52 protein-coding genes, 1 tRNA gene and 1 pseudogene (1 of these 54 cut by a window edge) are annotated in these 57671 nt (G+C 49.8%); 15 read left to right on the top strand and 39 right to left on the bottom strand.

All coding sequences use genetic code 11. The features are described 5' to 3' along the window. The 16 genes from AC6IB1_RS05905 to AC6IB1_RS05830 form a co-directional block, all read right to left on the bottom strand. Nucleotides 1–1793, bottom strand: the 5' portion of a protein-coding gene (locus AC6IB1_RS05905; protein ID WP_497568212.1) for a flagellar hook-length control protein FliK. It extends 16 nt beyond the left edge of the window; only the first 1793 of its 1809 coding nucleotides appear in the window; its start codon is at nt 1791–1793; its stop codon lies beyond the left edge, outside the window. A gap of 92 nt (nt 1794–1885) precedes the next feature. Beyond that, nucleotides 1886–2332, bottom strand: a complete 447-nt coding sequence (gene fliJ, locus AC6IB1_RS05900) for a flagellar export protein FliJ (RefSeq protein ID WP_497568211.1) — start codon at nt 2330–2332, stop codon at nt 1886–1888. 7 nt (nt 2333–2339) lie between these two features. Beyond that, on the bottom strand, nt 2340–3656 hold the full coding sequence (fliI, locus tag AC6IB1_RS05895) for a flagellar protein export ATPase FliI (protein WP_497568210.1): 1317 nt from the start codon (nt 3654–3656) through the stop codon (nt 2340–2342). Next, nucleotides 3640–4653, bottom strand: a complete 1014-nt coding sequence (fliH, locus tag AC6IB1_RS05890) for a flagellar assembly protein FliH (protein WP_497568209.1) — start codon at nt 4651–4653, stop codon at nt 3640–3642. The genes fliI and fliH overlap by 17 nt, the downstream gene beginning before the upstream one ends. 58 nt (nt 4654–4711) lie before the next feature. Beyond that, nucleotides 4712–5752 (bottom strand): flagellar motor switch protein FliG, encoded by a 1041-nt coding sequence (gene fliG, locus AC6IB1_RS05885; RefSeq protein ID WP_497568208.1) that lies wholly within the window; start codon nt 5750–5752, stop codon nt 4712–4714. Beyond that, complete coding sequence (fliF, locus tag AC6IB1_RS05880; RefSeq protein ID WP_497568207.1) at nt 5745–7505, bottom strand: flagellar basal-body MS-ring/collar protein FliF; 1761 nt, start codon at nt 7503–7505, stop codon at nt 5745–5747. The genes fliG and fliF overlap by 8 nt, the downstream gene beginning before the upstream one ends. 18 nt (nt 7506–7523) lie before the next feature. Continuing rightward, a complete protein-coding gene (gene fliE, locus AC6IB1_RS05875) occupies nt 7524–7835 on the bottom strand; it encodes a flagellar hook-basal body complex protein FliE (protein ID WP_497568206.1) in 312 nt (103 codons plus the stop codon). A 124-nt stretch (nt 7836–7959) separates the two neighbouring features. After that, entirely contained in the window at nt 7960–9378 is a 1419-nt protein-coding gene (locus AC6IB1_RS05870; protein WP_497568205.1) for a sigma-54-dependent transcriptional regulator, read from the bottom strand. Further along, nucleotides 9375–10424, bottom strand: coding sequence for a sensor histidine kinase (locus AC6IB1_RS05865; RefSeq protein ID WP_497568204.1), 1050 nt, complete (start codon nt 10422–10424; stop codon nt 9375–9377). The genes AC6IB1_RS05870 and AC6IB1_RS05865 overlap by 4 nt, the downstream gene beginning before the upstream one ends. Nucleotides 10425–10601: 177 nt before the next feature. Further along, nucleotides 10602–12077: a sigma-54 dependent transcriptional regulator gene (locus tag AC6IB1_RS05860; RefSeq protein WP_497568203.1), complete on the bottom strand. Its 1476-nt coding sequence runs from the start codon at nt 12075–12077 to the stop codon at nt 10602–10604. Between the two features lie 172 nt (nt 12078–12249). Further along, nucleotides 12250–12654: a flagellar export chaperone FliS gene (gene fliS / locus AC6IB1_RS05855; RefSeq protein ID WP_497568202.1), complete on the bottom strand. Its 405-nt coding sequence runs from the start codon at nt 12652–12654 to the stop codon at nt 12250–12252. A 12-nt stretch (nt 12655–12666) separates the two neighbouring features. Beyond that, on the bottom strand, nt 12667–12966 hold the full coding sequence (locus AC6IB1_RS05850; protein ID WP_497568201.1) for a hypothetical protein: 300 nt from the start codon (nt 12964–12966) through the stop codon (nt 12667–12669). Then, nucleotides 12963–14339, bottom strand: a complete 1377-nt coding sequence (gene fliD, locus AC6IB1_RS05845; RefSeq protein WP_497568200.1) for a flagellar filament capping protein FliD — start codon at nt 14337–14339, stop codon at nt 12963–12965. Before fliD ends, AC6IB1_RS05850 begins: the two co-directional genes overlap by 4 nt. Before the next feature lie 16 nt (nt 14340–14355). Continuing rightward, the gene (locus tag AC6IB1_RS05840; RefSeq protein WP_497568199.1) at nt 14356–14778 is read right to left on the bottom strand and encodes a flagellar protein FlaG; all 423 of its coding nucleotides are present in this window, start codon (nt 14776–14778) and stop codon (nt 14356–14358) included. Between the two features lie 59 nt (nt 14779–14837). Further along, nucleotides 14838–15977 (bottom strand): flagellin, encoded by a 1140-nt coding sequence (locus tag AC6IB1_RS05835; RefSeq protein ID WP_497568198.1) that lies wholly within the window; start codon nt 15975–15977, stop codon nt 14838–14840. Between the two features lie 367 nt (nt 15978–16344). Next, nucleotides 16345–17487 (bottom strand): flagellin, encoded by a 1143-nt coding sequence (locus AC6IB1_RS05830; protein ID WP_497568197.1) that lies wholly within the window; start codon nt 17485–17487, stop codon nt 16345–16347. Nucleotides 17488–17955: 468 nt separating this feature from the next. On the opposite strand from AC6IB1_RS05830, the gene AC6IB1_RS05825 reads away from it, so the two are divergent. Then, nucleotides 17956–20055: a tetratricopeptide repeat protein gene (locus AC6IB1_RS05825; RefSeq protein ID WP_497568196.1), complete on the top strand. Its 2100-nt coding sequence runs from the start codon at nt 17956–17958 to the stop codon at nt 20053–20055. Nucleotides 20056–20147: 92 nt separating this feature from the next. Here the strand turns inward: AC6IB1_RS05825 and AC6IB1_RS05820 are convergent, their stop codons facing one another. After that, nucleotides 20148–21368, bottom strand: coding sequence for a sugar efflux transporter (locus AC6IB1_RS05820; protein WP_497568195.1), 1221 nt, complete (start codon nt 21366–21368; stop codon nt 20148–20150). A 187-nt stretch (nt 21369–21555) separates the two neighbouring features. Between AC6IB1_RS05820 and AC6IB1_RS05815 the strand changes: the two genes are divergently transcribed. Continuing rightward, nucleotides 21556–22443 carry an AraC family transcriptional regulator gene (locus AC6IB1_RS05815; RefSeq protein ID WP_497568194.1) on the top strand — a complete coding sequence of 296 codons (888 nt, stop codon included), beginning with the start codon at nt 21556–21558 and terminating at the stop codon, nt 22441–22443. A gap of 67 nt (nt 22444–22510) precedes the next feature. Here the strand turns inward: AC6IB1_RS05815 and flgL are convergent, their stop codons facing one another. The 14 genes from flgL to AC6IB1_RS05745 all read right to left on the bottom strand — a co-directional run bounded on the left by flgL (nt 22511) and on the right by AC6IB1_RS05745 (nt 35875). Then, on the bottom strand, nt 22511–23704 hold the full coding sequence (gene flgL / locus AC6IB1_RS05810; RefSeq protein ID WP_497568193.1) for a flagellar hook-associated protein FlgL: 1194 nt from the start codon (nt 23702–23704) through the stop codon (nt 22511–22513). A gap of 11 nt (nt 23705–23715) precedes the next feature. Continuing rightward, nucleotides 23716–25593, bottom strand: coding sequence for a flagellar hook-associated protein FlgK (gene flgK / locus AC6IB1_RS05805; protein ID WP_497568192.1), 1878 nt, complete (start codon nt 25591–25593; stop codon nt 23716–23718). A gap of 219 nt (nt 25594–25812) precedes the next feature. Continuing rightward, on the bottom strand, nt 25813–26271 hold the full coding sequence (locus AC6IB1_RS05800) for a hypothetical protein (RefSeq protein ID WP_497568191.1): 459 nt from the start codon (nt 26269–26271) through the stop codon (nt 25813–25815). 109 nt (nt 26272–26380) lie between these two features. Then, nucleotides 26381–27361: a flagellar assembly peptidoglycan hydrolase FlgJ gene (flgJ, locus tag AC6IB1_RS05795; protein WP_497568190.1), complete on the bottom strand. Its 981-nt coding sequence runs from the start codon at nt 27359–27361 to the stop codon at nt 26381–26383. A gap of 3 nt (nt 27362–27364) precedes the next feature. Then, nucleotides 27365–28456, bottom strand: coding sequence for a flagellar basal body P-ring protein FlgI (locus AC6IB1_RS05790; protein ID WP_114994889.1), 1092 nt, complete (start codon nt 28454–28456; stop codon nt 27365–27367). A 28-nt stretch (nt 28457–28484) separates the two neighbouring features. Continuing rightward, nucleotides 28485–29276 carry a flagellar basal body L-ring protein FlgH gene (flgH, locus tag AC6IB1_RS05785; RefSeq protein ID WP_497568189.1) on the bottom strand — a complete coding sequence of 264 codons (792 nt, stop codon included), beginning with the start codon at nt 29274–29276 and terminating at the stop codon, nt 28485–28487. A gap of 15 nt (nt 29277–29291) precedes the next feature. Further along, nucleotides 29292–30080, bottom strand: coding sequence for a flagellar basal-body rod protein FlgG (flgG, locus tag AC6IB1_RS05780; RefSeq protein WP_005506689.1), 789 nt, complete (start codon nt 30078–30080; stop codon nt 29292–29294). Between the two features lie 16 nt (nt 30081–30096). After that, nucleotides 30097–30846 (bottom strand): flagellar basal-body rod protein FlgF, encoded by a 750-nt coding sequence (gene flgF, locus AC6IB1_RS05775; RefSeq protein WP_497568188.1) that lies wholly within the window; start codon nt 30844–30846, stop codon nt 30097–30099. Between the two features lie 179 nt (nt 30847–31025). Then, nucleotides 31026–32333, bottom strand: a complete 1308-nt coding sequence (flgE, locus tag AC6IB1_RS05770) for a flagellar hook protein FlgE (protein WP_005506691.1) — start codon at nt 32331–32333, stop codon at nt 31026–31028. 21 nt (nt 32334–32354) lie between these two features. After that, entirely contained in the window at nt 32355–33101 is a 747-nt protein-coding gene (flgD, locus tag AC6IB1_RS05765; RefSeq protein ID WP_497568187.1) for a flagellar hook assembly protein FlgD, read from the bottom strand. Nucleotides 33102–33119: 18 nt separating this feature from the next. Then, nucleotides 33120–33530, bottom strand: coding sequence for a flagellar basal body rod protein FlgC (gene flgC / locus AC6IB1_RS05760; RefSeq protein ID WP_497568186.1), 411 nt, complete (start codon nt 33528–33530; stop codon nt 33120–33122). Between the two features lie 3 nt (nt 33531–33533). After that, nucleotides 33534–33929: a flagellar basal body rod protein FlgB gene (flgB, locus tag AC6IB1_RS05755; protein WP_005506694.1), complete on the bottom strand. Its 396-nt coding sequence runs from the start codon at nt 33927–33929 to the stop codon at nt 33534–33536. A 182-nt stretch (nt 33930–34111) separates the two neighbouring features. Then, nucleotides 34112–34939 carry a CheR family methyltransferase gene (locus tag AC6IB1_RS05750; RefSeq protein WP_497568185.1) on the bottom strand — a complete coding sequence of 276 codons (828 nt, stop codon included), beginning with the start codon at nt 34937–34939 and terminating at the stop codon, nt 34112–34114. A 3-nt stretch (nt 34940–34942) separates the two neighbouring features. Next, nucleotides 34943–35875 (bottom strand): chemotaxis protein CheV, encoded by a 933-nt coding sequence (locus AC6IB1_RS05745; protein WP_005506696.1) that lies wholly within the window; start codon nt 35873–35875, stop codon nt 34943–34945. A gap of 130 nt (nt 35876–36005) precedes the next feature. Between AC6IB1_RS05745 and flgA the strand changes: the two genes are divergently transcribed. From flgA to AC6IB1_RS05730, 3 genes are all read left to right on the top strand, one after another. After that, the gene (gene flgA / locus AC6IB1_RS05740; protein ID WP_497568184.1) at nt 36006–36704 is read left to right on the top strand and encodes a flagellar basal body P-ring formation chaperone FlgA; all 699 of its coding nucleotides are present in this window, start codon (nt 36006–36008) and stop codon (nt 36702–36704) included. 85 nt (nt 36705–36789) lie between these two features. Next, the gene (gene flgM / locus AC6IB1_RS05735; protein ID WP_497568183.1) at nt 36790–37107 is read left to right on the top strand and encodes a flagellar biosynthesis anti-sigma factor FlgM; all 318 of its coding nucleotides are present in this window, start codon (nt 36790–36792) and stop codon (nt 37105–37107) included. Between the two features lie 6 nt (nt 37108–37113). After that, a complete protein-coding gene (locus tag AC6IB1_RS05730; RefSeq protein ID WP_497568182.1) occupies nt 37114–37542 on the top strand; it encodes a flagella synthesis protein FlgN in 429 nt (142 codons plus the stop codon). An 88-nt stretch (nt 37543–37630) separates the two neighbouring features. On the opposite strand, the gene AC6IB1_RS05725 is transcribed toward AC6IB1_RS05730, so the two are convergent. After that, the gene (locus AC6IB1_RS05725) at nt 37631–38059 is read right to left on the bottom strand and encodes an LPP20 family lipoprotein (RefSeq protein WP_497568181.1); all 429 of its coding nucleotides are present in this window, start codon (nt 38057–38059) and stop codon (nt 37631–37633) included. Between the two features lie 13 nt (nt 38060–38072). Next, a complete protein-coding gene (locus AC6IB1_RS05720) occupies nt 38073–38708 on the bottom strand; it encodes a FlgO family outer membrane protein (protein ID WP_115659524.1) in 636 nt (211 codons plus the stop codon). Nucleotides 38709–38904: 196 nt separating this feature from the next. Here AC6IB1_RS05720 and AC6IB1_RS05715 point away from each other — a divergent pair, with 196 nt between their 5' ends. Then, a complete protein-coding gene (locus AC6IB1_RS05715; RefSeq protein WP_497568180.1) occupies nt 38905–40038 on the top strand; it encodes a flagella assembly protein FlgT in 1134 nt (377 codons plus the stop codon). Between the two features lie 80 nt (nt 40039–40118). Beyond that, nucleotides 40119–40194: transfer RNA gene (locus tag AC6IB1_RS05710), tRNA-Arg, on the top strand. A gap of 138 nt (nt 40195–40332) precedes the next feature. On the opposite strand, the gene AC6IB1_RS05705 is transcribed toward AC6IB1_RS05710, so the two are convergent. Both AC6IB1_RS05705 and gltX read right to left on the bottom strand, forming a co-directional pair. Next, nucleotides 40333–41715, bottom strand: coding sequence for an OprD family outer membrane porin (locus AC6IB1_RS05705; RefSeq protein WP_497568179.1), 1383 nt, complete (start codon nt 41713–41715; stop codon nt 40333–40335). 457 nt (nt 41716–42172) lie between these two features. After that, the gene (gene gltX, locus AC6IB1_RS05700; protein ID WP_497568178.1) at nt 42173–43594 is read right to left on the bottom strand and encodes a glutamate--tRNA ligase; all 1422 of its coding nucleotides are present in this window, start codon (nt 43592–43594) and stop codon (nt 42173–42175) included. A gap of 253 nt (nt 43595–43847) precedes the next feature. Here gltX and AC6IB1_RS05695 point away from each other — a divergent pair, with 253 nt between their 5' ends. Next, complete coding sequence (locus tag AC6IB1_RS05695) at nt 43848–44057, top strand: hypothetical protein (RefSeq protein ID WP_497568177.1); 210 nt, start codon at nt 43848–43850, stop codon at nt 44055–44057. A 65-nt stretch (nt 44058–44122) separates the two neighbouring features. Here AC6IB1_RS05695 and AC6IB1_RS05690 read toward each other — a convergent pair whose 3' ends face one another. The 3 genes from AC6IB1_RS05690 to ligA form a co-directional block, all read right to left on the bottom strand. After that, nucleotides 44123–44794: a YccT family protein gene (locus AC6IB1_RS05690; protein WP_497568176.1), complete on the bottom strand. Its 672-nt coding sequence runs from the start codon at nt 44792–44794 to the stop codon at nt 44123–44125. Nucleotides 44795–44863: 69 nt separating this feature from the next. Continuing rightward, on the bottom strand, nt 44864–45934 hold the full coding sequence (locus tag AC6IB1_RS05685; protein ID WP_497568175.1) for a porin: 1071 nt from the start codon (nt 45932–45934) through the stop codon (nt 44864–44866). A 528-nt stretch (nt 45935–46462) separates the two neighbouring features. Then, entirely contained in the window at nt 46463–48475 is a 2013-nt protein-coding gene (gene ligA, locus AC6IB1_RS05680; RefSeq protein WP_497568174.1) for an NAD-dependent DNA ligase LigA, read from the bottom strand. 134 nt (nt 48476–48609) lie between these two features. Here ligA and AC6IB1_RS05675 point away from each other — a divergent pair, with 134 nt between their 5' ends. From AC6IB1_RS05675 to AC6IB1_RS05650, 6 genes and pseudogenes are all read left to right on the top strand, one after another. Continuing rightward, nucleotides 48610–49089 carry a hypothetical protein gene (locus tag AC6IB1_RS05675; protein ID WP_497568173.1) on the top strand — a complete coding sequence of 160 codons (480 nt, stop codon included), beginning with the start codon at nt 48610–48612 and terminating at the stop codon, nt 49087–49089. A 113-nt stretch (nt 49090–49202) separates the two neighbouring features. After that, entirely contained in the window at nt 49203–51029 is a 1827-nt protein-coding gene (gene secD, locus AC6IB1_RS05670; RefSeq protein ID WP_497568172.1) for a protein translocase subunit SecD, read from the top strand. Nucleotides 51030–51031: 2 nt separating this feature from the next. Then, entirely contained in the window at nt 51032–51928 is an 897-nt protein-coding gene (secF, locus tag AC6IB1_RS05665; RefSeq protein ID WP_497568171.1) for a protein translocase subunit SecF, read from the top strand. A gap of 147 nt (nt 51929–52075) precedes the next feature. Continuing rightward, a complete protein-coding gene (locus tag AC6IB1_RS05660) occupies nt 52076–52477 on the top strand; it encodes a hypothetical protein (RefSeq protein WP_497568170.1) in 402 nt (133 codons plus the stop codon). Nucleotides 52478–52525: 48 nt separating this feature from the next. Then, a pseudogene (locus tag AC6IB1_RS05655) lies at nt 52526–54631 on the top strand (protein-disulfide reductase DsbD family protein). Nucleotide 54632: 1 nt separating this feature from the next. Then, a complete protein-coding gene (locus AC6IB1_RS05650; RefSeq protein ID WP_497568169.1) occupies nt 54633–55046 on the top strand; it encodes a redoxin domain-containing protein in 414 nt (137 codons plus the stop codon). Between the two features lie 209 nt (nt 55047–55255). On the opposite strand, the gene zipA is transcribed toward AC6IB1_RS05650, so the two are convergent. Next, nucleotides 55256–56206 (bottom strand): cell division protein ZipA, encoded by a 951-nt coding sequence (gene zipA / locus AC6IB1_RS05645; protein WP_497568168.1) that lies wholly within the window; start codon nt 56204–56206, stop codon nt 55256–55258. Nucleotides 56207–56718: 512 nt separating this feature from the next. On the opposite strand from zipA, the gene cysZ reads away from it, so the two are divergent. Further along, nucleotides 56719–57480, top strand: a complete 762-nt coding sequence (gene cysZ / locus AC6IB1_RS05640; protein ID WP_497568167.1) for a sulfate transporter CysZ — start codon at nt 56719–56721, stop codon at nt 57478–57480. Nucleotides 57481–57671: the final 191 nt, after the last annotated feature.

Below are 57671 nucleotides of genomic sequence, written 5' to 3'. Positions count from 1 at the left end.
ACACGATCTTTGGCCGTGTTGACATAGAAATCATGGTTTACCACGGAATGATCGGCATCTTGCTCCTCCCCGTGGGAAAACCGCGATGACCCACCTTGTCCATTCTGCCCACCCTGACCATCGCCCGATGGCGTCTGGCTACCCGCAAACGACTGTCTGCCACCGGCATCTTGCTGCTGGACAGAGGACTGCGCCAGTTGCAGGCCTTGTTGCTGCATCATTTCACGAAGGCGCGGCATGGATTGCTCCACCACATCACGGGCGGCTTGGTTGGCAACCGTGAACTGTACCGATGCCTGATCCTGGTTCACAGAAAGCTTTATTTGCAGACGTCCCAGCTCAGGCGGATCAAGCCGGATATCAACATGTTTGAGGTTTTTCGACATCATCATGTTCACCCGCTCAGACAGGGCATTCGCCACCTCAGCCTGATTCTGGTTCATCTGCAAAGGCGTTTGGGCTGTGGCAGCATCGAGTTTAGCGGCTGTAGTACTGGCAGTGTGACCAAGGCTCGATGCCAATTGTTGCGCCAAGTGATCCACTTTTACTTCCGCCCCCCGGTGTGCCATTTCTGCCACTTGTTGAGCCGCAGTCGATTCAAGCATCGCTTGGCTGGTTACCGATTGTGTCTGGGCAGGGCTGTTTGGCATCGCGGCTGGCGTCCAAGGGATTGCCGCATATGCAGGGAGCGACACTGCCGGTTGTGCCTGTGGATTCACCGCCGCCTGTACCGCCGATGCAGCCTGGCTTATGTTTGTCTGAACAGCCGATGCCAGGCCTTTGGCCTGAACATCCACCAACGCTTTTTCCGGTTCACCACTCACCTTGGTATCAGCCAACTGGGTATGCTGGGTAGCTATCACAGCGTCTTGCTGGACTTTGGTCGCAACCCTCTCAGGTGCCACCTGAGCCGGCACGTCGGCAGGGCTACCAGGTTCGCTCGCTTTCGCTGTCGATACACGCAAAGCATCAACCTCATCAATCAATTCCGTGTCGCTGAGAGGCTGAATATCAGATTCATGGGCATGAATAAAAATAGGGGCAGTCTCAGTATCCATATTGGCAAGCATGTGCTGAATCAATACTTTTTCTTCATCCGTGAGGGCGTAGACAGGCTTGGACAGCAGCGCATCAACCGCGATCCCGGCCGATGGCTCTGATGGTGCATTAGCAGAATATTTGATATCCGTATCGTGGTTCACAGCTCCCCGAGTATTTGATGACGGAGACAGCATGTCAGTACTTGTTAATTCATTACTTACTGATTCAGTGCTTGCTGATAGCTGCGGCAAGCTTTTGCCATCAGCCTCCACTACGCCTGTTTTTATGTCCTGCCATTCTGGTGAAACATGTTCAGGCGTTGCCTGAAGTGCCTGGTTTGATGCATTCAGCCGTTGCAGCAATACTTCTCCATCTTTTTTCGCCACATGCTTGCGACCTACATCCGCAAGAATTTCATCGTTCTCGGCTGATGTCGCGACCCGCTCATCACCAGCGTCAAAAGCTTCATCATCCAGCGCCAAGTTTTCGCCGTCTGTTCCTTCGATGCCAGATTGCGATGTCACAAGAACCTGGTTAATGACGTCTTCACTGGCGGTGACACCTTCCGTTACCGACGCACCTTCCCCGGTTGCGTTTACTGATCCACTGTCACCAGAGACCAGCTGAGCCAACGTCAGAAAGAATTCTTCCCCTTTATTTTCAATCAGTTCTGGAGACACAACGCCTTTACCTTCACCGACAGGCGCGTTACTGTTCGATAAACCGGAAAGTAAAAAACTGGTTTGGCTCATGATGATCCCGCTTCAAGCACGTTGTCATTTCAAGGCCGGCATGTATATCCGGCAAGCTATGACGAAGAAAAAGCAATTTTCAGGCCAAAATATTAGAATATAGATTTCTGACGGGAATAAATAAGGGTAGCGAACTCATCCATCTGCTTTTGCTCCAGACGTTCTGCCCGCATTTTTGCTTCCTTCTGGCGTTTTTCCACCAACCATTCCAACGAGTTGGTTTTTTGGCGACACGTCTGCCAGTGCTCTCGACAACGTTCCACATTGTCTTCAAAATCCACCGCTACCTGGCGCTGTTTTGCCAGTGTTTCATCAAGCTGGACGATGAAGCGGTTGAGGTGGCCATAACTGCTGGCACTCAGTCCTGATTGACCTCGTTCAGACAACTGGCGGAAATAGTCGAGGCGGTAGCGCTCAATTTGCTCCACTTGCATATAGTAGCTTTGCAATTCCTGTTGTGCTGCTACCAATGCCAGATGAGCATGACGCTCCTGCTCTTTGGCCTGTTCAATGAGAAGTTTCATCGCGACGTCAGACATGCATCACCTACTGGAGCGTTGAGCGTAACATATTGACACACATGTCGTACGGCACCACCTCTTTCATGCCCTGCTGCAGGTACATATCCAGACGCGGCTTTAACGTAAAAGCCTGATCAATTGCCTGGTCCGTACCCGGTTTATAGGCACCGATTGACACCAAATCCTGGTTTTTGCGACACACGGAAAGCACTTGCCGCACGGCACGGGCCATCAGCATATGTTCATCATTAACAATATTGGGCATCACACGGCTGACCGAACGTTCAACATCAATGGCTGGATAATGGCCTGCATCAGCCATTTCACGGGAAAGCACAATGTGACCATCGAGAATCGCACGCGCCGCATCGGCAATCGGGTCCTGCAGATCATCCCCTTCGGTCAGTACGGTAAAAAAGGCCGTGATCGACCCCTGTCCGTCGCTGCCGTTTCCGGCACGCTCTACCAATGCAGGTAGTTTGGCAAACACAGACGGCGGATACCCTTTTGTAGCCGGTGGCTCGCCAACCGACAACGCGATTTCACGTTGAGCCTGAGCAAAACGGGTCAGTGAATCCATCAGCAGGAGAACATCCAACCCCTGATCGCGGAAAAACTCAGCAATGGTCAGTGCCGTCTGACAACCTTTCAATCGCATTAACGGTGACGCATCTGCCGGCGCAGCAACTACCACTGCACGTTCACGGCCCTCTTTCCCAAGGATCTCGTCAATGAACTCTTTGACCTCGCGGCCACGTTCACCAATCAGGCCAACCACGACAACCTGTGCCGTCGTGCCACGTGTCATCATGCCAAGGGTCACCGACTTACCAACACCAGAGCCGGCAAACAGGCCAATGCGCTGGCCCTTACCTACGGTGAGCAAACCATTAATGGCTTTAATGCCAACATCAAGCGGCGCATCAATAGGCTTTCTTGCCAGCGGGTTAATGACAGCAGGAGTGAAAGGGGCCGTTTGGCCGGTAAAAATGTCTCCCAGCCCATCTAGTGGATTGCCAACGCCGTCAATCACACGGCCAAGCAATTCAAGGCCTACAGGTATGCCCTGCTCACCGATGATGGGGGTCACTCGTGCGCCAGGCAAAACACCAGAGATTTGTTCGCTCGGCATCAAATAAAGTGTTTCACCTGAAAAACCAACCACTTCAGCGTCAACCGTGCCGTTGAGCGTTTCAACTTTACACAGGCTGCCAACTGGCGCACGACAGCCAATGGCTTCCAGGGTTAAGCCCACCACCCGTACCAGCTTGCCTGAAGCAACCGGTCGGATAGATAAATAGTCTGTTTTCAGGGCACTCAAACGTTCAGACAGGTTGAGCATTCTCGTCTCCTGCCTCATCGCGGGGGTCTGTTGTCGCTTCGTCGGCACGCTCAGGTTCAGACTGACTCGCCAGTGAGTCAGTCTGAACCGGATCTTCCTGTACCGGCTCAGTCTCCCGTGTTTCAGGAATATCACCAGTTACCACTTTGTCTGCCCCCTGAAGAACATCAGTGCCCATCCCATCTTCCGGTGGGTTTGGGCCTTTGCTGATATTTTGCCCGGCAAAACGGCTCAACATTTCACAGATACGATCTTCCATGCGGTAATCCACCACAGAATCGCCGCAGGCAACCTGAATATCACCACGGTTGAGAGAAGGTTCAGCAATCAAATGCCATTCCCGTTCTCGGAGTGATTCGACACTGTGTGCAGACGTGACCACCTCTAAATCTTCAGGATGCAAATAAATGGTAATTTGACGCCCGGCCATCGGCAGTGCATTGACCGCCTCACGCAGTGTGTTGAGGATCACCTGGGGGTTAGTTTGCACCTCAGTTTGAATAACGGCTTTCGCCAGGTGCAATACCATGTCAATGACCTGATTCTGTACCTGGTGATCGATTTGCTCTAAAGGAAACGCCAATTTTGAGAGAATAGTGTCCAAGTGCTGACAACGGGTTTCAATCAGTTGCCGACCTTCTTCTATCCCTTGCAGGTAACCGTCTTCTTTACCTGTCTCAAAGCCTTCGGTTTTTCCTTCTTCAAAACCGGCTGCTTTTCCTTCAGAAAATCCCGCTTCACGGCCTTCGGCCATGCCTTCTTCGACGGCAGACTGGCGGATTTCATCTAAAGCATCCGCAGTCAGCATTGACAGATCAAGCTCCGATTCCTGATCATCTTCAATGATCTCAGACGGCTCCCACCCTGGATCATAGTTCATCGCCGTGTCACGCGGCGGTGCATCAACCGGGTTATAGTCAGGAATATCCCAACGCTCGAGAACGTCTTCTGACTGTTCGCTGGTGCGAATATATCCGCGACGACGCTCTAAACTCATGCAGCTACCTTATAAAACTCAGTGTTCAAACGTAATTGATGTTGACTTTGCCCCTAAATTACAGGAATTCGTCTGCACCGCCGCTGCTCAACATAATCTCGCCGGCATCGGCCAGTTTGCGCGCAACAGACAGGATTTCTTTCTGCGCAGCTTCGACATCGGCCACACGAATTGGCCCCATGGCTTCGAGATCGTCCAACAGCATTTCTGCCGCACGCTTCGACATGTTGCGGAGAATTTTGTCGCGTAACCCTTCTTCGGCACCTTTGAGCGCCTTGAGCAGGGCTTCCTGTGGGACGTCTTTGAGAATTGTCTGAATACCACGATCGTCCACATCCGCCAGATTGTCGAACACGAACATCAGATCCTGGATTTGCGATGCCATCTCTTCGTCAGTTTGACCAATTTGTTCCATCAGTGCCGATTCGAGTGAATTGTCCATGTAGTTCATGATGTCGGCAGCCGCTTTCAAACCGCCAATCTTCGCAGCCTGCGCACCGGCCTGGCCAGCAAACTGTTTCTCCATGATTTCATTCAGCTCATGCAGTGCCGCTGGCTGGACTTCTTCCAGATTGGCGATACGCATGACAAGATCGAGCGCATCACGTTCTGCAAACTGGGTAAGAATTTCCGCTGATTGCTCTGGCTCCAGATACGACAGTACGATGGTCTGGATCTGTGGGTGTTCGTTAATGATGATGGAAGCCACCTGACGTGGATCCATCCATTTGAGCGAGTCCAGACCTTTCGAGCCACTGCCAAGGACAATCTGGTCAACCAGATTATTCGCTTTATCTTCACCCAGTGCAGCAATGAGGGCATTACGAACGAAATCTTCACTGCCCATACCAATAGCAGTAAAACCTTGAATATCTTCAAGAAAAAGACGATGAACAGCATTTACCTTATCCTGACTCAGTTCAGATAACTGCGTCATGGCTCCGCCCACTTTCTGAACCTGTTTCGGTTCCAGATGACGGATGATGCTGGCAGCATCCTGCTCAGTCAGGCTGAGCAGGAGAATGGACGCTTTTTCTATGCCTGTCAGCTGCGATACATCAAAGGTGTTATCAGGCAACTCTTTATCATCTTTAGCCATCGTTACTTACCCAACTTTTCACGACCTGCGCAGCAAGGTCTGGTTCATTTGCAACCAGTGCACGGACTGCTTTGAGTAGGTCTTCGTCTTTATGCAGATCAGGCAGGTTGAGATTCGAAGAACTCATACCAAACGTATTCGAACCATCAAGATCGGCCCCAATCAGACCAATATCGTCATCCGGACTCAAAGGCAGTCCATCCGGGCCCAACATTTCACCATTTGGCCCCAGTAAGGCGTCATCATCTTTCGTTGGGTTGATCAGTTTAGACATCGCTGGGCGAATAAGGACCAATACCACCACGATAATCACCAGTGATGCCGCCAGCCAACGAACCCAATCATTGAAGTTTTCATGCTCCCAGATAGGCACATCACCCAGTGAAACCACTTCTGGTTCAACAAAAGGTACGGCAAGTACTTCCAGAATATCGCCACGATTTTCTGTATATCCGACACCACCGACCAGCAGACGGCGGATTTTCTCCAGTTCGGCATCGCTGACAGGTGTACGGGTAATTTCACCGGTTTCCGGATTGGTCGAGGCAATGTAGTCAACCGCAACAGACACGGTCTGTCGGGCAATGGTGCCGGTTTGTCCACGACGGTGGCTGATCGTCGTATCCAGTTCATAGTTACGCGTTGCTTCGCGGCTCAGTGACCCTTTATCACCCGCGCCCCCATTTCTCAAATCCTGAATATCTTCGGGGATAGACGAATCGACAGGCGGCTGATTACTCAGGGCACCCGGCACGCCAGCCACATAATCGGTGTTGTTGTAATTCTCGCGTGTATACTCACTGCGCGTTGACGGTGTGGCCGGATCAAAGCGTTTGCGGGTTTCTTCAACGGCGCTGAAGTCCATGGTCACATCGACCTGAGAGGTATAATTACCCAGCCCCAGCACCGGGATCAAAATCGCATCGATTTTCTCGCGAAGCGCCTGTTCCTGTTTACGCTCCAGTTCATATTCCTTGCGGCGTTGCGAGGCGATTGGATCCTGACTGCCAGAACTGAGCAGACGGCCATGTTGATCTGTGACCGTCACCCGGGAAGGCTTGAGGCTCGGTACGGCAGAGGCCACCATATCCACGATGGAGTCCACCTCTTCCTGTCCCAGTTGGGTGGTTCCGCGAACCGTCAGGAATACCGTTGCAGATGCTTCCTGATTGTGACGAACAAACACGCTTTGCTTAGGCATAGCCAGCAGCACCCGCGCTTTGCTGACCGCGCGGATTTTTTCAATGGCAGCAGCAAGCTGGCGCTCACGGCTCAGTTTGAGACGCTCACGCTCCAGTTGCTGGGATACACCAAAGCCCATGTCCTGCATCAAAATATCGTCACCTTCTTCGGTGGCAGAATTCAGGCCGGCACGGCTGAGGTTAAGCTTGATGCTGGAGTAATCCTTGGCTGGCACACGAATGGTATTGCCATCCAATGTGTAATCAATTTTCTGTTGATCAAGATGGTCAAGAACGGGGATCAGTTCTTCCGTTTCGTAGGTGCCGAGCGGACGCATTTCCGGCTCCTGCACCCACATAAACAGCAACACAACAAGAGAGATACAAATGGCAACAGCAGCAACGAGAATCAACTGACGTGCAATATCCATCCCCCCCAGTGGGCCGGTGGGGGTCACATCACGCTCCATCAAATCAGGATCAGCCAGCGACGCTCCGCTGTCCGCCGTGGCAGGCAATGCCGCAGCACCGTCATTCAAGGCAAGTTGTGTATTGTCGTTGTCTTCCGCCACAATCAGGTCCTATTTCCCTTAAACAGGCATGTTCATCAGTTCTTTGTACGCTTCGACCAGCTTGTTACGGGTCTGTACTGTTGCTTCGAAAGCGACACTGGATTTATTACGTGCAATCATCACGTCTGATAGGCTGACATTGCGGTCTCCTTGATCAAAACGCGTTGCCAGTTCACCGGAGGTCTTCTGCATGCCATTCACGTGGTTGATGGCAGTAGACAAAAGCTCGCCAAAATCCTGGGAGACTTGTTGACCGGTCGCAGCACGGGCGGTGTTCTGCGCTTCCAATGCCATGGTCTGCATTTCATGCTGCATCGGGGTAATTTTCATGGGTCGTCCTCGCTGTCAAAACTTTGGCAAATCCCGCCAATCCGGGCATTTGAAGTTATCCAACTAATGGATATGCAATTATCACGCCAAACAGAAAGATATCATCACGCTATGAGCATAGACATCACTGCGGAATGTCAATACCTGCGTCACGCATTTTGGCAAGCTTGTAGCGCAAGGTTCTCGGGCTGATCCCCAATCGTTCTGCCACATCTTTGCGTCGCCCCTCACAGGCACGAATAGTGTCGAGAATAATGGCAAACTCCTGATCGCGAAGCTCACTGCCAAGGCTGTCAGCAGAAGCAGGCGCAGGTTCACCACGGTATGCCTCATGGTTTGATAATGTGCGGGGCTGGATATCCGGTGTCACTGCCTCATTGCCCGCAACCAAACTTTGTAGGCTGCCCGCATCGTTCCAGTCCACGCCTTCCAACAGGATGTCACCGGCATCAATGATACCCTGATGACAAAGAATAAGCGCCCGTTGCATTACGTTATCCAACTCACGGACATTACCCGGCCAGCGGTAATGCGTCAGTTTTTCTGCCGCCTCTTGGGTAATATGGGGCGCAGCTTGCCCAAGCTTGCAGCAGTGGCGTTTTAGCAGGTGTTTGGCAAGCGGGATAATGTCACCTGCGCGCTCACAAAGTGGCGGCCACGCAATGGGAAACACATTCAGGCGATAATAAAGATCTTCACGGAAATATCCTTCTTCCACATACTGACGCAGATCGCGGTTGCTGGTCGCCAGCACACGGACATCCAGCTTAATGCTTTTCCGGCTTCCCAGACGCTCCACTTCCCGTTCCTGAAGGACACGCAGCAGTTTTGCCTGTAGTGCCAGATCCATTTCACTGATTTCATCGAGCAGGATAGTCCCACCCTGTGCCTGTTCGAATTTCCCCGGACACGCCTGCACAGCACCGGTAAACGCCCCTTTTTCGTAGCCAAATAGTGTCGCTTCCAGCATATTTTCTGGAATGGCGGCGCAGTTAATGGCAACAAACGGCCCCTCTGAGCGCACTGACTGACGGTGGATATGGCGGGACATCACTTCTTTACCGGAACCGCTTGGCCCAAGAATCATCACGTTAGCATCCGTTTTCGCCACGCGGTCTGCTAACGCAATCAAGGCCTGGCTTTTCGGGTCAGCCACCACGGCATCGCTGTTGTCTGCTTTGACTGGCGCATAACGGCTAACCATGTTGAGCAGCACTTCCGGCGCAAAGGGTTTTGCCATGTAATCAATCGCACCTTCTTTCATGGCTGCGACTGCATCCTGAATATTGGCGTAGGCCGTCATCAACAATACAGGAAGGTTGGGGTAGCTGAGCTTGATATTTCTCAGCAACCCCAGTCCATCCATGCCTGCCATCTGGACATCAGACACCACAATATCGACCGTTTCATTTTTCAGCAGTAACAGCGCCTGTTCGGCACTGTCTGCTTCCAGCCACTGGTAACCTGCCAGCGCGAGTGTATCCACCAAGGCTTCACGCAAACCTTCATCATCTTCAACGATAAGTACTTTGCTCTGGTTCATTGTGCTTCTCCTGATACCTTTTGTTGCGCGATGTCGACGTTATCTGCCAGCGGTAAGCAGAGCGTAAAACAAGCCCCCTGGCCAGGTTGGGATTGAAATGTCAGCCTGCCTTTATGGGCATGGCAGACCATTTGGACTACCGCGAGTCCAAGGCCAGTGCCTTGTTGCCGGGTAGTGAAAAAAGGTTCGAGAATTTTGCTTTGTAGTCCGGGGGCAATACCGGGACCATTATCCGCAACCGACAAAAACAGTTGTCCCTGCATAACTCGGGCATCTACCACCACCTTACAGCCTTTACCCGCAACCTGAATCGCGTTGACGACCAGATTGGAAAGCGCACTTGCCAGGGCATTCATGTTGCCAAGCAACATATGGGACTCGTCATCACCGTTGATCTCAAAATCCACCTGCTGACTGCTCACCAAGGCTTCTACCATAGGTTCAAACTCATTGAGCAAATGTTCCAGGGTGAAGGTATTCACCACCTTGTTGTCACCGCCTTTAGCGAAAAGCAACATGTCATTTACCTGCTTTTCCAGATCGTGAAGCCTGTCTACCAGCTTCATCTGGAACCGCTGACGGGTCGGTTCGCTCAGGTTCGGTGTACTAAGATTGGCAGCATAGAGCAATGCGCTCGATAATGGTGTCCTGACCTGGTGGGCCAAAGATGCCACCATTTTGCCAAGTGAAGACAGGCGCTGTAGATCGCTGACACGTGATTGCAGCAGACGGGTTTCTGTCATATCTGTGATAAGGATGAGTTGGCCGGAATCTGAGGCGGAAATGGCCAGTTTTACGCGACGGCCATCGCGGAGTGAGACTTCATGGCCGTCATCCTCACGAGGAGAGAATGCCCGGTTAATCACATCCACCCAGCGTTCTTGCTCAAGCGGGGCGCCCAATAGATGGTGCGCTTCCGGGTTGGCTTCCGCCACACGACCGAAGGAATCGAGCATGATGACGCCAGCCGGCATGACATCTAATACCTGTTTGTATCGGAGAACCTGCTGATCAACAGTTCCCAGTGGCGAATTATTGGCTTCCATGATACTTAGTGCTTTCCGCTCTCTTTTCTGACGCTAAGCAGCCTTAAGCAGATTGCGTGCCAAACATAAATTCGTTAAGAATCAATATATTAAAACAAATGCAAACAAAAAAGCGAAGTCAAAAAAATGACTTCGCTTGCATATTGTTCAACACTGTATTTCAGCCGGTAAATGTGTTTAGGCAATATCTTCTTTGTTCAGGCCATATTTGCGCATTTTCTCTACCAGCGTTGTACGTCGCATCCCCAGCATATCGGCAGCACGTGCCACAACCCCCATCTGCGCTTCAAGTGCCTGACGGATCATATCAACTTCCAAATCGGCCAGCATGGCTTTCAAGTCTACGCCTTCAGGCGGTAATCCCGCTGCCGAGGGATGAGGAAAGCCTAACATCTCATCTTCTGGCTCATCCATGGCAAAGACGGCATGGAGAGCATCACGCTCCAGATCTTCCTGATCTTCAAAAGCGCCCAATGTTTCTGGCTGAAATTCAGGAATATCACTGTAACGGTATTTATTCGGCAGTCGGTTTACATCAACCATTTGCCCCGGATAGAGAATGATCATACGCTCAATCAGGTTCGCCAGTTCACGAACATTACCTGGCCAGTCGTGTTCCATCAAGGAGCTAATGGCTCTTGGGGTAAGGTGCATCTGGTTTCCGCCTTCAGCTTCCAAACGTGCCATCAACTCTTGGATCAGCAGTGGAATATCTTCAATGCGCTCGCGGAGTGCTGGCATTTCTATTGGGAACACATTCAAACGGTAATAGAGATCTTCACGGAATGTGCCTTCATCAATCATGGTGTCGAGGTTACGGTGGGTTGCCGCCACCACACGGACGTCGGCACGAATGGTTTTATTGCCACCCACCCGCTCAAAGCAGCGTTCCTGCAACACACGAAGTAGTTTCACCTGCATAGGCTGAGGCATATCACCGATTTCATCAAGAAACAGCGTGCCACCCTCTGCCATTTCAAAGCGGCCTTTCCGTGCGGAAATGGCGCCGGTAAATGCCCCTTTTTCATGGCCAAACAACTCACTTTCCAGTAACTCTGGCGGAATTGCGCCACAGTTAACCGGCACAAACGGGCCTTTACCACGCGGTGAGTGGTAGTGAATATTACGGGCAACAACTTCTTTACCCGTGCCTGATTCACCCAGAATCAGTACACTGGCATCGGTTCCAGCAACTTGCTCAATAAGATGGCGAACATCAGCGATCGCTTCACTGCGACCCACCATACTTCTGAATAGCGTATTTTTACGGCTAAGTTGTGGAATATCGAACCCGCGTTTACCGGAAAACTCCTGACAGTGTCGGAGTGCATCGACAAGTTGTGGGTAATTTAGTGGCAGCTCAAGCTCACCGACAAAATTTGGTAGTCCTGACAATTCCGTTTTATGTTTCGCAAGCGCAATAACAGGAATATGATTATGAGTCGCCAAATTATCTAGCACTTGCGACAAGCGCTGGGGTGAATGAATATTACCCAGGAAACATGTACCTTCAACCTGTTCCCAGTGCGAATCATGTAGCTCAGTGGTTGAACATAGCAGGCATTGCTCACCAATAAACTCCAAGATAACGCCTAAATCGTGACGAAATTTTTCATCATCCTCAATAACAAAAATCTTCGTTAAACCTTGCATGTGTGAGATATATCTGCCCTAAAATCTTCAAAATTATTGACGCGACGGATGTCGCCAATAACTGAATAATTTCACCATTGTAATTGTTGCTTCTTATATGACAACCGGAGACACAATAAAGCTGTGACTCCAGTGCCATCACAGATATAATTTTAGTGAATTCAGCGCGGTTTTATGCGTCTGCAGAGGTGATATTGTGATATTCAGCGGGTATTTGATCCCAGGCTGATTTAATTTCGCGCAAAATATCAATGACATCATCAATAGGCGCTTCTAAATTATCCCGGTTTGCTTCCGAAACCTGGCGGATCATAAAATCGTAAAGCGCATCAAGATTGGATGCAATTTCGCCACCTTCATCCATGGATAAACAAGTGCGCAGGCTGATAATAATATCCAGCGCTTTGCCCAACCTTTCACCTTTTTGTGCCACATTTCCTTGAGACATTGCGGCTTTACCCTGGATAAGGCGTTCAATAGCACCCGCCATCAGCATCTGGATCACCTTGTGTGGCGATGCCGCACTTAGCTGGCTGTCTACGGAAACTTTTTTGTAGGCCTGAAGTGACCCTCTCATAACAATCCTCACCTACTCAAATTTTTTATAAAGTTGTACTGATTTTCGCCCTTTTTTAAATTGGCTGACTTGGGCTGCTGCACTGTCACGCTGTGCTTTTATAAGACTAAATAACCGCTTGGTGCGGGCAATGGCTTCCGCCCAAACTGCGTGCTCCAGCTTTTCTGGCTGCGCTGTAATTTCAGCCAGACATTGTTTTCTTTTATCCAATAACTGTGCCATTTCATCTGAATCAACAGGATTTGAATGCAATACAGCCAGAAGCAGCTCATCAATATCAGACAGTTGAGATAACAAAGCTTGCATATTCATCCTGTCATCGTCGGCATAATGCTCATCATGGCTGCCAGTTGTGACTGCATTTGGGCCATTGCACTGTCCATGGCAGAAAACTGTTTTAATGTGCGGTTTTCTAAATCTTCCATCCGGCGATCCAATTTGTCCTGCTCATCTTGCAGCCGGATACGCTGGTCTCCAAGGCTGGTTTCACGGTTGCGGATCGCCCCGTCCACCCCAGTAAAGTTTTGCACAGTTTCTTCCAGTTTGCGGGCAAACCCTTGGTTTCCGCCAAAAAAACCTTCAAGCGCACCGAAGTTACGCGTCAATTGTTTGTCTAACAGGTCATAGTTGATTTCCAATCGCCCTTCCATCGTCGTCGAAATGCCCAGCTCACTGAGTGTTCTCAGAGAGTCCGGCGCTCCCTCAACCGGTGTGGAAAACAACGAACGCATTTGATTGACAGCAGAGCGAATCACACTGTCGCCCACTAATGGGCCGCCTTGCCGAGTTTCCGGATCATATTTCGATAATGCCTTCGTCACCTGATAAAAGGCATTGTACGCATCCACAAACTCTTCCAGCGACGCTTTCACTTTGTCCCTGTCCTCTTCCACCTTGATGGTCACAGGTCCTTGGGATGCCGGTGTCAGCTGGGCAATGTCAATGTTGACACCGCGGATAGCGTCAGAAAACGTATTGGTATCACTGGTAACAGAGGCCAGACCATCAATCAAAATGCGTGCATCCAGCGCTGACTGCATCTCGTTCATGGAATTGGTGGGGCTGGCAGGGTTATACGCCAGTGCTTGCAAAGGCGATGATGCCGGCGCATTGACGGTAACAGAAATCTGGTTTTCCGCTCCGGTTTTATCGCCCCCCAGGATTAACCGTGCTCCGCTGTCATCATTAATCACAGAAGCTTTGATACCGGGGTTATTGGCGCTGCTGTTGATTGAGCGTACAACGTCCAGCAAGGAGCTGCTGTTGGCGTCGATATCGATGGTGGTGGAGCGGCCTCCCAAACTGAGTATCAGTTGCCCGGCACCAAAATCGGCATCAGCATCTAAACCGTCAGAGACCAGTTTATGGGATTGGGCAAGTTGCTGTACGTCGATGGAATATACGCCGGTAACGGCTTGATGGTCGGCGGAGGCGGAGACAGCCTCTTCATTGCTTGACACTGTGCTCCGCGCCGCGAAGGTATTGTTACGGCGAAAGTCATACATCAAATCTTTCATCGTATCGAGGGAAGTTTTAAGCCTACCGTAAGCGCTGATGTTGGTTTCAACATCGTTCAGGCCCTTAACGATTCGCTCTTGTTTGGGCGCACGCTCGGCTTCAACAATTTTATTGACGATGGAATTGATGTCGATACCGCTTCCAAGGCCTGTTGCGCTTACACCCATGGTTTACTCACCTCAGTTATACCTTTTCTGCAACCAGCCCCCTCGCATGAAGAGACAGTTGCTGTGCCAGCTCTAGCATTTCCTTCTCTGGAATTTGTCGGATAATGTCGCCGCTACTCATTTCGTAAACAGTGACAACGCTTCGTCCAGATTGCTCATCGAGTCGGAAAGATAAGCCTTTGTTAAAGGTAGACACAAACTCATCCAGTCGCTCAACCAGCATTTCGAGCTGTTCTTGCTGCATCTTCCGGGTATCTTCAAGTCGCTGGACTTGCTCTACCCGGCGTTGAGACAGCTTTTCAACATTCTCGGCCATCTGCTGCTGGTTTGTGATGTTGGGTTGAGTCCCCTCCACAGATTGTTTACTGCTAGCAACTTTCGTGCCTGACTGTGGAGTCACATGAGACAGGGATGACGTCGAAACGGATGATAAGTCCATCGTTCACCTCCTGTTAGCTATTGACGGTGAGGGGCAAGCTCACCGTCATTTGTCGCCGCTTAGCCTAACAGGCTCAGTGCAGCTGACGGTGCTTGCTTCGCTTGTGCAAGTATAGACGTACCGGATTGCTGCAAGATCTGAGATTTAGTGAATTGTGTTGTTTCTTTTGCAAAGTCAACGTCACGGATACGGCTGTTAGACGCACTGACGTTCTCGTTAACGTTGTCCAGGTTCGCAATCGCGTGGCTCAAACGGTTTTGTTTTGCACCCAGCTCAGCACGGTGTGAGTCGATGTATTGCATCGCATTGTCCAACAGGCCAACAGCACGCTGTGCACCGCCGACTGTACTCACATCGACATCCTGAACGGTTTCGTCAACTTTTGCCGCACCGGCAATACCCAGAGACGTTGCCAGGGCACCGGTAAATGCCACGTCCGAGCCAGAAGCTGCCACGATTTGCAGTTCGCCATTTTCAGTCACAGATGCTGAAACCTGACCATCTGCCTGACCATTGATGTAGGTCGCCACTTCTTCTACATCATCGCCTGCTTTCGCAGAAACGTTTATGGTTGCAGTCGTCCCATCAGCATTGGTGATTGCCATAGACAGGGTTGCACCGGCAGTTGCCGTCCATGCTGCCATGTCTACAGACGCGGCAACCGTCGCTTTATAAGTTGCACCGCCCATCAGAGCTTCGTCCGCACGAATGTTCTTGAATTCCATGAAGACAGCTTCACCAGCGTCAGCACCGATTTGGAACGCTTTGGTACCAAACGTACCGTTCAGCAGTTTTGCACCACCGAAAGACGTGGTTTCTGCAATACGGTTTAATTCGTCTTGCAGGGCAACAATCTCTTCCTGAATCGCCACACGCTCTTGGGAACCGTTTGCACCGTTCGCCGATTGCAGCGCCAAGTCACGCATACGTTGCAGAATGTTGGTGGACTCTTCCATCGCACCTTCTGCCGTTTGTGACATCGAGATACCATCGTTGGCATTACGCACGGCGACATCCAGACCGCGGCTTTGCGAAATCAAGCGGTTAGAAATTTGTAGACCGGCTGCGTCATCCTTCGCGCTGTTAATACGGAAACCCGAAGACAAACGTTCCATCGAAGCGTTCAACGAATCCGTTGAACTGTTCAAGTAGCGCTGAGCGGTCATTGCAGGCACGTTAGTGTTTACTGTAATAGCCATAACTATTCTCCTTTGGTACTAAGTCCGGCTTCCGCCCAGCAACCCAGGGAAAACCATTTCTAAATCTCTCACACCCCATGTAACGGCCCATTTGGAAAAACCTTTACACTTTTTTTCCTATTTTCTTACACCTTCCTGATGTCAGTGAAAGGCCGTAATATCATGGCGCTATGAAGGTTTTCGCCTTCAGGAGAAAAAACTTTAACGAAGAATGAGAAAAATTATTCTGGCATCTTGACGGTTCAATAAGAGCGCATTAATTACAAAGTGTTAGAAAGATCTGGCGTGTTGCAGAACGAAGACGAGAAGAAGAGAAAATACAAAAAAAGCGGCAATGGCTTGCCGCTTTTAGGGAGGTTGCTGTCCACTACTGGAGCAGGTTGAGTGCTGCCTGAGGCAATTGTTTTGCCTGTGCCAAGATAGAGGTGCTTGCCTGCTGCAAGATTTGGCCTTTGGTCAGCTCGGTCGTCTCTTTCGCAAAATCGGTATCACGAATACGGCTGTTCGACGCAGACACATTTTCCTGAATGTTAGACAGGTTACTGATGGTATGGCTTAAACGATTTTGTTTTGCCCCCAGATCAGCCCGTTGGCTATCAATATACTGCATGGCAGAGTCAATGATCCCCACCGCCATCTGTGCCCCACCCACATTACTGACATCAATATCCTGAGCCGTGATGGCAGAACCCGGACCGGTAACCAGACCAAGGGATGTGGCCAGCGTGCCACCAAAGGTAACATTACCTTCCAGTTTTTCTTCGGCAATGAATATCTGTAACTGACCATCATCGTCAACAGAGGCGGTTAACATCTCATCGGACTGACCATTAATATAGGTCGCCAACTCCTCGATATCGTCGCCCGCTTTGGCATCAATATTGAGATTGATGGAGTTACCGTCTTTGGTGGTAAACGCCAGTGTTAGGGTGGATGCTGCCGCCGTCACTCCCCAACCCGCCGTTTTCGCCGACGTGCCGATAAACTCGGTTCCCCCCATGCGGAAGTCATCAGCACGGATACTGGTGAGGCCCATGATAATCGCTTCACCGGAATCAGCACCTATCTGGAAAGACGCCTCGCCAAAAGAACCATTCAGCAGACGGCGACCACCAAAAGCAGTAGTTTCCGCGATACGGTTAAGTTCGTCCTGAAGTGCTGATACCTCTTCCTGAATCGCGACACGTTCAGAGATACCGTTCGCACCATTTGCCGATTGCAATGCCAGGTCACGCATACGTTGTAAGATGTTGGTGGACTCTTGCATCGCACCTTCTGCCGTTTGGGCAATTGAGATGCCATCATTTGCGTTGCGCATTGCAACGTCCAGGCCACGGGTCTGGGCAATGAGTCGGTTCGAAATCTGCAGACCAGCAGCATCATCTTTCGCACTGTTAATCCGACTACCAGACGACAAGCGCTCCATCGACGTGTTTAACTCGTTTGTCGACTTGTTCAGGTAACGCTGCGCAGTCATCGCAGACACGTTGGTGTTAACTGTTACACCCATTTTGCTCTCCTTTGACTTTCGCGTATTTTGCGAAACAGCCTCCCCGCGACATAGTTATCCGAATGTTGAGCGGGACCAGCCTTCAGTTCGTTATCAGGAACGGTATCAGTACCACCGACACCTCATGCTGTAATCTATTCAATTTACATGCCAATTATTTAAAGTCGTTATTTATCAATGACTTGATATATTCTAAATTAAAATAACATAGCTAAACGGCAAATTTTTTACATTTCTTCTCAAGAAAATCGGCAACTTGCCGCCCCCAACCTTTGCCTCCTCATAAACATAGCACCAGTTCCCGGAAATAAGAGGGGTGAATCACATTTTATACTCCGCCGTTTTTATCTGATGAAACAGCAACAAACACAGCTCTCCATGAATAATGCGTCTTCCGGCACGGTATTTGCTCTCTTTAGATCTTAATAAACGTCATATTTTTTGCGCGAATACAGACATGGATCTCTTATGAACAATTCCTCCCAAACCAATGAACGTGGCATGACACTGGAACAGGCGTTTGAGCATGGTGTTTCGCTCTACCAACATAAAAAAAAGCGTGAAGCCCGAGAGGTGTTCGAGCAAATTCTTTCCCATGCGCCAGATGCGTTGCCGGTTCTGCAGGTCTTGGCCGTGTTGGACAGTGAAGAGGGTGCCTGGCAGGATGCCCTGGATAGACTGGATCATGCCCTGACAGTCGAGCTCGGCAATGCGTCCATCCTGTTTGATAAAGCTGTGCTATTGGCCCAACAAGGCATGAACAGGGAGGCGCTGGACATCGTAGACGCATTGTTAGGTGCTGCACCTGACCATCAAGAACTACTGACAATGCGGCAACAACTTACCGCTGCGATCGGCAAAAAGGGGGAAAGCCGCCGCACGGCAAAACAGATTGCCCAGACCAGTGCGCAAAAAAATGCGGTGATAGAAGCAGAAGTGCAGGAAACCCTGAAGCTTGCCAATAAAATGGTAGCCAGTGGAAACATGGAACAGGCAAAACAGCTTTTTAATGCCGTGATCAGTGTTGCCGGTGATAACCCAGCAGCGCTGCTTGGTCTTGCCAAGCTTTATATCGATGAAGAAAAATTCGGCCTTGCCCACCAGAACCTGTTACGTGCCTTTTATGAAGAGGCTGCTGAAAAAGAGGTTGTGGTGCTTCTTAGCCACAGCGCCATCAAAATAGAAGATTACAAAGCCGCACGAGAGCATGCCCGGTTTGGCCTAAGCGCTTGGCCAGACGAGCCGTTGTTTTGCCGCCTGACGGTGCTGAGCTACGAGCGGGAAGAAAACTGGCTGGAAGCATACCGACAGGCGAAAGCCTTTCTCCGGCAATACCCTGCCGATAGCGATTTGCTGAACAGGCTGGCAACCGCAAGTTTCCTACTACTGCGTACACGCCACAACTTTACACCGGCAGCGATTCTGGCGTGCCAGCGGCATATTGAGCAAGCAGCCCGTGTCGCCGATGAAACAAACAGGCTACGCCTTTCTACCTATCTGGCTGAAGTGCTCTGGTATAAGGGTGAGGCAAACGCCGCCAAAGTCTTACTGGAAGACTACATTGCCAAGCATCCCGATGATATTGAAGCGGGCTTTAACGTCAGTTTTGTCTACCGCACCTTGGGCGAATGGGAAAACTATTACCGTGCCAATGAGTTAGGGCTGACTTGCCAACGTCGCCTTCAATACAGCGGCGATATGCCGCAGTGGAACCTTAGCCGGCCAAAGGATGATGTGGTGTTGGTGATGCCAGAGCAAGGCGTCGGGGATGAAATCCTCTATTTCCACAACCTTGGTATGGTGTTGGAAAACGCCAGAAAAGTGTATGTTGCCTGTGACCCACGTCTTGCTTCCATCTTGCACCGTGCGTACCCCGAAGCGCAGATGGTGCCTATCCAGCGTATCGAAGGCGAAGGCATTCATATCCCTGAAAATGTGATGAACGACATCACGTCTTGGGTCGCCGGCGGCAGCCTTGCAGGGATGTGTTACCACCAATATGGCCGGCATGTTTACCAATCCCATTATGTAAACCTGCCGCAAGAGCTCCAAACCCGTTGGCATGCAGCACTGGCTGATACTCGCAGCACGCATCCGGGTAAAAAACTGATTGGTATCTGCTGGCGAAGCGGGCTAACCGCAGCAACACGTAACATGCATTATCTGGTTGCTGAAGAAGTGGCACATCTGGTGAAACAATGCCCGGATGCCGTATTTATCAACCTCCAATATGGGGATTGCCGTAAAGAACTGGGTAAAATTGAGAATCTGTCCGGCGTACGCATCGTGCAACTGGATGGGCTGGATTTACGCGATGACTTTGAAAGCACCGCCGCCGTTATCAGTGGGCTGGATGCCGTTGTTACCGCAGGTACGGCTGTTCACCGGCTCACCACGGCTGTCGGCACACCTTGCCACGTTTTCTTTGCTGGAACCGATGACGCAGACTATACACAGCCAGAAGCACTAAACAGCGATAACGAGCTTGGTTATTTCTATCCGCCGATGCTGGAGAACAAATATCCCTTGCTGGAATCTATCGCTCGCCGTATCCAGTCTAACGACTAGGGTCTGTTGACCCTAAATACCCCAAATAAGAAAGGTCAGCCGGTGCTGACCTTCTCTTTTTCTTGTTTATTACCCGCAATGACTACAACCAATTACGCATCTGCGACCCAATCGGCAGGACATGTCGGGCGCCGGGTTTCCTTTGCCGACAGCAGCAGCAACCCAAATGCCAACGCACCGGCTACCAACATCGCCAGCATCACGCTGTGATAGTTATAAAGTTCCGCCACTACACCAACCATCACACTTGATGCCAGACTGGCAACCATGATAGCACTGTTAAACAAGGTCGTTGCCACGCCCATCTGGTTTGGCATTTTGTTCTGGATAACCACCATACCTAAGCTCGCGCTAATGCCGACAGCCAAGCCATTCAGCAATTGCAACGCATACATTTGCCAAAGGATATCTGCATGGAACAACAAGGTGTAAAAGAGGCAAGCCGATGCCGCACTTAACACCATCAAACGCTGAGGTGCCACTTTGGCTGTCCAAAGCCCTGCCAGCACCATCACTGGGATTTCAACAAATGCCGCCAGCCCAAGTAACTGGCCTGCCACTGACCCCGCCATTTCAAGCTCTTTGGTGACATATAAAGGAATCGACATCACGTACATATTGTTAGCCATAAACAGCATAAAGACGGCGCACAAATATAAAGGTGCGCCCGGAATCTTATGCCAGGGCTGGCGCGTTGCCGACTCATCACTATTTTCTGTTTCTTTAACCTTGGTTGACGGAAACAGTCGCCAGACAATCAAAAGCGAAATCATCATGTTGGCGGCCGCAAACAAAAATGCGCCGTTAAAACCAAACGCGTCGTAGAGAATAAACGCTAATGGCGGACCTATCACCCAGGACAGGGATATCATGGCACGCATAAGCGACACAAACAGTATGCTTTTGTCACCGAGGTTTTTATCCGCAAATTCACGGCCAATGGCAAAGGTCTGTGGCAACGCTGCCGCCGTAAAGCTGGAAATGAAGATCATCACCGCCAGTGCCAGATAAAAATCCCGAATCACCATAAACAGCATCATAACGACAATAAACGCGCTTTGAGCCAATAAGATGATTTGGCGCCGATCCCACCCCACATCGGACAACTTGGCAATACGCTGCGAGACTACAACGCCACTTAGAATGGAAATGGCCATAAATATCCCCATTTGCAGCGATGACGCATGGAGTCCATCGACAACAAAAATGCCCAATAGGGGATAAAAAAAGCCGCTACTCAGGCCAGCAAACAAACTGACCAGCAGGTAACACAATGAGGCTTTACTGGTTAAAAAACTCACGTAGGTTTTCATTGCTCTCTTCTTACCAAAAATGGGACGGACGGTTATATCTCAACAACCCGAAGCTGCAGTTTAAGAACAAATATGCAGGCTGTGTGATATCCATCCAGCAACTACTGATACTATTCATTCAACTGCTTCCAAGCTTCTGACAAACTGGGTAAAACAGCATTAAACTAACATTCAGTGACAGTGCACGATGAAACCCACTATTGAACGCGTGCAAAAAGATGTCAGCCCCAGCTGGCATTTTGCCGATTACCCCTGCACACAATCCAACATTGGTATGCAATGTGGCTGGCACTACCATGATGAAATTGAGCTGGTACTGTATTTCGACCCGCTTAACGTTTCACCCGGTAAAATCATCATTGATGACTACATCGGCGAGGCCTCTCACCACCATGCCTATCTCACCGGCCCCGGCTTGCCGCATATGTTGACCCGTGTCGCATCTACCGCCACACCTGAGCGTCCCAGCAGCTCCCATGTACTCTGGCTTGATCAGGCTTGGGTACAATCCCTTATAGCCACGGTTCCAGCGTTGTCCGCCGTCAGTGACATGCTGGTGCGCGCTAATAAAGGGCTGAAGTTATCCAAAGCAACATTTGCTGCGTTGTACACTTTGATGAAAGGGGCATCGACACTCAAACCCTCTGTACAGTTTGTGCGGGTCGTCGAGATCCTTGTTCTGCTCAGTGAAGATAAATCCGCGCAGACGCTGACCTCTCGCCCGTTCTGTTTTTATGTGGCAAAAGACACTCCCATTCTCGACAAACTGGAAAAGGCGCAGCAGTTTATCGCCGGTAATTACCACACGCAAATCTCTGTCCAGGATATCTGCCGCCATCTCCACATGAGTGAAAGCTCGGTCTACCGGATGTTCGAAAAGCACTTCGCTGACAGCTTCTCCAATCACCTTAAAAACTATCGGCTGGGCAAAGCCTGTGAGCTGCTGGTTCGCTCAGAAACGCCGGTTTCAGTTGTGGCTGAGCGGGTGGGGTTCTCCAACCTGTCAAATTTTAACCGGCAGTTTAAAGCCAGCAAAGGGATGACGCCCACGGCGTTCAGGGCATTGTTTAGTTAAGGTGAAAGAGCAGTTTAGAGAGTCAGGATCCTAGGACCTAGGTCCTAGAATCCGGTTGTAGATGGCATTAGATGTAGTTGAATAAGGAGAGCTCCTTGGTCTTGGCAAACGCCTGCTGGGAGGCCTGTAGCGCCAACATGTTCTCGTTCATGTCGATCACCGCAGTGGAGTAATCCAAATCCTCCATGGTGCCGAGTGAACGGTTCAGGACCAGTTTGAAGTCTTTATGCATGCTCTCTTGCCTATCGAGGGTTGTCAGCCGGGTTCCCACTTCAGAGCGCGCCTTGTTGAGGAGCTTGAACGCCGCAGAGAATTGCTCTGTCACCTGATGCAATTCAGCGGTGGCCGACGCATCGAAAATACTCTCGTACGACAGTTCAATGCCTTTTTTGAATGCATCAAACACGTTAAAGGTATCCTGGCGCTCGAGCACAATTTTGTCGCCATCCAGCATCTCACCTTCAAAGCTCAGGCTTAGGGTCTGCCATTGCACACCGGTTTGTGGGTCATACACCCCACTGCTGACCACATTGCCATCCTGCGTCAGCTCATAGGTAGTCTGCCCGGCACCATCCACACTGAAGCTGACCGCATATTCCGCGTTGTCGGTATTGTTGCTGTTTTTCGCCTGCGCCAGCAGCAGCAACGATCCGCTGTTTAATTCATACTCTGGCTGATAGTCACCAAACGGGTTTTTGAGCTCCATAAAGATTTCATCACCCGGATCGCTGGTTTGCACTTCAACTGCCGGCGCAACCTGCGCGGTGCGGTGATAGCTGTCCCCGGCATATCGTACATTCAGGGAACTGTCGCGGTAAAAAGGCTGCTTGCTCGACTGGGTGCCAGAGAACAGGAAATTGCCCGACTCATCTTTCGCATTCACCAGGTTCATAAAGTTGTCGTAGAGACCTTTCAGGTCCTGGCGGTGCGCCGTACGGTCATCTTCAGACAGAGAACCGTTGATCATTTCCATGGTTTTTCGCTTGGCACTGTCGACCAGTTGCTCGGCATCATCAATGGCGATTTCAGCACGGGTCTGACGGTTTCTTGCCAGGGTGATGGAATCCACATACTGATCGAGCTGCTTGTCCTGTTGGCGAAAGTTCTGGATATAAATCGACGACACCGGATCGTCCCCGGCTGTCAGCACCCGCTTACCGGTCGCGAGCTCATCCTGGTTATCCTGCAACTTCACCTGTTGGCGCATCAGGTCATTGGACACTGACTGGTAATTGTGAAAACTGGCAATACGGCTAATCATCACTCAGATCCTTATCGGGTTGCATTCAGCAGGGTTTCAAACGTTTCGTTTGCCGCAGTCATGATTCTCGAAGACGCCATATAGGCATGCTGGAATTTCATCATGTTTGCCGCTTCTTCATCGAGGTTGACCCCGGAAATTTCAGCCACGCGCCCTGCGGCGGCGTCATGCTCAACACGGCTGACATCTTCAAGCCGTGCAAAGGAGGTTTTCTGCACGCCCAAATCGGTGTTCAGACCTTCATACACATCAATCAGGCTCGAACGGCCACCATCCATCAGTTTCAGGGTTTGCAGCTTCTGCATCCGGATCAGGTTGCCGTTTTCACCATCAGCGGGCAGCAAGCTGACGGCAAACACATCTTCCGGGGCTGTCCCATCTGTCAGCTCAAAGGTCGTCCCGTTCACTGTGACCGGTGCCGTTGGCGGGTACGCCTGCGGTGCAAGCAGGATATTGCCTTTCATATCCAGCACCGCAAACTGGGTAGCATCCGGTGAAATGGCAACCTGGAATTCCTGCTGTGCGCCGGGTTGGGTCACTTTCAGATCCCCCTGCCCGGTCAATATCGACTTTGAACTGATGTAGCTTTGGGCGGCAATTTTTGCCGGGTCTTCCATCGTGACGTGGATCTGGCCAGCACCCTGCCTGACCGGGCGGATGATCACCCGCTCTCCGGCAACCAGCCCCACATCGACCTGAATACGCAGGCCATCGTAATCAATAGAAGGTGGCGAGCCGGATGGGGTCACCGCTACCGTATTCTTTTCCGGATCAACCAGGATGTATTGGCTGCCATCAAATTTCAGCTGATAATCGCCAATTTTCAGCTGCGCCAAGTCGTCAATATAAACCTTGAGCTCTGCGGTGGAATCTGACGCTTTGACAATACGATCCCGGGCAAAATCATCGCTGTTGAAATCAACAAAGACATTTTCCCCTACCTGCCCCCCAAGATCATAACCTTGCGATTGCAGCTCATTGATTGACATAGCAAATCCGGCAGCAAGGCGACCCAGTTCATCTCGCGCTTGTGCCAGCGTGTTGTCACGGAACTCAAACATCGCGCCCAGCCTGCCGCGGATATCGGCATTATCGATAGGTTTCAGGGCCTGACCTTCCACCAGCGCAGGACGGCGCTTCTGGTGGTCAGGCGTGCCGGGCACAGTTTGCAGTTCGCTCGAGTGCAAACCGGAAACCAGCGTGTGTCCGCTGCCAATAATCACATTGTAAAGCCCGTCATCACGTTGGTTGACGCTCACCTGGGTATATTCTGACAGCTCGTTAATCAGCTTTTGGTGACGGTCAAGCAGGTCATTGTCTGCCGCCTGAGCCTTCAGAATCGCTTTGTGGATATCAACAATCTCCGCACCGATATCATTCATCCGTTGCAGGGTGGCATCGATTTCTACCGTGGTATTGGCTTCTTGGGATTGCAGCACATTGTTGATATCATTCAAGCCTGCTGCAACCAGGCGGGATTTTTCAAGCACCACTTTACGGGCCCCCATATCACTGGGGCTGTCGGCCAATCCTTTTACTGCGCCGTAAAACTCGTTCATGTTCTCGGGAATTTTCTTTGCTGCGTGAGACATCATGTCATCAAGCATAGTGAGTTGGCTGTTGCGGGTTTGGGCATGGGCCAGCGCCGAGGTAGTGATGTTGTATTCGTTGACCGCGAATTTGTCGTAATTCCGGCGAACGGCGGCAGCATGGACACCCTGACCCCATTGGTTTGCCGACCAATAGGCAGAGTCGTTGGCACGCTGCTCAACAGACTGACGGCTATACCCGTCAGTATTCACGTTTGAGATATTGTGACCCGTTGTATTCAGCTGCCGCTGTGCTGTCAAAACGCCCTGGGAACCAAGCGTCAGCAGATCAAACCCCATTATGCCCCCGTATGCGCAAACGCATAACTTACGAAATTATCTGTTGAGCAGAATAATTCAAGAATCATGCCATGGAGTTTTTATGTTTATTTTCAAAATGATAGGAATGTAACGTGATAGAATGGTGGTGTTTTATACATCACATGGCAAAGGGTTGCCGCAATGCCTGTGCCTGCCGGGAATTGGAGGTTGCCGACACTCGCCGCTTGGCGAAAAACATCATGAACTGAGCCAGTGCCACAGGCCAAATGAGAAATTGGGTAACAGATCAATACCGACGAATGACTTCACCAGATACAGGGATGTGATCACCACAGAAAACAGTATAAAACCGCCCAATAACAGAGCGATAATCCGCCCGGCAAAGGCTGCTTTCTGTTCTGTGCGAGTCAGATCCCGTCGGTTGCGGCCGAACAGGAACACCAGATAATAATTCCAGCCAAAGCCCCCTAACAGGGTCCTGAAATCAATCATATGGCGCGCATTGGCCCGTGTCCCAAACCTCAGTTTCAGTTGAAGCAGCTGGGCATCGGTAAATGAGTCAGCAACGTCTTTGGGTGTTTTTTCCAGAAATGCGCGGATAAAAGGATCGCGACGGATAGTTCCTCTGGCATGGTGGGAAAGGGGCTGTGCTGCAGGCTCTGGCCTGTTGTCCTGATTGGATTGCTGTTCTGTCATTTCCCTTCACTTTCCGTTGTCGCCGGGCGTCCATGATTGTCAGGTTGACCGAAACCACACTGTCTGGTGCGTTAACAGCGCAACCACTCCTGTAGCTCCCGTAGCAAATTTATTGCGCCATCATGCCTTTCACACGGTCAAACACACTGAGCACTTTGTCGGCATACTGTGGATCTGTTGCATAACCGGCCTGATGCAAACCCCAGATAAACTGTTCCGGCTCTGCGGTTTGCTGAAGCGCGGTTGCGTATCGCGGGTTACGGTTCAGAAAGCTGACATAGTCAGCAAAACTGTCTTCATAGGAAGGATAAGCGCGGAAGGATGCCATTTCCTGCACGGGGATATCATCATGGAACTCCAGGGTTTGGGTCGCCACCTTGTTTCCTTCCCAGCGCGGATCGGCCTTGATGTTGAAAAGGTTGTGGCTGGAGCCCCGGGCGTTGGCAATCACTTTCTTGCCCCACCCTGTTTCGAGTGCTGCCTGGGCAATCAAAATGGCCGGGTCTGTACCCAATGCGCGTGCTGCTTTTTTCGCATAAGGTGTCAGGCGACTGACAAACTCATCAGGGGTTTCAAACGGTTTGCTGCTTTCCACTGTTGGCGCACTATTCTGTTGAGCCAGCATGTGAGGGCTTGGAATCACCGTGTCGTCAGAAAGTGGAGGCAGCATTTGCTCTGCGGCTTCATCTTCTGTCATGTTCGGTGCGGGTGGCATCGTGGGCTGCAGGCGAATACGTTCGCTGGCGCTGTTGTTGCCGACATCCATCGGTTCGCTGTTTTGTAACCCTTTAAACTGCTGGATAATCAAATCAGCAAGCCCCAGTGAGCCTTCACGGGAAAGGGCACTGGAAAGCTGTTCATCCGCCATTTGCTCATAGAATTTTGAAGTGCGGTTATCGATAAGATCCGACTCGAAGGCTTCATTGGCACTGCGCATCGATTTAAACAGCATTTGCGTAAACAGCGCTTCAAACTGCTCGGCGGCTGCACGCAGGGCATCATCTGATTGCTCACCACTCGCCGCTTTCTGGCGAAGCACATCCAGCCTGCTGAGATCGTGGATAAATCCGGTGTCTAAAGGTGCTTTCATGGCTTAAATCACTATCAGTTGACCGTCGATGGCGCCAGCCTGTTTCAGTGCCTGCAGGATGGCCATCAAATCCGAAGGTGCCGCGCCGACTCCGTTCACAGCTCGGACCAAATCATCCAGTGTGACACCCGGTTTGAAATGGAACATGCGGCCATCTTCCTCTGTGACTTCTACACCGGAATCTGGCACCACCACCGTTTCCCCTCCGGAGAAAGCCCCCGGCTGGCTGACTTGCAGGTTTTCATTAATGGTAACTGTCATACCGCCGTGGGTAATCGCTGCAGGGCGAAGGCGCACATTTTGCCCCACCACGATCGTTCCGGTGCGGCTGTTAACGATGATTTTTGCCGCCGCATCTGCCGGTACGAACTCGAGGTTTTCAACGGTAGACAGGAAGGCAACACGCTGGGACAGATCGCGCGGCGCACGGACACGCACAGAAGCGGCATCCATGGCAGAAGCGGTATTGGGTCCAAGGAAGCTGTTAATGGAATCCGCCATACGCTGGGCAGTAGTAAAATCGGATTCAAACAGGTTAAAGGTAATATGGTCACCCCGGCCAAACGGTGAAGGCACTTCCTGCTCCACGGTGGCACCATTTGTCACCCGACCCACAGTGGGCGTGTTACCGACGATGGATGAACCGTCTGCCCCTTCGGCACTGAAGCCACCGACAATCAGGTTCCCCTGTGCCACTGCATACACTTTACCGTCGAGGCCTTTGAGGAAAGTTTGTACCAGAGTGCCGCCGCGAAGGCTTTTCGCTGAACCAATAGAAGAAACTGTGATGTCAATTTTCTGGCCTTGCTTGGCAAACGGCGGCAATTCGGCACTGACGGCAACAGCCGCGACGTTTTTGGTTTTTGGCTTGGTGCCCGGCGGCAACTGGATGCCGAAGTTTTTCAGCATCGCATTGAAGCTTTGATCGGTAAACGGGGTGCTCTCACCAGTGCCGGCTAAACCGACCACTAACCCGTACCCTACCAACTGGTTACTGCGCACTCCCGCGACTTCCGACACATCTTTAATGCGGGCAGCCTGTGCTGCGGGGGCAATTAACAGGGCAATCAAAAACAGCGTCAGCCAACTCTTCACGTCAAATCTCCGGCAACCGGGTTAGGTACTACAGAACGACATTAAAGAATCGTGCCAAGAATCCCTGATCTTGCGTATCCTGACGATCCCCCGTACCTGAATACTGAATACGTGCGTTGGAAATGCGTGTTGAGGCAATAGTGTTTTCCGGTGTGATGTCGTCCGGACGAATCGTGCCGCTCAAGCGGATATATTCATCGCCAGTGTTCAGTGTCAGCCACTTCTCTCCACGGATCAGCAGGTTGCCGTTAGACATGACATCCACCACTTCCACCGAAATCGAACCGGAAATGCTGTTGCTCTGATCTGCACTGGTTGAGCCACTGGTTGAATTGTCATGGGCAGCGGCATAAGACAGGTTACGCTCGCCGATGGTAATTTCCTCGCCGCCCAATTCCAGGGGATCCATACTCAGGTCGCTGGATTTTGCCGCATCGCTGCTGGCGCTCTTTTTCGCCTGCGTTTTTTCTTCCAGCATCACAGTAACGATGTCGCCAATGCTGCGGGGCTTGGTGTCATCGTAAAGATCCTGCGCACTGACTGCGCTGAACAGGGAACCGGTTGCGGTGGTGTAATGTTCCGGCTGGCGCACAGGATGAAGTGGTGCCCAGTTGGGATCGCCGGCTACCGGATCTTCACGCTCACGCAGCAAGCCAATCAGGCCTTCATTTCCCGGGTTGGTATTACCTTCAACCGCATCCGTTTCCGTTGTTCCCTGCACGACTTCATTCTGGTTTTGTCCCAGCAATGTGTCAGTATCCAACAAGGAACACCCTGATACAGTTGCCAACATCATGGCTGTCGCAATGAGCTTTTTCATCCGCGCGTTACTCCCTTAAAGTTGCTGGTTGACGTAACTCAACATCTGATCGACAGACGAAATCACCTTAGAGTTCATTTCATAAACCCGTTGCGCTTCGATCATGTTCACTAATTCTTCGGTTACGTTAACGTTGGAGGTTTCCAGCATTGACTGTCTGACGCTGCCCAACCCGTCAAGCCCTGGAACACCCTCTTGTGGGTCACCACTGGCGCCTGTGGGCAGGTAAAGATTCTGGCCAATCGGCTCAAGGCCACCCGGGTTGATAAAATCAACCGTGGTGATCTGGCCGAGAATGGCATTTTCCTGTTGTCCACGTAACCTGGCTGAGACTTCACCGTCGGTGCCAACAGTCACCTGAATCGCATCTGGTGGCACAACAATTTCCGGTTCCAACGGATAACCGGCACCGGATGTCACTATCACACCTTCATCGTTCAGGGTGAACTGGCCGTTACGTTGGTAGCCGATATTACCGTCTGGCAGCAAAATCTGGAAGAAACCATCGCCCTCAATCATCAGATCAAGCGCATTATTGGTGGTTTGGACGTTACCATTGGTGTGAACGCGTTGCGTTGCCACCACTTTAGAGCCGGCACCCAGCATCAGGCCGCTAGGCAGTTCCGTGTTCTGGGAGGACTGGCCACCCGGCTGATTGATGTTTTGATAAAACAGATCTTCAAAAACCGCACGGGACTTTTTAAAGCCTACCGTTGAGGCGTTCGCCAGGTTATTCGAAATGGTCGAAATATTGGTCTGTTGTGCGTCCAGGCCAGTTTTACTCACCCATAATGCAGGATGCATACTGAATTCCTCTCAATTAACCCATGCGCAGCAGAGAGTTGGAGGCTTGATCCATTTCCTCTGCGGTTTTCATTAATTTGACTTGCATTTCAAAGTGACGCTGAAGGTCGATAAGCCCGGTCATTTCATTGATAGGGTTGACGTTACTGCCTTCCAGCGCCCCGGTCAGCAGGGAAACGCCTGCGTCAGCTTCAAAAATGGTGCCGGGATTCACCGGTTTGAAGACACCGTTTTTGTCTTTGAAAAGCTCTTCGTTGTTTGGGCGGACAAGCTTAATACGATCCACTTCTTCCATCGCTTCAGGTGGCGCGCCCTGAGGCAACACAGATACCGTGCCGTCAGAGCCGATTTCAATCTTGGATACCGGCAGGGGCAGGAAAATTGGCGCGCCGCCTTCTCCTAAGATCAGGTGACCATGACCGTTTTGCAGCATGCCTGTCTGGTCAACGTTCAGGTTACCCACCCGGGTATACCCTTCCTGACCGGTGCCATCCAATACCGCCAGCCAGCCGTCACCTTTTATTGCCACATCAAGTTCACGGCCAGTGGTAATGGTTGAACCCTGGGCAAAACTGTAACCGGGACGTTCTGTCATGTTGAACACCCGGGTAGGTAAACCTTCACCATATGCCTGCATCGAACGGGCTTGTTCCAGATCGGCGCGAAAGCCGGTAGTGCTGGCATTTGCCAGGTTATTAGCCCGTAGTTGCAATGCTTGCATATCTTGTTTGGCGCCACTCATGGCGAGAAATAATGCGCGATCCATTCAATAGCTCTCCTGTCGCTTATGCAATCAACAAAGCAAGAAGAGTGCCAAAGTATAATCTCACTAATTTACAACATGTTAGGCAGGATTCAAACAACAGAGAAAGGCGGGAAATAGCCATTTTAGGTAAAGAATTGCCGCCCATCGATCGGGCGGCAAAAAGACACACAAACCAATGCTTAACGAATCTGTAGAATGGTTTGCTGCATCTGGTTGCCCACTTCCAGCGAACGGGAGTTGGCCTGGAAGTTACGCTGGGCAGTGATCAGGTCCACCAGCTCCTGGGTCATGTCAATGTTGGATTGTTCGATAGTACCGCTTTTCACTTTACCGAACGCACCCTGCATGGCCTCGCCCCATATTGCTTCACCGGATTGCTGGGTCACTTTCCACTGGGTGTTCCCTGCCTGAGAAAGACCTTGCTGGTTAGAGACCCGCACCATAGCCACACGGCCCAGCGCCACGTTTTCACCGTTGCTGTATGTCGCCATAATGGTGCCTTTCGGGTCAATATCGACTTTCGCCAGATACCCTGTGGTTGCACCATCTTCTGTGAACCTGCGCATCTCGAACGGCGACGCATACTGGGTAGGCTCTTCAAAGTTGATGGTCAGGGATTGAGTCCCATCCGCGCCGTTCATCTCAAGACCAGCACCACCTGGACCAAATTCAACGGTTTGGATGGGTGCACCACCATTGACAGCATTGACTGAACCGTCACTGTTAAACTGGACAGAGTGACCCACTTGGCCACTTGCACTGGTGAATTCACCGGAGGTCAGGCTAAGGGGTTTCTCACCAGTGGCATCTGTCGCTGTGTAATATACCGCCCATTTGTTCGGGGTGACGTTATCTTTGACGTAGTAAGTGGTCAATTTGTATGGTTGGCCCAGTGAGTCAAAAATCGTCGCTGAAGTTGATTTGTTATAGGTATCAGGATCTTCCGGGTTAAACAGAGCAGGGTCTTTTTCCGAACCACCCGCCGGCAAGTTGAGGCCAATCTCGACATTTTCAGACGCTCGGGGTTGGCCAAACTGATCGGGCACGTTCAGTGCCCGTGGTTCAAAAGAGCCAACCTGTAAGGTCTCACTGTCAACGTTGTAACCCAGCAGGAACTGCCCTTCAGAGTTAACGATGTTATTGTCCTTGTCCAGGTGGAAAGCGCCATTGCGGGTCAACACGTTATCCTGGGTCGCCAGCTTGTCATTCGCCACGGAAAAATATCCATTACCGCTGATACGCAAATCCAACGGGTTATTAGTGTAAATACTGGAACCTTCATGAAACTGCTGTGCCACAATCGAGGTTTGTACGCCGCTACCTGTGGTGGTCTTTGCGTTAGAAAAGATAGATGCAGAGTACACATCACCAAACTCAGCACGCGACTCTTTAAAACCAAAAGTATTGGCGTTCGCAATGTTATTACTGGTGGTGTTCATGTCTTTTTGAGCCGCCGCCAGGCCACTCAGTGCGATATTTAAAGCCATTGCTGGAACTCCTCTGTCCTTTTAGCTCTTGCTCACGTTGCCAAGACTGGATTTGCCTACTTCAAGCACTTCGGTGAGTTTGACCGGAGATGCATACCCGGCGATGTTCAACATCACGTTGCCGTCACCATTCCCCAACAAAACACTGTTTACGTTTGCGTAAGTAGAAAGTTCAAGATCCTGAGACTTACCGTCAATGTTGCCACTGACGTTCATGGTGTAATTGCCCTCCGGCAGTGGATTACCGGCATCATCTTTGCCGTCCCACTCGACCCGGTGATCACCAGGCGACTTGGCGCCCATATTGAACGTTCTCAGCAATTCACCACGCGCGTTCTGGATACGAACAATCACATCATTCAGCGCCTGCGGCAGTTTTACCATACCGGCAATGCCACCCTCTGCGGATTTAAACCCTTCGTTGCCCGGCACCAATACATCTTGCCCAACCAGCGAAGAGGCTTGCAGCGCCTGGCTGGATGTCATCGCAGCATTCAGGGAACCAAACTGTTCGTTCATTTTGCCAATACCATCGACAGTCGCGAACGATGCCATCTGGGCAATCATCTGCTCATTGTCCACCGGTTTGAACGGGTCCTGGTTTGCCAGCTGCTTGGTCAGCAGTGACAGGAAGTCTTCTTGCTTAAGGTCAGTCTGGCCAGTGACTTTTTCACCGGTATCACCACGCTCTGCACGTTGTTTTTCTTGCAGCGCTTTGAGCTGGTCGATATAGCTCCCTGTTCCACCTGCGCCGTCAATAGGATTCATAGTGCCGTACTCCTACCATTATTTGCCCATTTGCAGCGTGCGCATCAGCATTTGCTTACTGGCTTCCGCAACTTCTACGTTGGTTTGATAAGAACGGGAGGCCGAAATCATATTGGCCATCTCTTCCATCACGTTGACATTTGGCTTGTAAATATAGCCATCCGCATTCGCCATTGGGTGCTCAGGGTTATACTCTGCGCGCAACGGCTTTTGACTTTCAACAATGCCTTCCACGCGTACTGGTACACTTGCGCCTTGTTGGAAACGGTTAAGTTCAGCGGCAAAGACGGGATGACGCGCTTTGTACGTCTCAGCGGCAGAGCTGCTGACAGAGTTAGCATTCGCTAGGTTACTGGATGTGGTGTTGAGTCGGACTGACTCTGCACTCATGGCAGAACCGGTTACGTTGAACACATTAAAAAGACTCATCCATTATTCCCCTTTCAACGCCTTGGACATGTTTTTGAACTTGGATCCAAGGAAGTCCAATGACGCCTGATACTCAAGCGCGTTTTGCATAAACAGGTTACGCTCTACTTGCGCGTCCACTGTGTTGCCATCGCCGGTATCAGGCTGGTTTGGAATGCGGTACATTTTCTGGCCAGTGATCTGTGAGGAGGCAGGGATATGCCGCTCATTGGTACGACTCAGGCCAAAGTTTGCCCCGGAGGTTGCCGCCTGCAGTGCCTGTTCAAAATCAACATCCTGTGCTTTGTAACCTGGAGTGTTAGCGTTTGCCAGGTTGCTCGCCAGCGTTTCCGCCCGCTGAGCACGCACTCCCACCGTGTGTTGATGAACGCCAAGCGCTTTGTCGAATGTTATCGCCATGTGGCACCTCCAAAATCCTATGTCGGATATTTTGCAAATTGGATGCCAACTTTATCGCCTACACACTTGGGATTATTTATGTTTTAAAGACAATGAATTGAAAAGATTATGGGTAAGTCAGGGAATACAAGTACAAAAAAGCGGCAACTTCTGTGCCGCTTTTTCCTATGAGGAGCTCTGCCTTATTTAAGTTTATAGATAATACCGGGGTTACACCGAATCATCTCAAACCTGTCCGTCAGGCCGGTTAAAGACTCAGACGCCCCCAGCAATAAGTAGCCCCCGGGGTTGAGACTGCCAGCCATCTGGTTGAGCACTTTAGATTTCATCTCTGGAGAGAAATAAATCAATACGTTACGGCAAAAAATGATATCGAATTTGCCAAGCATGCCATAGCTTTCCATCAGGTTTTGTGGTTTGAAAGTGACCATGCGTTTAAGCGTTTCTTTCACTTTCATACGGCCTTCACCGGCATCTTCGAAAAACTGGCGTTTCCGCTCAGGCGATAGACCTCGGCTAAGTGCGAGGTTGTCATAAACACCGGCGCGGCAGTTTTCGAGCATGGTGGACGAAATGTCTGTCGCAGTAATCGAAATATTTCCCAGCATACCCGGTTTTTTCGCCTGTACTTCTTGAATAGTCATGGCAATAGAATACGGCTCCTGTCCTGAAGAACTGGCCGCAGACCAGATTTTGATTGGCCTTTTATTTTGCGCCACTTCCGGCAACAAACGGTTTGCCAATACTTCAAACGGGTAGGCGTCCCGAAACCACAAGGTTTCATTTGTCGTCATGGCGTCAATGGCTGACACCGCCAAATCGCGGTTACGGTTTGTTAGAACAAGTTGAAACAGCTCGGACATCGAGGCCAGTTTGTAGCGAGTAAGAAGCGGGCTGAGTCGGCTTCTTACAAGGTACTGCTTACTGTCGCCCAACACGATGCCGCATTTGTTTTCGAGATATTTACAAAAATCACGATACTCTTGATCTGTAATCGCTATATTCGTCATGGATTAGTCTTCTTGACCTTTTACCGCGCTCATCACAGCTGCACCCAGTTCATCTGGGTCAAACTTGGCAATGAATGCATCTGCCCCAACGCGCTTCACCATCGCTTCATTGAAGACACCACTTAATGAGGAGTGCAATACTACATGAAGATCTTTGAGGTTAGCATCTTTTTTAATTTCAGTTGTTAAGGTGTAGCCGTCCATCTCTGGCATCTCAATATCAGAGATAACAAGCGCCAAATCGCTGATGGTACCGTCTGCCGTCATACCCTGCAGTTTTTCGAGGGCATCGCGACCATCGTGGGCAAGCAAGACATTGTAACCAATACTTTCTACGGCCCGCTTCACCTGACGGCGCGCGACGCTCGAGTCATCCGCAACTAACACAGTGGTTGGCTCTGAGCCTCCTTCTTCGAACACAGGCTTGTTCGCCAACAGTTCTTCACTGATTTCTTCATTGACAGGCGAAATCTGGTTCAGGATTTTTTCAACATCAAGGATCTCGACAAGCTCACCCTCGATTTCAGTGACTGCGGTCAGGTAGTTAGAGCTACCAGTACCTTCTGGTGGTGGCAAAATCGCTTCCCAATGCATGTTAACAATCCGCTCGACAGAGCCGACTAAAAAACCTTGGGTTGAACGGTTGAACTCAGAAATGATGATAAAACGGTTTTCCGGATCCGTGATAGGCAACCCCCCCGTCGCAAGGCTCATATCAATAACTGAGATAGTTTGCCCACGGATGTGAGCAACCCCCTTTACGAGTGGATGGAGATTTGGCATGGAAGTCAGCTTAGGGCACTGGAGTACTTCCTTTACTTTAAAAACGTTGATGCCGTATCGCTGCTTACGCATCAAACGAAAGGTCAACAGCTCCAAGCGGTTTTGTCCGACCAGTTGGGTACGCTGATTGACCGTATCAAGAATCCCCGACATAAGATAAACTCCATTTGCCCTGTTCTAGTTATCGTATTGCAGCAAGCAACTTCATTGTTCCACACATGTTGGCATGCGAATTGAAAGACTCACTGCATCTAAATTCACCACACTAACCAATATGTGACATATGTGTTATCAACGATTAGTCTGGCTCTTTATCGGCACATTTATTTATAGCTTTAGCTCAATTATAGCCGCTGCACCGTCAAGTCAACTCGATACAGTAAAAGAAGCTGCCGAAACGTATGTCGAGACACTGATCACTGCACCGGAATATGGTGAACTTGAGGTCCGTGCTGGCAATCTGGATAGCCGGTTACAGCTTTCCCACTGTCCTTCGCCTTTGCAAACAGAGGTGCCGGGCCGCCAATCCCTCAACAAAAGTGTGACCGTTCTGGTGAGCTGCAAAGAAGATAACTGGCAGGTTTATGTGCCCGTACAGATCCGCTTGCTGACACCGGTTGTTGTGGCAAAAAGGCCACTTGATCGTGGCGTGACGATTGCCAAAGAGGATCTGATTATTCAACTGGTCGATGCCCGCTTCCAGCGCGGTCAAACGTATACTGACAACGCCACCCTTCTCGGTTCCCGGGTTAAGCGTGTTGTGGGGATTGGCGAACCCATCAGCGGCAATGATATTTGTATGGTTTGCCGCAATGACGAGGTTATCATCACAGCTATGGGTAACGGACTGAATATTATTGCAAAAGGTACAGCATTAAGTGACGGCGCTCTCGGAGAACAAATTAAAGTCCGCAACACTAAGTCGAACCGAATCGTCGATGGTACAATTACGGCAGTCGGTCAGGTGATAGTAAAATTCTAACAAGGCACAATTAAGTGCTAAAGTTCATAGTAATGCGGCCGATACCGTGAGCAACAGAAGGTTCGGACAAAGATAAGGCTTTATTATGGCAAGTATCGATCATCTGCGTTCTGGTCAGCCATTGAGCACGAGCAGAAGCAACCAAAGCAAGACCCAAAGCAGTCCCGCTGAAAACAGCTCGGCTGGTGAAGTACGCAATCATCGTGGCGATGCGTTTTCTATGAGTGACGAAAGCCGTGCAATTGGCGCACTAAACCAGCAGATGGCCAGTGAAACACATTTCGACAGCGCCAAGGTAGCAGCTATCAAAGCCGCTATCGCAAATGGCTCTTACAAAGTCGACGCCGATCGGCTGGCTGAAAACATGATGAAACACGAAGACGATCTTCGTGGGATGAAATAACTTACCATGTCTGAAGCCTTCACTTTTGAGCAACTTCTTCAGGTTCAGGCAGACAACGTCAACGCGCTGCTAGACGTTATGGAACAGGAAACCACGGCCATTGCCTCCAGAAAAGCTGCCGATATTGATGCCTGCGCCAAACAAAAGCTCTCTCTGATCCAAGCTATCCAGTTACGAGATGCCCAACTGGCAAAATGCCCAGAGCTGCAATCGTTATCTGACGATAACCAAGCAATGATTGCCACAATCCAGTCTTCCCTGGAAAAATGCCACCAGCTAAACGACATGAATGGCGTCGCGCTGCAACGGGCTCAGTTGAGCATGCACAAACTTCGTAACCTGTTCCAGGAAGCTGCCGGTAAAAATGAAATGACTTATGATGCCGATGGTCAGGCATCTGGCAGTCGCACACTCGGCACCAACATCAAAGCCTAATTTCGTCCAAAAACCTTCACAAACGCATCAAAAAAAGCTGCTTAATGCAGCTTTTTTCGTATATATAAACCTTAGAGGATTTTGACTCTCAGAAAATGATCGCATCGTTTCTCGGCACATGGTGCGACTCACCGTACTCAGACATTTTCTTCATCTTACGTAAATTCAGTTGAAGTTCAGTCACATAGCTATCACCTACTTTATAGCTGGCGACCACTTCTGCCGCACGAATGATGCCATCTGATGCCCCGTGGGTTTTGTCCTCGCCAAGCTGTTGATCATCAATTTGGGTATTGCCGCCAACACGGATCCCATAAACTTGTTCTGACAGTTCTTTGTACGCTTCCAACTTCGAGGCGCGCATTGCTCGAAACTGCTTCTCTTCTTCCGTTTCGCCCCGTTGAGCACTGATTGACGCTGTCCCCACCGCAGTCAACAACTCATCTGAACGAATTTGGGTAATAGGTTGGCAAGCGGTCAATATCAGCAGTATTGCCAGGGATAACCAGGTTTTCATACTCGCTCCTGAGCTATGGTTTCAAAATAATGGTATCGGTGGGGTGCTTGCGCTGATCACCACGAATGATCACGCCGTCTTCAATACGCACTTTACGTAATGTATCAATATCACGTCCTATACGGTCGGAAGGAAGAAAGCCCTGTGCCGACGCAACAACCACACGGGAGCGCATGCCAATAATCCTTGCGTTGACCAACACACCGCCGCCTTGACGCAACATGGTGCCCGTCAACACGTAATCAATTTGTTGCTCAGGGTGCAGTTCTTTCCAATCACGGCTTAGAGAAAAATCACCTTCTTTGGTCACACGGATAGACCCAGTATTTTTAAAGTCGATAAGCGTGAACCCGCGTCTCTGCATCTGGTAGATCATGCCTTCAGTCACGGAATTCCCCAGCCAGTTGGTTTCATCCATTTCTTCAACATCAACAAAAGAGACCACCGCCATCGGGGTTCTTGCTGTCAGATAGTTGTTGGTTTCCAGCAACTCATCCGCCAAACCGTCGATAAAGTAATCCAACGTGTGTCGTGGGGTTTGCTGCAACAGAAACTTGCTCCCCGAGTACGGCTCTTTACCGTTATAGATTGGGTGATAAGCGCAAGATACGGTTGCTAGACTCAGTAATATCACTATCCAGTTTTTCATTATCGTCTGGCTCCGGACACATTTAAAGACTGACCTATGACTCACAGAAGCCCAGTCCACGGTACTTCCCTGATTTCGGGAACATTATTTGCATTCAGTGGTTATGTTTTCGCTTTTTCGGCTAACCACCTTGCCGCTTTTTGAGCGATGTATTCTGGTCTAGCAATTTTTATACCTATTATTGGAACCCTAGGTTATGTGCAAAAGAATTATTAAACCTCTGGTCGCTTGTATCGCGCTGGCATCCGCGTCTGTCAACGCCGCATGGTATGAAGTTACCGGGATTAGTACAGTGTTAGAGAGTGAAGAACAAGCAAGAGAACGCGCCCTTGAAGATGTGATTTATCAAGCATTAAAATTCTCCGGTGCTGATATCGCCGGCCTGACGGCAATTCGTCCTTATTTAAAAGAAGCCAAAGACAACTACTTATTCAGTGGCGACGAGATCCGCCACATTCAGGTACTGGAAACGAAAGAAAGAGGCGGTGTCATGAAATTGACAGCGCGGATAGACATCTACCCGACGGCAAATGCTTGCCACAAGCACCAATACAAAAAAGGGCTGTTGATGGGAAGGTTTGACATTGTCTCTCCCCAACATGCGGCCTTGGGTGGCATTTTTCAGTTTGGTGATGACTTCACGGTTCTTTTACAGCGCCAGTTTGAAACCCAGGGACAAAGCTTTGTCGTTCAGGGGATCACGCCCTACACCATTTCCCCTACCCAGCCAGATGTTGCCGCGATGGTGGCCGAGGATACAGGCGCACAATATCTGCTTGTTGGTACCATCACAGACATGACAGCCACCATCGATCAAAAGCTACTGAGAAAAGATCAGACAAACCGGCAACTGGCACTTTCTATTGATGTGCTGGATGGAAAATCCGGTGAGGTGATTTATCAGAACATCTATCGTGACATCGCCGCCTGGCCATTTGAACGCAACAGTAAAGTCGATACCAAAACGGCGCGCTTCTGGGCTTCACCCTACGGAGAAATGGCGCAGCGTATGAGTCGCAATATCTTACTGGATTTGGAAAGCAACCTAGCCTGCCGAGCAGCAACACCGGAGATCGTTTCCATTAACAGACAAACAGGGCAAATCAATGCCGGGCGTATCCATGGTGTGAAGCATGGCGACAAATTGGCCGTATGGCACAACGCTTCGTTTACCGACCAATACGGCATGTACCGCACCCAGTTGAAGAAAAGTGAAATCGAGCTGACTGTCACCCGGGTTTATGAAAGCTCTGCAGAAGTGGCCGTAGCACCGGTAGAATTTGGCGCCAGCATCCAGATCGGTGATTTGGTGACCAAACACACACAGTAATACTCTTAAAGCCTTAACGTTGGGAAACAATTGGGTATACTAACAGCCCGGCACTGCATTACCCAGAATCGGTGCCCAATGCTCTCATAGCTCAACAGGATAGAGCAGTCGCCTCCTAAGCGACCGATCGGGGTTCGAGTCCCTGTGGGAGCGCCATTGATTCCACCAATAGTTATCAGCTTCATCTATTTTCCTTACAGACATTGACCCAACAACAATTCTGTTTTTAATCGCATCAGGCAACAAAAACGCCCGCAAAAGCAGGCGTTTGTGAGCGTCTATTATTCCGAACCGTTATTTGATGGTGAAAGGAATAGTCAGGGTGACTTTGATATCACTCTCGTCTTGGAACAAGTTAGTGTATGGGGCCCAGTTGCCCGCATCTGTGTCATTCACGTACTCAGTGTAATACATACCAAGGTTAGCACCTTTCAGGGCACCATTTTGGATCGCATAGTTAGCAAACACACTGCCTGCATACTCAAATAGGTCATCTACACCGGCAATGTCAGGAGACGCTATACCAAATGCGCCACTGATACCTGCACTGAAACCAGGCGCACCTAAATCAGTGAAGTCACGTGCGACAGAAGCAAATGCGGCAAACTCACCATCATGGTTAAAGTCAGAACGGTTGTTCCACCAGATGTCATAAGTACCGTTTGAGCCACCGTAAGCCTTAGTCAAACGGTAAGACATGTTACCAACCAAAGAAGCATCTTTGTCTTCTGCAACCGTATAAGTTGCTTCTGCACGCACATTGTATGCGCCGAAAGATTTCGCAGACAGGAACGCCACCTGGAACGCTGTGCTGTCAAATTGACCATCATCATCTACGACATAAAGTTGTGGTGACAAATACAGGCCACCGTCAGTGGTGTATTTCACTTTTACGTGCGCGTTTTTACGGTCACCGTCAGTCAGACCTGCGTATGCTGCGTCAATCAGAAGACCATTGTCAAAGGTGTAACGACCACCAACAGAGAATGCATCGCCGGCATCGGTCTTGCCGTCTGCTTCGCGGAACTCATAACTGTCTTTGAACCAAGGTGCTTTGTATTCTGTTGCGTAAACAAAACCTAGTTGCAGGTTGTTTAGGTTAAAACCAATTTCACCACCGGTATAAGTACCTGCCGCATATGACCAGTTAACACCGATCGCACCAGGGACAGATGGCTGGAACCAACCTGCTTTTGCGGTCACGTTATCACCAAACTTGAACTTTGCAGCTGCAGTTTGAACTGATACACCATTATCGGTACAGCTTGAATCCCATGTACCTCCACAACCGGTATCTGCATCAGGCTGCATGTCGTAGGGGTTGTTAACGTTCCAGAAGTTCATTTCATGGTCTGGACTGCCATTATTGTATAAATCAAACGTGCTATACACATTCAAGTCAAGACCAGCGACATCGCCCACATAACCGGAAGCGAAGCCTAGGTTCATCATTACTGAACCATGGTCTAGGTTAGTCTTTTTAGGCGTGTCTTGACCTGTCTTAGCATCAAAGTCACCACGAGTGCGATCACGGAACCAGAAATTGATGCCACCGGAGATGGATGAATCATCAAAGAAGCCTTCGGCCTGTGCAGTAGGCGCTGTAACCATTGAGGCACCAGCAATCACGCCGACAACTGCCATACTGAGCATAGAGCGCTTGAATAGCTTTTCCATGGAATACTCCTAAAATTTCAATTTATACCGATGGAGAGTTCGTCATCCTTCATTGGCCGCCGAGAATAACGACACCGGTTTGGTTTATTGATTTCATGGTATCAACGAAGCTAAAGCTTAATTCGGAGCGATAAAAATAAAACCTGAGGCTTGAAGAAGTTTGAAATGCTTCAAAATCAAAGCATAAATTAATATATTGCCATTTAAATCAATGATTTAAATAAATACAAAAACATAAAAGAAAGGTGAATTTTACCTTTCTCTTCCTTCAACAGATCTGTATCACGAAAAAAACGTGCAAATGTGGAATCCTTTTTATATTGAGAAAGAAGTAATCTCTTATAAATTGACCCTCCTCCCATTTCTTTCCAGAAAGCACTTCCACTTATTCGACAAGCGAACAAAGAAAAGCCTCCGACACTGGCGGAGGCTTTGCATACAGAGAAAAAACGCGCAGTTACTGGGCTTCTCGCTCAGCAATAAACTGGAGCGCCTGTTTGATACGGGATACAACACGCTCTTTGCCCACCAGCGTCATGACTGCATCAACAGACGGTGATTGGCCTTGTCCTGTCACAGCAACGCGAAGCGGCATGCCTACTTTGCCCATACCAAGCTCAAGCTCTGCACAAACATCTGCAATCAGTTGATGAAGATTTGCAGTGGTCCATTCGTCCAGGCTTTCCGCTTTTGCCAATGCCAGCTCCAATGCTTCTTTTGCCACAGGACGAAGATGCTTCTTCGCAGCATCAGCTTCAAACGCATCAAAATCCTGATAGAAATAGCGACACTGCTCAGCCAGTTCAACCAAGGTGTTGCATCGTTCACCCACCAGTTTGATGACATCTGTAATTTCTGGCCCTTGGGCAGTATCAATACCTTTTGCATCAAGATGCCATTGCAGGTACTTAGCGACGTACTCTGGCTCAGATGTTTTAATATAGTGGTTGTTCAACCACAGTAACTTATCGGTATTAAACGCAGATGCCGATTTGCTGACTGACTCAAGGCTGAACAGATTGATCATTTCTTCCAATGAGAAGATTTCCTGGTCGCCATGAGACCAACCCAGACGCACCAGATAGTTCAGCAACGCCTGTGGCAAATAGCCCTCGTCACGATATTGCATGACACTGACTGCACCATGGCGTTTAGACAGCTTCGCACCGTCGTCCCCCAGGATCATCGAGCAATGCGCGAACTCAGGCACCGGCGCACCAATCGCTTTATAGATGTTGATTTGACGTGGCGTGTTGTTGATATGGTCTTCACCACGAACAACCTGAGTAATCCCCATGTCCCAGTCATCAATCACAACACAGAAGTTATAGGTTGGGCTGCCATCAGTACGGCGAATGATAAGATCATCCAGCTCACTGTTTGCAATTTCAATGCGGCCACGGATTTTATCTTCAAAAACCACAGAGCCTTCTTTCGGGTTGCGGAAACGGACACAGAATGGCGAGTCTTCCGTCGCCGCCTCATTGGCCGCCATCACTTTAGGGTGATTAGCATCGTAACGGGGCTTCACGCCATCTGCCATTTGCTCTTCACGAATTTCGTCAAGCAACTCTTTGGGCGCATAGCATTTGTAAGCTTTACCTTCAGCCAGCAATTGATCGATAACCTCGTTGTAGCGATCAAAACGCTTGGTTTGATAATAAGGACCTTCATCCCAATCAAGACCCAGCCACTCCATCCCTTCGATAATCGCATCGATAGCTTCTTGGGTTGAACGCTCAAGATCAGTGTCTTCAATACGAAGGACAAATTCACCGCCAGCGTGTTTGGCGCAAAGCCATGAATACAGTGCAGTACGGGCACCACCTACATGCAAGAAGCCTGTTGGGCTTGGAGCAAAACGAGTTTTAACTGTCATGTTAATCCTATAACGTTTGGCGTTGTTAAATTGAACGGAGGCATTTCCGATTGGTGCTTATTGTAAGCGCACAGACTGAAGTGAACAATCTCTGCTGCTGAGGATATTTACAAACGGGTGATGTTCATGGGCTTATCCGCACACGTTTAGCTTCGAGACGAAAAATAAGGTCCACATCTTATTTATCAACAAAAAATGCAAAACACCTCTAACATAATTGCGAGTCATATAACAAATAGTCAGGAGAATAATGATGAAAAAGCTAGTAGCTTTGATTGCTATAGTGGGTTTTACTTCTGTTATCAGCGTAAATGCTCAAGCCAATAACTCTGGTGGATGGGCGACGCAGGCAGGACCCTTAGTAAAGTGTAAGATGAGCGGCGGGAAAACCCAATATATCCCTGCCCTTTTATGCACTGCAGAAGGTGGTAGTTTTGATAGAAACCCGGGCAACCAGTTTTGACATATCAACATTAAAAATAGCAAAGCAGGCTTAACGCCTGCTTCATCGCGTATGATGTTCCGGACTCAAGAACGGACATTCTGCACTGCCCAATTCAAGAATTTTTTCTGCTCTTCTGCGCTCATTCTCAAAAAGTCAGCTTGCATCAAAATTAAAGCGTTCTCATTAGACAGTTCAGCATTTTTGACAGGATAAACTGGTGAATTAGATTTTTGATTGATGTCGGAAGACGCCTCAGCTTTAGTGTCAGCCATAGACTTGCTGTAACTTAAACCACGTTTTTCATTAAACTTAACCAGTTCTCTTTCATAATCGCGTAAAAAACCTGGGCCTGCGGGCAAAATTTCTTGTTCAGACTCGATTTGATTACCGTTTAAACTGACCAATGTAAATGAAGGGTTTTGCTTAAAGTCTTTTATTTGGCGCTCTGCGGTGATATCTCGTGAAGGCATTATCGTCAGATCGGTGTCGCTCGCATCAAAGGTGATCACTAAAGGGTCTGTCTTAAATTTATCAAACTCAGAACCAGAAGAAACTAGCTTAGAAACACGAACCACAAGCTGGTTTGTGCCATTTTCTAATTCAAATTTAGATTTTGATATTACTGAAATAGGAAGAGCTTCACCATTAACGACAAGTCCTTCTACATCTTTGTGGAGATTAATAGTCACTTGTGAAAAAGCTAGCAGCGGGGTTAATCCACCAAGAAAAACTATTGATTTGAAAATACGTTTCATACAGCCCTCCATGAAAAAAGCGAGCGTCATATGACGCCCGCATCAATAGTACTACGAATGCTTCAAAACTTAGAAGTAGTATTCAGCACCGATCAGGATGTTTGTGCCGTCATCTGTTTCATCCGATCCATTATAATCGTAGCTACGAACATCAAGGAAAAGGTAAGTGCTTGGCAGCAAGTAACCTAGGCGACCAGTAATTGCTTGTGAATCGTCATCAGTGCCTAACTTAGATTCGCTAGTTGCTGCATAGCCACCTTTCAATACCCATGTACCATCGATAACATATTGTGCAGTGGCAGAGTATGCATCTTGGTCGTTGTTAGTAACGCCGTTTTCCATTGCTTTCCAAGCAGCTGTAAGTGTTAGATCACCAAGGAATACGCTACCACCAATGATGGAGTAAGATACATCACCAGCTTTTTCCACTTTAGATGTCGGCGCTTCCCATTTTGGATTGCCATTTTCATCAGCAACATAACCACCTTCGGTAGCTACTGTTTTGTTATAGCCTTTTTGATCATAGTAGCCAGCATGCACGCTAAACATGTCCTGAGAATATGAAGCCGCAATACTTGAAACCATTTCCTCAGTTGAGGATCCCATACCACTCAACGTTGCTTGGAAATTAAAGCCGCCAAAATTTGCAGAGTCAAAACGGAAGACGTTGTCAGCACGGTCTTCATAAGAAGCACCGATTTTGTTATGCCAATCAAAGACATTACCCAAACCTGGGTTTGAATGTGGCCAGTCAACGTAGTTGTATGCAGCTACAAGCTGACGACCATATTTAAATGAACCTACACCTTCAAAGTCCAAGCCCAAGTAGGTATCACGAGCACCAAGCTGACCACTCTTGTCAGAGTTGTCAGCGTTACCGCCTTCGATCTGCCAGATAAAGTCTGGACCAAACTCATCGTAAGCAACACGACCACGGAAACCGACACGAGATTCGATGACAGCTTGAGCTGCACCATCTTTACCAGATGCCTTAGGATTAGTCAGGTGAATAAAGCCTGCTGCCTGACCATACAGCTGAACCGCATCACCTGCCAATTCAATTGCGGCATTTGCGCTACCAGAAACTGCAGCCAGAGCTACAGCTGCCCCTAATACTGAACGTTTAAACATTTTTTCCATGGAATTAACTCCTAAAAAGGGATTTTTCAGAATTCCAAGTCATCGCTGTTATGGTTGGCCGCCGAAGCAATGACTCGTTTATTCGATTTTCTAAAACGCTTCATTTTCATCGCTTTAGATTTTTCATCACCGATTGAACTCTCCCTCAACCGATGAATCTCAGACTACTTGCACATAAAAAAACATCAACGAGAACTTTATTTGTTATTAAAAAAATATGACTCGGTGCAAAGTTCCCTTATGTTCGTGATCGAGATCGACAATTTATATAAAAAACAAAAATAAAAATATATAATTGTTGTTTTTCAATCACTTATTTAATTCTTCTTGTTAAAAATAGAACCAGGAATACCTATTGAGATCACTATCACATCTTAGATTTAGAAGTGATTAGACTGGGTTTGCGGTATAAAGCAGCAGAAAATTCAAGGTGAAAATTATCAAAGATGGCTCGCAAAAGCGGTGATCATGCGGGATAGAAAACGCCGGCGTTAAGCCGGCGTAAGAGAGGGGATAGGTTGATTGGAATTAACGTGACAGCAGTCTCATCATTCCGTCTTCATCCACTATTTCAATGCCAAGTTGTTGAGCTTTAGTTAATTTTGAGCCCGCTGCTTCACCAGCAATCAGCAAATCGGTTTTCGCTGAAACGCTGCCTGTCACTTTCGCGCCCAGCGCTTGAAGCGCAGCTTTGGCATCGTTACGGGACATCTGAGACAAGGTACCAGTCAAAACAACGGTTTTTCCCGCCAATGGCTGGGGTTGATTCTCATCCAGTTGCTCAATGGCAGGCCAGGTAATGCCGCACGCCAACAAGGCATCAATCACCGTCTTGTTGTGCTCTTCATTGAAGAAGTTCACCACATGTTTAGCGACAATCACGCCCACATCCTGCACTTCTATCAACTGCTCTTCTGTCGCTTCACGAAGCGCTTCAAAAGTGAAAAAGTGATTTGCCAGGTTTGCCGCAGTCGCCTCACCCACTTCACGGATACCCAGGGAATAAATAAAGCGTGGCAGCGTAGTTTCTTTCGCTTTTGACAATGCATCAACCAGGTTTTGCGCTGATTTAGGACCCATACGATCAAGCATAGTGATCTGTCCAGCGGTGAGCTTAAACAAGTCTGCCGGTGTCTTGATAAGCTCTTTTTCAATCAGTTGCTCAACGATTTTGTCGCCAAGACCATCTATGTCCAACGCCTTGCGTGATGAAAAGTGTTTGATGGCTTCCTTTCGTTGGGCGCGGCAAATCAGGCCACCGGTACAGCGCGCCACAGCCTCGCCTTCTACACGCTCGACCTGGGATTGGCAAACCGGACATTCATGGGGGAACACCACCTCTTTAGCATCATCAGGACGGCGGCTTTCCACCACACTGACAATTTGTGGGATCACGTCACCCGCACGACGAACAATCACTGTATCGCCAATTTTTACGCCAAGTCGCGCGATTTCATCAGCGTTGTGAAGTGTCGCGTTTGATACGGTCACACCACCCACAAACACAGGTTCAAGTTTGGCGACAGGGGTGATAGCTCCGGTGCGGCCCACCTGAAATTCCACATCCTGCAAAACGGTGATTTCTTCCTGAGCAGGAAATTTGTAGGCAATCGCCCAGCGCGGCGCGCGGGCAACAAAACCAAGGCTCTCCTGGGTGTCAATGTTGTCAACTTTGATCACCACGCCATCAATTTCGTAAGGCAAGTCATTCCGGCGCGCAGCAATGTCCTGATAGTAAGCTTTGACGTTTTCCAACCCATCGACCTTTTTCACTTCCGGGCTGAGTGGAATGCCCCATTGTTTGAGCTGTTCCAGACGGCCCACATGTGAATCACCAAACGTGTCAGACATCACGCCGACAGAGTAGGCGTAAAAGCGAAGTGGACGTGTTGCGGTGATTTTAGGATCAAGTTGGCGAAGGCTTCCCGCTGCCGCATTACGCGGGTTAGCGAAAGTCTTTTCACCTTTTTTGATGTTTTTTTCGTTCAGCGCTTCAAAGCCATCTTTGGGCATAAAGACTTCTCCGCGCACTTCAAGGCGTGCCGGCCATCCTTCACCTTGCAGCAGCAGGGGAACGTTGCGAATCGTGCGTACATTGTGGGTAATGTTCTCCCCCACTGTGCCATCACCACGGGTGGCCGCCTGTACCAGCACCCCATTTTCATACATCAGGCTGACCGCCAGACCATCGAGTTTGGGTTCACAGCTAAAAACAAAACCTTTATTGGTATTCAGCCGATCGCGCATACGCTTTTCAAACGCTTCCAGCTCGCTGTCATCGAACGCGTTATCCAAAGACAGCATCGGGATTTCATGGCGAACCTGCTCAAAAGCCCCCAATGGCGCACCACCAACACGCTGGCTTGGCGAATCTGCTGTCACCAGTTCAGGATGTTTCGCCTCAATCGCCAATAACTCCTGCATCATACGGTCGTATTCCGCATCCGGCAGTTCCGGTTTATCTTCAACGTAATAGAGGTGGCCGTGATAGTTAAGCTGCGTTTTCAGCGACTGCAGTTTTTGTTGAATGTCTGAGGTCATCAATGCTTGCTGCCTACCGTTATCTTCGCCACGTATGGTCGTGGCTTCAGGTTCAAAATGGCAGTTAGTATACCCGAACTTGCCAAAGAATCGTGCTCGTGAAATAGCGCTTGTTGCCTGGCGTCCACGGGATTATGATGCTGTTAGTTTTATCAATGGACACTGCAATGCATTTCCTGGCACAAAGACATCCGCGCATTCTGGGCATTCTGCTCACGCTGCTGCTCGTGTTTTTTTCTGTGCCTTCCATTGCAGGAGCTGTAAAGAACCCGCCTGTAAAGCCGGAACTCTTCCAGGAAATCACTAAATCGGCTTCCAAGGATGTGCTCATTCCCAAAAACGATGGGCATCAAACACCAATCACATCGTTGACGTCATTAACGATACTCCGGCACGGCTCCTGGCTTCCGGAAAAGCTTGCCAATGCTGAGCCGGAATATGAGCTTGTGATTGAGTTGGCAAACACTGCCACACTGTTCAATTATCATCACAGCAATGATACGTTAAGCCCCCGGAGTGACTGGACACGGTCTCCCCCTGTCACACGGCACCGGATTGCCGGCTGGAAAGACTCCAACCTTCAATATCGCTTTATTTCGCAAGCGCAAGCCTGAGCCTCAAATCCACGCTGATCCCTGCCAGCGCACCCAGCATGTCCGCAAATCACATTGCGGGCTGAAGATTTGACGTATTTGCCGTAAACAGTTTGCGGTAACGAGCGAGAGCTATGCAGAAAACAATACAAAATCGAGCAAGTAGAACAACTCTTCTGAATCACTATTCAGCATGGAAGTATGTGGTACTGGTCACCACCATCATTGTCATGCTGTTCAGCGCACTGCCTTCCTGGTTTGGTGAAAGTCCCGCTATTCTGGTTTCACACAAAGGTGCGACGCCGTCAGCCGCCACTATCCAAACCCTGATGAATAACAAAGATATCGGTGTGACACGTATTGACCAGAAAGACAATACAACCACCGTCGTACTGGAAAATGCTGCCCAGCAGAATGCGGCGAAACAAATTCTGGCAAACCGTATGCCTGAAGAAGACATTGTGGCCCTGGCAATGGTACCAGCGGCGCCCACTTGGTTGCTCAATATGGGTTTTAAACCCATCAAACTTGGCCTTGATCTTCGCGGTGGCGTTCAGTTCCTGTTGGATGTTGATATGCAGCAGGTCTTCCATGCCCACGCAACCCAAGCAGCAGATGATATCCGTGACCATGCCAGGAAACTTCGCGTGCGCGGTGTGCGCGTTCAGGTAAACAGCGACGGTGATTTACGTGTTGTCATGCCTTCCAGCCAGTCTGAAGGCGCAATACGCCAGTTCCTACGTGAGCAGTATCCACAGTGGGACGTCAAAGGCCAAGACGACAATACCCTGATCGCCAGCTTGAAAGAAACTGAAAAGCAAACACTCACTAACCTTACGGTTCAACAGAACCTTCAAACCATGCGTTCACGAATCGAAGAGCTCGGCATCACAGAAGCAGCAGTTCAACGTCAGGGCGAGCACCGCATTCGTATAGAACTGCCCGGCGTGCAAGATCCTGCCGCCGCTAAAAACGTGATTGGTGCGACAGCAAGCCTTGCATTTTATGAGGTCGTCAGTGACAGCAAGCCGGGGTCGATAGTGATCCACGAGCAGGATGGCCGCCCAGTTCACGTTAACCGTAAGCCCGTGCTTTCCGGCGATCACATTGTCGATGCGCGTGCCAGCATGGGTGAGATGGGTATGCCGGAAGTGAACATCTCTCTTGATTCCACCGGCGGCAAGAAAATGTCGGACTTCTCCGCCAAACATATTGGTAAACCGATGGCGACCGCGTACAGCGAGTACAGTCGGAATGCCGAAGGAAAAACTGAGCAGGAAACATCCATCATCAGTGTGGCGACGATTCAATCCCAGCTCGGTAACCGCTTCCGTATTACCGGTGTTGGTACGTTATCCGACGCGCAGGATTTAGCCTTGCTGCTACGTGCTGGCTCCCTCACCGCGCCAGTCACCATTGTTGAAGAGCGCACCATTGGCCCTTCTCTTGGCGCAGAGAATATCCAGAACGGCTTTGCAGCGCTGGCAATGGGTATGGGCCTGACACTTCTCTTTATGGCAGTGTGGTATCGCAAACTCGGCTGGGTAGCCAATCTAGCGCTGATCATCAATATGGTCATGCTGATTGGCTTGATTGCCCTGCTTCCAGGCGCAGTACTGACATTACCGGGGATTGCCGGCCTGGTACTCACTGTTGGTATGGCCGTGGACACTAACGTGCTTATCTTCGAACGCATAAAAGAGAAAATCCGCGAAGGCCGAAGCTTGGCACAATCTATCGATTTGGGGTTCAGCAGCGCGTTCGCCACGATTCTGGACTCCAATATCACCACGCTGATTTCAGCAGCCACTCTTTACGCCATTGGTAATGGCCCCATCCAGGGGTTTGCCCTAACGCTGGGTCTGGGCTTGCTGACCAGTATGTTTACCGGCATTTTCGCCTCCAGGGCGGTGATCAATCTGGTTTGGGGTAAAGATTCACGTCGTGGTGTGAGGGTATAATCATGGTGACAATGAAAAACGCAACAAAACTTCGCCATATCGGCAGCCTGATCTCCTGTGTACTGATGGTACTTTCTCTCTTTTCGCTGGGTACCAAGGGGCTTAACTTTGGCCTTGATTTTACCGGCGGCATGATCAGTGAAGTGCGGCTTGACCCAACGCTCACGGCGAACCAAATCCAGGACAAACTGGAAGCAGCGCTCCATCAGCCTGTCACTGTGGTGTCTACCGGTGAGAACGGTAACTGGGTATTACGCTATGCCGCCCCAGAAGCACTCGGCGAGCAGCCGGAGCTGAGAACTGTCCTCGCATCATTTTCGCAAACTGTAGACATGATTAACGTCAGCCTTGTTGGTCCGCAAGTCGGGCAGGAGTTGGCAGAGCAAGGAGGATTGGCCGTACTGATCACCCTGCTGGTGATCCTTGGTTATCTGAGTTTCCGTTTTGAGTGGCGTTTGGCGTCCGGCGCACTTCTTGCGCTGGTACACGATGTGGTTTTACTGCTGGGCTTTTTCTCCTTCACCGGACTGGAGTTTAATCTGACCGTGTTAGCAGCATTGCTGGCAGTGTTGGGTTACTCACTCAACGATTCAATCATTATCTCTGACCGGATCCGTGAGTTACTGAGAGCCAATGTGATCTTGCCTATTACTGAACTTAACAACCGTGCAATCGCCAATACGCTCTCACGCACCCTTATCACATCAGGCACCACTCTGATCTCTGTAGGCTCACTGTGGCTGTTAGGCGGGGAGCCACTTTATGGCTTCTCTGTGACCATGTTTATCGGCATCGTCGCCGGAACCTGGTCTACCATGACAATAGCAACCATCATTCCGGAAATGACTGACCTGCGCCCTGAGCATTATATGCCCGCGCCAGTGTCCGATGAACCTTAAGTGCCTCACTCCAAGCCCGCTTCCGCGGGCTTTTTACATTATTCTGTATGCCTTAGTTATTTTTAGGACACCGGACTGAGCTATCTTGTTGTTACAGGGCTCATAGAGAGTCAGAGTCACTTGCAATCTCGCCCGGCGCCCAACAAAATGCCTGCGGGAACCGGAAAAACGTTGAAGACAATGCAGACCAGATCAACAAAATGTCGCGCAAAGTGGGCACTCACCTTTATTTGGTGGGTCGTTTTTGTGTGCCTGTCGCAAAACGCCGGACTCTTTCACGTATGCCCCCAGAAAACAGATGCTGTTCCCGGACTTTCACAACAAGCCTCGCAGGTCAATGAGAACATAGCATCAAGCGATTGCGAACTGACCGAACACATGTTGTCTTCATCGATCTTCAACTGGGACAACATCACGCTTTCTCTTTTTGTCCTGGTGCTCGCATTTGTCGGTTTTCTTCCGCTTTGCCGCGACAAAACGGCGTACCAGACCGAGCCGATACCTCCCCCCTACCGTTTACACCTCACTCTCTGCGTCTTCCGAGAATAAGCCAGTCAGCTGTTACTCAGTTTTGATTGAATTATTTTAGGAAGAACAATGAAGAATTTTTTAACATTTATCAGGCAGGTAAAATGGTTCACCGGCTTTTTGCTGCTTGCATTCTGGTCAGCGTTGCCTGCCAACGCCCAAACGCCCGATACCGGGTGGCTGACCAATCCTGCCCATCCGCCAGTAAAAAGCCGTATCGTACTGACAGGCAATGTCGACAAGACGAACAACGCTGTCGAAGGCTTTTTGGAAATCAACCTGTCAGGAGACTGGAAAACCTACTGGCGCTCCCCGGGTGAAGGCGGCGTTGCTCCAAGCCTAGACTGGCAAGCATCGGACAACATTGAAAAGGTGGACTGGCAATGGCCTGTTCCCCAGCGCTTCGATTTACTGGGAATAGACACGCTGGGTTATAAAGGCGATGTCATTTTCCCGATCACACTGTATGTGGAAGAGTTAGATAAACCGGTACATTTTGCCGGCACCCTGACTGTCTCTTCCTGCACCACTGAGTGCGTGCTCACTGACTATGCGTTCAGCCTGCCGTTTGTGCCAGGTTTGCTCTCGCCTGATGCATCCTTGCTTCACACCCATGCGCAAGCAGTCAGCCAGGTTCCACAAGCCTCACCACAGGTGGACAACATCACTGCGATTTGGGACGACGCAAGGCAGCAACTTCAGGTCTCCGCCCAAAAAGCCGTTAACTGGCAATCGCCAGACATTCTGGTTGATGGCAGCAGCGAAGCATTGGCAGACGTGGCATTTTCTGTCCCGACCGTCTCTGTGAATGGCGGTAAGGTCACTGCCACGTTCTCAGCCAGCAGCTGGATGGGGAAACCGGCATTGACCGGTGAAGCCATAACACTGACCGTTATCGACAACGATTTTCTGGCAGAACAAGAAGCCACGGTGAAAGCAGGAACCGTCATTGAAGCTGAGCCAGGCTTTTCTTTCGCCTCTGCGATTGCCTTTGCCTTGCTGGGCGGACTTATCCTGAATGTCATGCCCTGTGTATTGCCGGTGCTTGGACTCAAGCTCAGCAGTGTGGTCAGCGCGCAAGGCCTCGAGAAAACGACAGTTCGTAAGCAGTTTCTGGCTTCAGCCGCTGGTATCCTGTTTTCATTCTGGATACTCGCCGCCTTCCTTCTCACCCTAAAGCTCACCGGTAATGCGATGGGCTGGTGAATTCAGTTCCAAAGCCCGCTCTTTATTGGTGTCATGGTCGCCATCACCGCGCTTTTTGCCGCTAACATGCTTGGGCTGTTTGAAATCCGGTTACCTTCCGCCGCAAACACCTGGCTTGCTACGAAAGGAGATAACTCCTATGCCGGGCACTTTACGCAGGGAATGTTCGCTACCCTGCTCGCCACACCTTGCTCCGCCCCCTTTCTGGGGACGGCCGTGGCTTTTTTCCTCACCGCGTCTACGCCGGTGCTGTTTGCCATCTTTACCGCGCTGGCGGTGGGTATGGCATTACCCTGGTTGATCGTGGCGGCAATCCCCGCACTCGCCACCAGACTGCCGAAACCCGGCCCGTGGATGAACCGTATCAAATCCCTGTTTGGCCTGATGATGTTAGCCACAAGCGTCTGGCTGCTAACACTGTTGGCAAACCACCTCACACCGTTGTGGTTAGCCTTGCTCAGTATCAGTGTCATTGTGTTTTTCATCCACCGGACAGATGCGGTATATGGCAGGAAAAGAGCCGTTGTTGTCAGTGGTGTCGGTATTTTATTGACCGCGGTATCACTGGTGACAGCAAGCCTGACAGCCCCCAGCTGGGTTACGCCGCTGCCACCGGATTTACCCTGGCAAACCCTCAACGAGCCACGCATTGAAAAAGAGGTGAACGCAGGCAATATGGTGTTCGTCGATGTCACTGCCGACTGGTGCATTACCTGCAAAGCCAACAAGATAGGTGTGTTGCTGCAAGAGCCTGTTTACTCAAGGCTGCAGGAAGAGGACATCGTCACCATGCATGGCGACTGGACATCGCCCAGTAAAACCGTAACCGATTACCTGAGGAAACATGGCCGCTATGGCGTGCCGTTCAACATTGTCTATGGCCCTTCAGCGCCGAATGGGATCCCGCTGCCGGTGGTGCTTTCCAGTGAAGACGTTATCCAGGCAATCAATTACGCGAAAGGACGTTGAGATGGCAGAAGAACAAACAACGAAGAGCAAGTGGAAACAACCCGAATTCTGGCTGAAAGAGATCCTGACCCTGGTGGTTTTCTTCTCCATCGCCTCTTTTGCCGTCGACCTGTGGCGAAGTCAGGATATGCCCGATGAACAAGTGCCCAACGCAGCGATGCTGGATATCGACGGAAAGCCCATCGACCTTGTTGGCCTTAGTCAGGAAAAGCCGGTTGTTCTTTATTTCTGGGAAACATGGTGTGGCGCCTGCAAGTTTGTCACCCCCACGGTAGATTGGATTGCAAACGATCATCAGGTGATTTCCATTGCCATCACATCTGGCTCAAAAGACCGTGTCGCTGCCTACCTGCAACATCACGATTTCACGTTTACCACCATCAATGATGAACGTGGCCTGCTTTCTCACACCTGAGGCGTTCGCACTACCCCAACTATCGTTGTCGTCAAAGCGGGCAAGATTGCCTCAATCACCACAGGGATCACCACGCCTCCCGGATTATTGGCCCGCCTCTGGCTGGCATAACGCATTCAATGAAAGGAGTTTAGTAATAAAAAAGAGACTGGCACCGATAAGAACGCCCCCTCAGTTGTTGAGGGGGCGTTTTTCGTTAACTCTTCCCATTACGCATGGGCCTGGAAGCGCTTGATTTTTTCACGGTAACTATCCAGACGCTGTGGCGTCATCATGTTACGGTTGTCGTCAGTCACCAGTCCCCCCAGTTGATCAGCGACCTGCTGAGCAGTTTGCAGCATAAGCTTAAAATTCTGTTCCGCTTCACCATAACAGGGCAACGTCATAAAGAAAGTAATCCCCGGCGTTGTAAACTGATGAATCGTTGCTAATGGAAAGCTACCTGGATTGAACATATTCGCGGCACTGAAAAGCACTTTTCCGGTACCGGCCAAATCGGCATGGCGATGGAAGATCTCCATTTCACCGAAGATCATGCCATGCTGTTCCAGGCAGTTAATCAGCTCTTCGCCATTAAACTCAGCATTATTGCTGGCCTGTACATTCATGATCAGAACCTGCTGTTCAGGCTCCTTCGGCGCGTCTTCAACCATTTCCTCTGCAACAGGCTCAACCGATTCCACCTGCTCGCTGTGCAAAGGCTCAGTATTCTCAGCGACTTCCTTTGTAAGCCCAGTATCTACGTCCGGAGAGTCTACAGCAGACTTTTCTGCAGTTTGTGACATTTTTTCAAGATCAGCATCGGCATCAGCCGCAGAGAATGCCGGCAAAGATAAACCTTCCTGCTCTTTTTCCCGGACAGCCGCGATTTCATCCTGACTAGCAAAAAGAGGATCGACATCAGGTTTTTCCCCGAAATGTAACCCAGGCTCTTTACGCTCTGTTTTGTTTTTTTCGCTGCTGCCAGCTTTGATCACACGAATAGAACCAATTCCATCCTGGTCAAACCCTGAATCGTCCTTTTTCCTTAACTTGCCAATGGGCTTTTCACCAAACTTGGCAGGTTTCTCTTTACGGCTGGTCCACAAGCCATGGAGCAACAACGCGGCGATAGCCACCGCACCCAAAATGATTAAAACAAGGCGCAATTCCTGCATCATTTAATCTCAGCATTTATCCAATTAACGACGAGAGTCCGCGAGCGGTTGTGACCTATCTAAACACCTCGGTACAACCTTTGGCAATGTCGCACATACAAATTGCTGACTACTGTACCAAAAAGCGTGTAAAAGTTAACGTCCATACCGCGAGAACACTGAAAAAGTCACTGTTCTCACAGCGAAAACACCTCATCAGCGTACATTAAACAAATTCACTACCCTGTTTGACAATATGATGGCTCAATAATTCACCAGTGGTATAAATTGCCACTTTATGGTCTAAAAAGATAACATAAGTGCGTACATCATCTCTTCGCGTGACATTAACGAAAAAGCCAATATCTTCAACACTGGCAACGCACGGTGGTTGAGTAGGACCTTCTCTTCATTTTACCAGCAAGAGAGGTTTCAATTGGATCAAATCTTGCTTAAGCAGCCCAAAATCATATTGATTGTCATCACCACAATGTTCAAAACTCGCTTTTAGATGTTTGGGTAAACAAGGAGACACTATGACCCCAAGCCAGATGGCCAAGCAGCCGGTTTCCGGTGCCAGTTACTTTATTCGCGGTTTCTCCCTTGCTTTCACACCGGGGATCCGTCGCTTCGTGATTATTCCTTTGATCGTCAATCTGCTGTTAATGGGAACATTGATTGGCGTTGCCCTCTCGCAGCTAAGTGATTGGATAAACGGCTGGTTATCCGATCTGCCAGACATGCTTAGCTGGCTCTCTTATGTATTGTGGCCGCTGCTCGCCATTGCAGTGCTGGTGATTTGCTCGTACTTTTTCAGCACCGTTGCCAACTGGATAGCCGCCCCCTTTAATGGTCTTCTTTCCGAACATCTCGAAGCCAAACTTACCGGCAAACGCCCACCAGATGATGGAATGACAGGCATCATCAAGGATTTGCCACGGGTGTTTAAACGAGAATGGCAGAAACTGGCCTATTACCTGCCGAAAGCGCTGGGATTATTACTATTGATGTGGATTCCGGCTATCGGCCAGACACTTGGCCCGGTACTTTGGTTCTTATTCAGTGCCTGGATGATGGGTATACAGTACTGTGATTATTCCTTCGATAACCACCGTGTCTCTTTCCCTCACATGAAAGCGACACTTCGTGAACACAAAGGCTCTACGATGAGTTTTGGCGCCTTGGTGATGGTGTTCACCATGACTCCCATTCTCAACCTCTTTGTTATGCCTGCCGCCGTTTGTGGTGCAACAGCGATGTGGGTAGATAAATACCGCAGTGATCTTGCCAGATACTAAGTCCTTATTCCTGAACGAAAAAAACACCTTTTTCTCAATAGGCAAAGGTGTTTTTTCTTTGCAAGCTATATTTTATGCACACTGATTCTAAAAGATATGCGATAACAATAAGATATAACTAACAATTCCTTTGCTTTAAACCAAATATGGATATGCTGAAATGCGTCAATACCGTACAAACCGAAGGAACT

It is taken from the genome of Grimontia sp. THUN1695 (assembly GCF_059704325.2).
Note: the sequence above shows the minus strand (reverse complement) of the source record. Positions and strands in the feature narration are given on the sequence as shown.

Bases quoted from the DNA above. Each gene is read 5' to 3' on its own strand.
- AC6IB1_RS05650 (WP_497568169.1), top strand. From the start codon at position 54,633: ATGGCAGAAGAACAAACAACGAAGAGCAAGTGGAAACAACCCGAATTC.
- flgF (WP_497568188.1), bottom strand. From the start codon at position 30,846: ATGGATCGCGCATTATTTCTCGCCATGAGTGGCGCCAAACAAGATATG.
- fliS (WP_497568202.1), bottom strand. From the start codon at position 12,654: ATGAGAGGGTCACTTCAGGCCTACAAAAAAGTTTCCGTAGACAGCCAG.
- flgH (WP_497568189.1), bottom strand. From the start codon at position 29,276: ATGAAAAAGCTCATTGCGACAGCCATGATGTTGGCAACTGTATCAGGG.
- AC6IB1_RS05825 (WP_497568196.1), top strand. From the start codon at position 17,956: ATGAACAATTCCTCCCAAACCAATGAACGTGGCATGACACTGGAACAG.
- flgB (WP_005506694.1), bottom strand. From the start codon at position 33,929: ATGGCGATAACATTCGACAAAGCGCTTGGCGTTCATCAACACACGGTG.
- AC6IB1_RS05745 (WP_005506696.1), bottom strand. From the start codon at position 35,875: ATGTCGGGGATTCTTGATACGGTCAATCAGCGTACCCAACTGGTCGGA.
- AC6IB1_RS05870 (WP_497568205.1), bottom strand. From the start codon at position 9,378: ATGAACCAGAGCAAAGTACTTATCGTTGAAGATGATGAAGGTTTGCGT.
- secD (WP_497568172.1), top strand. From the start codon at position 49,203: ATGCAGAAAACAATACAAAATCGAGCAAGTAGAACAACTCTTCTGAAT.
- flgL (WP_497568193.1), bottom strand. From the start codon at position 23,704: ATGATTAGCCGTATTGCCAGTTTTCACAATTACCAGTCAGTGTCCAAT.
- AC6IB1_RS05830 (WP_497568197.1), bottom strand. From the start codon at position 17,487: ATGGGTGTAACAGTTAACACCAACGTGTCTGCGATGACTGCGCAGCGT.
- fliH (WP_497568209.1), bottom strand. From the start codon at position 4,653: ATGAGTTTAGAGCGTCGTCGCGGATATATTCGCACCAGCGAACAGTCA.
- AC6IB1_RS05835 (WP_497568198.1), bottom strand. From the start codon at position 15,977: ATGGCTATTACAGTAAACACTAACGTGCCTGCAATGACCGCTCAGCGC.
- flgC (WP_497568186.1), bottom strand. From the start codon at position 33,530: ATGAGTCTTTTTAATGTGTTCAACGTAACCGGTTCTGCCATGAGTGCA.
- AC6IB1_RS05800 (WP_497568191.1), bottom strand. From the start codon at position 26,271: ATGACAGAACAGCAATCCAATCAGGACAACAGGCCAGAGCCTGCAGCA.
- AC6IB1_RS05690 (WP_497568176.1), bottom strand. From the start codon at position 44,794: ATGAAACGTATTTTCAAATCAATAGTTTTTCTTGGTGGATTAACCCCG.
- secF (WP_497568171.1), top strand. From the start codon at position 51,032: ATGGTGACAATGAAAAACGCAACAAAACTTCGCCATATCGGCAGCCTG.
- fliJ (WP_497568211.1), bottom strand. From the start codon at position 2,332: ATGTCTGACGTCGCGATGAAACTTCTCATTGAACAGGCCAAAGAGCAG.
- zipA (WP_497568168.1), bottom strand. From the start codon at position 56,206: ATGATGCAGGAATTGCGCCTTGTTTTAATCATTTTGGGTGCGGTGGCT.
- AC6IB1_RS05820 (WP_497568195.1), bottom strand. From the start codon at position 21,368: ATGAAAACCTACGTGAGTTTTTTAACCAGTAAAGCCTCATTGTGTTAC.
- AC6IB1_RS05865 (WP_497568204.1), bottom strand. From the start codon at position 10,424: ATGGAAGCCAATAATTCGCCACTGGGAACTGTTGATCAGCAGGTTCTC.
- fliD (WP_497568200.1), bottom strand. From the start codon at position 14,339: ATGGGTGTAAGCGCAACAGGCCTTGGAAGCGGTATCGACATCAATTCC.
- cysZ (WP_497568167.1), top strand. From the start codon at position 56,719: ATGACCCCAAGCCAGATGGCCAAGCAGCCGGTTTCCGGTGCCAGTTAC.
- AC6IB1_RS05730 (WP_497568182.1), top strand. From the start codon at position 37,114: ATGTCTGAAGCCTTCACTTTTGAGCAACTTCTTCAGGTTCAGGCAGAC.
- flgA (WP_497568184.1), top strand. From the start codon at position 36,006: ATGTGTTATCAACGATTAGTCTGGCTCTTTATCGGCACATTTATTTAT.
- AC6IB1_RS05715 (WP_497568180.1), top strand. From the start codon at position 38,905: ATGTGCAAAAGAATTATTAAACCTCTGGTCGCTTGTATCGCGCTGGCA.
- AC6IB1_RS05850 (WP_497568201.1), bottom strand. From the start codon at position 12,966: ATGAATATGCAAGCTTTGTTATCTCAACTGTCTGATATTGATGAGCTG.
- AC6IB1_RS05685 (WP_497568175.1), bottom strand. From the start codon at position 45,934: ATGGAAAAAATGTTTAAACGTTCAGTATTAGGGGCAGCTGTAGCTCTG.
- fliE (WP_497568206.1), bottom strand. From the start codon at position 7,835: ATGAAAATTACCCCGATGCAGCATGAAATGCAGACCATGGCATTGGAA.
- AC6IB1_RS05840 (WP_497568199.1), bottom strand. From the start codon at position 14,778: ATGGACTTATCATCCGTTTCGACGTCATCCCTGTCTCATGTGACTCCA.
- AC6IB1_RS05750 (WP_497568185.1), bottom strand. From the start codon at position 34,939: ATGACGAATATAGCGATTACAGATCAAGAGTATCGTGATTTTTGTAAA.
- flgD (WP_497568187.1), bottom strand. From the start codon at position 33,101: ATGAATCCTATTGACGGCGCAGGTGGAACAGGGAGCTATATCGACCAG.
- AC6IB1_RS05705 (WP_497568179.1), bottom strand. From the start codon at position 41,715: ATGGAAAAGCTATTCAAGCGCTCTATGCTCAGTATGGCAGTTGTCGGC.
- ligA (WP_497568174.1), bottom strand. From the start codon at position 48,475: ATGACCTCAGACATTCAACAAAAACTGCAGTCGCTGAAAACGCAGCTT.
- fliI (WP_497568210.1), bottom strand. From the start codon at position 3,656: ATGCTCAACCTGTCTGAACGTTTGAGTGCCCTGAAAACAGACTATTTA.
- flgE (WP_005506691.1), bottom strand. From the start codon at position 32,333: ATGGCTTTAAATATCGCACTGAGTGGCCTGGCGGCGGCTCAAAAAGAC.
- fliG (WP_497568208.1), bottom strand. From the start codon at position 5,752: ATGGCTAAAGATGATAAAGAGTTGCCTGATAACACCTTTGATGTATCG.
- AC6IB1_RS05860 (WP_497568203.1), bottom strand. From the start codon at position 12,077: ATGCAAGGTTTAACGAAGATTTTTGTTATTGAGGATGATGAAAAATTT.
- AC6IB1_RS05660 (WP_497568170.1), top strand. From the start codon at position 52,076: ATGCCTGCGGGAACCGGAAAAACGTTGAAGACAATGCAGACCAGATCA.
- AC6IB1_RS05675 (WP_497568173.1), top strand. From the start codon at position 48,610: ATGATGCTGTTAGTTTTATCAATGGACACTGCAATGCATTTCCTGGCA.
- flgG (WP_005506689.1), bottom strand. From the start codon at position 30,080: ATGCATCCTGCATTATGGGTGAGTAAAACTGGCCTGGACGCACAACAG.
- flgJ (WP_497568190.1), bottom strand. From the start codon at position 27,361: ATGAAAGCACCTTTAGACACCGGATTTATCCACGATCTCAGCAGGCTG.
- gltX (WP_497568178.1), bottom strand. From the start codon at position 43,594: ATGACAGTTAAAACTCGTTTTGCTCCAAGCCCAACAGGCTTCTTGCAT.
- AC6IB1_RS05815 (WP_497568194.1), top strand. From the start codon at position 21,556: ATGAAACCCACTATTGAACGCGTGCAAAAAGATGTCAGCCCCAGCTGG.
- flgM (WP_497568183.1), top strand. From the start codon at position 36,790: ATGGCAAGTATCGATCATCTGCGTTCTGGTCAGCCATTGAGCACGAGC.
- AC6IB1_RS05725 (WP_497568181.1), bottom strand. From the start codon at position 38,059: ATGAAAACCTGGTTATCCCTGGCAATACTGCTGATATTGACCGCTTGC.
- AC6IB1_RS05695 (WP_497568177.1), top strand. From the start codon at position 43,848: ATGAAAAAGCTAGTAGCTTTGATTGCTATAGTGGGTTTTACTTCTGTT.
- flgK (WP_497568192.1), bottom strand. From the start codon at position 25,593: ATGGGGTTTGATCTGCTGACGCTTGGTTCCCAGGGCGTTTTGACAGCA.
- AC6IB1_RS05720 (WP_115659524.1), bottom strand. From the start codon at position 38,708: ATGAAAAACTGGATAGTGATATTACTGAGTCTAGCAACCGTATCTTGC.